This is a genomic window from Mangrovibacter yixingensis, from assembly GCF_020523985.1.
GTDB classification, from domain to species: Bacteria; Pseudomonadota; Gammaproteobacteria; order Enterobacterales; family Enterobacteriaceae; genus Mangrovibacter; species Mangrovibacter yixingensis.
In genome coordinates, this window is sequence record NZ_JAIVKM010000002.1 from 573,246 (window position 1) to 629,881 (window position 56,636).

Annotated in this window: 60 protein-coding genes and 2 tRNA genes (2 of these 62 cut by a window edge); 23 read left to right on the forward strand and 39 right to left on the reverse strand. The window is 48.7% G+C overall.

What is annotated here, in order from left to right:
* The 3 genes in view from garR to LC084_RS13375 are tightly spaced (at most 33 nt apart) and all read right to left on the reverse strand, a layout consistent with a single transcriptional unit that may run on beyond the window.
* Positions 1-778 carry the 5' portion of a 2-hydroxy-3-oxopropionate reductase gene (garR, locus tag LC084_RS13365; protein WP_226571686.1) on the reverse strand. Its footprint begins 113 nt before the window's first position, so 778 of the gene's 891 nt are visible here — the first part of the coding sequence; the start codon lies at positions 776-778; the stop codon falls past the left edge of the window.
* 33 nt (positions 779-811) lie between these two features.
* Positions 812-1,582, reverse strand: a complete 771-nt coding sequence (gene garL, locus LC084_RS13370) for a 2-dehydro-3-deoxyglucarate aldolase (RefSeq protein ID WP_226571687.1) — start codon at positions 1,580-1,582, stop codon at positions 812-814.
* Positions 1,583-1,602: 20 nt separating this feature from the next.
* The gene (locus LC084_RS13375) at positions 1,603-2,931 is read right to left on the reverse strand and encodes an MFS transporter (RefSeq protein ID WP_226571688.1); all 1,329 of its coding nucleotides are present in this window, start codon (positions 2,929-2,931) and stop codon (positions 1,603-1,605) included.
* A 375-nt stretch (positions 2,932-3,306) separates the two neighbouring features.
* Between LC084_RS13375 and garD the strand changes: the two genes are divergently transcribed.
* A complete protein-coding gene (gene garD, locus LC084_RS13380) occupies positions 3,307-4,878 on the forward strand; it encodes a galactarate dehydratase (RefSeq protein ID WP_226571689.1) in 1,572 nt (523 codons plus the stop codon).
* 58 nt (positions 4,879-4,936) lie between these two features.
* Here garD and rsmI read toward each other — a convergent pair whose 3' ends face one another.
* Positions 4,937-5,803 carry a 16S rRNA (cytidine(1402)-2'-O)-methyltransferase gene (rsmI, locus tag LC084_RS13385; protein WP_226571690.1) on the reverse strand — a complete coding sequence of 289 codons (867 nt, stop codon included), beginning with the start codon at positions 5,801-5,803 and terminating at the stop codon, positions 4,937-4,939.
* Between the two features lie 60 nt (positions 5,804-5,863).
* On the opposite strand from rsmI, the gene LC084_RS13390 reads away from it, so the two are divergent.
* From LC084_RS13390 to dolP, 4 genes are read left to right on the forward strand one after another with little or no spacing between them, the layout of a single operon-like run.
* Positions 5,864-8,011, forward strand: a complete 2,148-nt coding sequence (locus tag LC084_RS13390; protein WP_226571691.1) for a penicillin-binding protein activator — start codon at positions 5,864-5,866, stop codon at positions 8,009-8,011.
* Positions 7,969-8,370 carry a YraN family protein gene (locus LC084_RS13395; protein ID WP_226571692.1) on the forward strand — a complete coding sequence of 134 codons (402 nt, stop codon included), beginning with the start codon at positions 7,969-7,971 and terminating at the stop codon, positions 8,368-8,370. The genes LC084_RS13390 and LC084_RS13395 overlap by 43 nt, the downstream gene beginning before the upstream one ends.
* 22 nt (positions 8,371-8,392) lie before the next feature.
* On the forward strand, positions 8,393-8,983 hold the full coding sequence (gene diaA, locus LC084_RS13400) for a DnaA initiator-associating protein DiaA (RefSeq protein ID WP_226571806.1): 591 nt from the start codon (positions 8,393-8,395) through the stop codon (positions 8,981-8,983).
* 9 nt (positions 8,984-8,992) lie between these two features.
* Positions 8,993-9,568, forward strand: a complete 576-nt coding sequence (dolP, locus tag LC084_RS13405) for a division/outer membrane stress-associated lipid-binding lipoprotein (protein WP_226571693.1) — start codon at positions 8,993-8,995, stop codon at positions 9,566-9,568.
* Between the two features lie 114 nt (positions 9,569-9,682).
* On the opposite strand, the gene LC084_RS13410 is transcribed toward dolP, so the two are convergent.
* From LC084_RS13410 to LC084_RS13420, 3 genes are all read right to left on the reverse strand, one after another.
* The gene (locus LC084_RS13410; RefSeq protein WP_226571694.1) at positions 9,683-10,744 is read right to left on the reverse strand and encodes a permease; all 1,062 of its coding nucleotides are present in this window, start codon (positions 10,742-10,744) and stop codon (positions 9,683-9,685) included.
* 77 nt (positions 10,745-10,821) lie between these two features.
* Positions 10,822-11,466, reverse strand: coding sequence for a Rossmann-fold NAD(P)-binding domain-containing protein (locus LC084_RS13415; RefSeq protein ID WP_226571695.1), 645 nt, complete (start codon positions 11,464-11,466; stop codon positions 10,822-10,824).
* A complete protein-coding gene (locus LC084_RS13420) occupies positions 11,463-11,921 on the reverse strand; it encodes a YhbP family protein (protein ID WP_226571696.1) in 459 nt (152 codons plus the stop codon). The genes LC084_RS13415 and LC084_RS13420 overlap by 4 nt, the downstream gene beginning before the upstream one ends.
* A 113-nt stretch (positions 11,922-12,034) precedes the next feature.
* Between LC084_RS13420 and LC084_RS13425 the strand changes: the two genes are divergently transcribed.
* Entirely contained in the window at positions 12,035-12,328 is a 294-nt protein-coding gene (locus LC084_RS13425) for a GIY-YIG nuclease family protein (protein WP_226571697.1), read from the forward strand.
* Here the strand turns inward: LC084_RS13425 and LC084_RS13430 are convergent.
* Positions 12,325-12,828 (reverse strand): GNAT family N-acetyltransferase, encoded by a 504-nt coding sequence (locus LC084_RS13430; RefSeq protein ID WP_226571698.1) that lies wholly within the window; start codon positions 12,826-12,828, stop codon positions 12,325-12,327. The two genes, LC084_RS13425 and LC084_RS13430, sit on opposite strands and share 4 nt — an antisense overlap.
* Positions 12,822-13,346 (reverse strand): ubiquinone anaerobic biosynthesis accessory factor UbiT, encoded by a 525-nt coding sequence (ubiT, locus tag LC084_RS13435; protein ID WP_226571699.1) that lies wholly within the window; start codon positions 13,344-13,346, stop codon positions 12,822-12,824. Before ubiT ends, LC084_RS13430 begins: the two co-directional genes overlap by 7 nt.
* Before the next feature lie 248 nt (positions 13,347-13,594).
* Here ubiT and ubiU point away from each other — a divergent pair, with 248 nt between their 5' ends.
* The 3 genes from ubiU (at position 13,595) to LC084_RS13450 (ending at position 16,620) form a co-directional block, all read left to right on the forward strand.
* On the forward strand, positions 13,595-14,590 hold the full coding sequence (gene ubiU, locus LC084_RS13440; RefSeq protein WP_226571700.1) for a ubiquinone anaerobic biosynthesis protein UbiU: 996 nt from the start codon (positions 13,595-13,597) through the stop codon (positions 14,588-14,590).
* Between the two features lie 11 nt (positions 14,591-14,601).
* Positions 14,602-15,480 carry a U32 family peptidase gene (locus LC084_RS13445; protein WP_226571701.1) on the forward strand — a complete coding sequence of 293 codons (879 nt, stop codon included), beginning with the start codon at positions 14,602-14,604 and terminating at the stop codon, positions 15,478-15,480.
* 132 nt (positions 15,481-15,612) lie between these two features.
* Positions 15,613-16,620 carry a luciferase-like monooxygenase gene (locus LC084_RS13450; RefSeq protein ID WP_226571702.1) on the forward strand — a complete coding sequence of 336 codons (1,008 nt, stop codon included), beginning with the start codon at positions 15,613-15,615 and terminating at the stop codon, positions 16,618-16,620.
* A 199-nt stretch (positions 16,621-16,819) separates the two neighbouring features.
* Here LC084_RS13450 and mtr read toward each other — a convergent pair whose 3' ends face one another.
* The 18 genes from mtr to rlmE all read right to left on the reverse strand — a co-directional run bounded on the left by mtr (position 16,820) and on the right by rlmE (position 36,254).
* Positions 16,820-18,067 carry a tryptophan permease gene (gene mtr, locus LC084_RS13455; protein ID WP_226571703.1) on the reverse strand — a complete coding sequence of 416 codons (1,248 nt, stop codon included), beginning with the start codon at positions 18,065-18,067 and terminating at the stop codon, positions 16,820-16,822.
* A gap of 233 nt (positions 18,068-18,300) precedes the next feature.
* Positions 18,301-20,196, reverse strand: coding sequence for a DEAD/DEAH family ATP-dependent RNA helicase (locus LC084_RS13460; protein ID WP_226571704.1), 1,896 nt, complete (start codon positions 20,194-20,196; stop codon positions 18,301-18,303).
* A complete protein-coding gene (gene yrbN / locus LC084_RS13465) occupies positions 20,189-20,269 on the reverse strand; it encodes a protein YrbN (RefSeq protein WP_110027122.1) in 81 nt (26 codons plus the stop codon). Before yrbN ends, LC084_RS13460 begins: the two co-directional genes overlap by 8 nt.
* Before the next feature lie 101 nt (positions 20,270-20,370).
* Entirely contained in the window at positions 20,371-21,255 is an 885-nt protein-coding gene (gene nlpI / locus LC084_RS13470; protein WP_226571705.1) for a lipoprotein NlpI, read from the reverse strand.
* 207 nt (positions 21,256-21,462) lie between these two features.
* Positions 21,463-23,613, reverse strand: a complete 2,151-nt coding sequence (gene pnp, locus LC084_RS13475; RefSeq protein ID WP_226571706.1) for a polyribonucleotide nucleotidyltransferase — start codon at positions 23,611-23,613, stop codon at positions 21,463-21,465.
* A gap of 237 nt (positions 23,614-23,850) precedes the next feature.
* A complete protein-coding gene (gene rpsO, locus LC084_RS13480) occupies positions 23,851-24,120 on the reverse strand; it encodes a 30S ribosomal protein S15 (RefSeq protein ID WP_064600585.1) in 270 nt (89 codons plus the stop codon).
* Between the two features lie 105 nt (positions 24,121-24,225).
* Positions 24,226-25,170, reverse strand: coding sequence for a tRNA pseudouridine(55) synthase TruB (gene truB / locus LC084_RS13485; RefSeq protein ID WP_226571707.1), 945 nt, complete (start codon positions 25,168-25,170; stop codon positions 24,226-24,228).
* The gene (gene rbfA, locus LC084_RS13490) at positions 25,170-25,580 is read right to left on the reverse strand and encodes a 30S ribosome-binding factor RbfA (protein ID WP_226571708.1); all 411 of its coding nucleotides are present in this window, start codon (positions 25,578-25,580) and stop codon (positions 25,170-25,172) included. The genes truB and rbfA overlap by 1 nt, the downstream gene beginning before the upstream one ends.
* 70 nt (positions 25,581-25,650) lie before the next feature.
* Positions 25,651-28,356: a translation initiation factor IF-2 gene (infB, locus tag LC084_RS13495; protein WP_226571709.1), complete on the reverse strand. Its 2,706-nt coding sequence runs from the start codon at positions 28,354-28,356 to the stop codon at positions 25,651-25,653.
* Positions 28,357-28,380: 24 nt separating this feature from the next.
* Positions 28,381-29,868, reverse strand: coding sequence for a transcription termination factor NusA (nusA, locus tag LC084_RS13500; RefSeq protein ID WP_226571710.1), 1,488 nt, complete (start codon positions 29,866-29,868; stop codon positions 28,381-28,383).
* Positions 29,869-29,893: 25 nt separating this feature from the next.
* On the reverse strand, positions 29,894-30,346 hold the full coding sequence (rimP, locus tag LC084_RS13505; RefSeq protein ID WP_036105136.1) for a ribosome maturation factor RimP: 453 nt from the start codon (positions 30,344-30,346) through the stop codon (positions 29,894-29,896).
* A gap of 213 nt (positions 30,347-30,559) precedes the next feature.
* Positions 30,560-30,636, reverse strand: a tRNA-Met gene (locus LC084_RS13510).
* A 59-nt stretch (positions 30,637-30,695) separates the two neighbouring features.
* A tRNA-Leu gene (locus LC084_RS13515) sits at positions 30,696-30,782 on the reverse strand.
* Between the two features lie 36 nt (positions 30,783-30,818).
* Positions 30,819-31,154: a preprotein translocase subunit SecG gene (gene secG / locus LC084_RS13520; protein ID WP_226571711.1), complete on the reverse strand. Its 336-nt coding sequence runs from the start codon at positions 31,152-31,154 to the stop codon at positions 30,819-30,821.
* A 218-nt stretch (positions 31,155-31,372) separates the two neighbouring features.
* A complete protein-coding gene (gene glmM, locus LC084_RS13525; RefSeq protein ID WP_226571712.1) occupies positions 31,373-32,710 on the reverse strand; it encodes a phosphoglucosamine mutase in 1,338 nt (445 codons plus the stop codon).
* Positions 32,703-33,551, reverse strand: coding sequence for a dihydropteroate synthase (folP, locus tag LC084_RS13530; protein ID WP_226571713.1), 849 nt, complete (start codon positions 33,549-33,551; stop codon positions 32,703-32,705). The genes glmM and folP overlap by 8 nt, the downstream gene beginning before the upstream one ends.
* Before the next feature lie 79 nt (positions 33,552-33,630).
* A complete protein-coding gene (gene ftsH, locus LC084_RS13535; protein ID WP_226571714.1) occupies positions 33,631-35,568 on the reverse strand; it encodes an ATP-dependent zinc metalloprotease FtsH in 1,938 nt (645 codons plus the stop codon).
* A 56-nt stretch (positions 35,569-35,624) separates the two neighbouring features.
* Positions 35,625-36,254 carry a 23S rRNA (uridine(2552)-2'-O)-methyltransferase RlmE gene (rlmE, locus tag LC084_RS13540; RefSeq protein ID WP_036104859.1) on the reverse strand — a complete coding sequence of 210 codons (630 nt, stop codon included), beginning with the start codon at positions 36,252-36,254 and terminating at the stop codon, positions 35,625-35,627.
* A gap of 120 nt (positions 36,255-36,374) precedes the next feature.
* Between rlmE and yhbY the strand changes: the two genes are divergently transcribed.
* A complete protein-coding gene (gene yhbY / locus LC084_RS13545) occupies positions 36,375-36,668 on the forward strand; it encodes a ribosome assembly RNA-binding protein YhbY (RefSeq protein WP_036105139.1) in 294 nt (97 codons plus the stop codon).
* A gap of 131 nt (positions 36,669-36,799) precedes the next feature.
* Here yhbY and greA read toward each other — a convergent pair whose 3' ends face one another.
* Positions 36,800-37,276 carry a transcription elongation factor GreA gene (gene greA / locus LC084_RS13550; protein ID WP_226571715.1) on the reverse strand — a complete coding sequence of 159 codons (477 nt, stop codon included), beginning with the start codon at positions 37,274-37,276 and terminating at the stop codon, positions 36,800-36,802.
* Positions 37,277-37,532: 256 nt separating this feature from the next.
* Here greA and dacB point away from each other — a divergent pair, with 256 nt between their 5' ends.
* From dacB to pmrB, 3 genes are read left to right on the forward strand one after another with little or no spacing between them, the layout of a single operon-like run.
* Complete coding sequence (dacB, locus tag LC084_RS13555; RefSeq protein WP_226571716.1) at positions 37,533-38,963, forward strand: serine-type D-Ala-D-Ala carboxypeptidase; 1,431 nt, start codon at positions 37,533-37,535, stop codon at positions 38,961-38,963.
* A 2-nt stretch (positions 38,964-38,965) separates the two neighbouring features.
* Positions 38,966-39,628 carry a two-component system response regulator PmrA gene (gene pmrA / locus LC084_RS13560; RefSeq protein ID WP_226571717.1) on the forward strand — a complete coding sequence of 221 codons (663 nt, stop codon included), beginning with the start codon at positions 38,966-38,968 and terminating at the stop codon, positions 39,626-39,628.
* Positions 39,625-40,689, forward strand: coding sequence for a two-component system sensor histidine kinase PmrB (gene pmrB, locus LC084_RS13565; protein ID WP_226571718.1), 1,065 nt, complete (start codon positions 39,625-39,627; stop codon positions 40,687-40,689). Before pmrA ends, pmrB begins: the two co-directional genes overlap by 4 nt.
* A 79-nt stretch (positions 40,690-40,768) precedes the next feature.
* On the opposite strand, the gene cgtA is transcribed toward pmrB, so the two are convergent.
* From cgtA to rplU, 4 genes are all read right to left on the reverse strand, one after another.
* A complete protein-coding gene (gene cgtA, locus LC084_RS13570) occupies positions 40,769-41,950 on the reverse strand; it encodes an Obg family GTPase CgtA (protein WP_226571719.1) in 1,182 nt (393 codons plus the stop codon).
* Between the two features lie 16 nt (positions 41,951-41,966).
* Positions 41,967-42,932, reverse strand: coding sequence for a DMT family transporter (locus LC084_RS13575; RefSeq protein ID WP_226571720.1), 966 nt, complete (start codon positions 42,930-42,932; stop codon positions 41,967-41,969).
* Between the two features lie 91 nt (positions 42,933-43,023).
* Positions 43,024-43,281 carry a 50S ribosomal protein L27 gene (rpmA, locus tag LC084_RS13580; RefSeq protein WP_036104873.1) on the reverse strand — a complete coding sequence of 86 codons (258 nt, stop codon included), beginning with the start codon at positions 43,279-43,281 and terminating at the stop codon, positions 43,024-43,026.
* 16 nt (positions 43,282-43,297) lie between these two features.
* Positions 43,298-43,609, reverse strand: coding sequence for a 50S ribosomal protein L21 (gene rplU / locus LC084_RS13585; RefSeq protein WP_036104882.1), 312 nt, complete (start codon positions 43,607-43,609; stop codon positions 43,298-43,300).
* Between the two features lie 257 nt (positions 43,610-43,866).
* Between rplU and ispB the strand changes: the two genes are divergently transcribed.
* Together ispB and sfsB are read left to right on the forward strand one after the other, a co-directional pair.
* A complete protein-coding gene (ispB, locus tag LC084_RS13590) occupies positions 43,867-44,838 on the forward strand; it encodes an octaprenyl diphosphate synthase (protein WP_226571721.1) in 972 nt (323 codons plus the stop codon).
* A gap of 217 nt (positions 44,839-45,055) precedes the next feature.
* Positions 45,056-45,319: a DNA-binding transcriptional regulator SfsB gene (sfsB, locus tag LC084_RS13595; protein WP_226571722.1), complete on the forward strand. Its 264-nt coding sequence runs from the start codon at positions 45,056-45,058 to the stop codon at positions 45,317-45,319.
* A gap of 30 nt (positions 45,320-45,349) precedes the next feature.
* Here the strand turns inward: sfsB and murA are convergent, their stop codons facing one another.
* The 7 genes from murA to mlaF all read right to left on the reverse strand — a co-directional run bounded on the left by murA (position 45,350) and on the right by mlaF (position 50,148).
* Positions 45,350-46,609 carry a UDP-N-acetylglucosamine 1-carboxyvinyltransferase gene (gene murA, locus LC084_RS13600; RefSeq protein WP_226571723.1) on the reverse strand — a complete coding sequence of 420 codons (1,260 nt, stop codon included), beginning with the start codon at positions 46,607-46,609 and terminating at the stop codon, positions 45,350-45,352.
* Between the two features lie 53 nt (positions 46,610-46,662).
* Positions 46,663-46,917, reverse strand: coding sequence for a BolA family iron metabolism protein IbaG (gene ibaG, locus LC084_RS13605; RefSeq protein WP_226571724.1), 255 nt, complete (start codon positions 46,915-46,917; stop codon positions 46,663-46,665).
* Between the two features lie 128 nt (positions 46,918-47,045).
* On the reverse strand, positions 47,046-47,345 hold the full coding sequence (gene mlaB, locus LC084_RS13610) for a lipid asymmetry maintenance protein MlaB (RefSeq protein WP_226571725.1): 300 nt from the start codon (positions 47,343-47,345) through the stop codon (positions 47,046-47,048).
* Positions 47,345-47,974: a phospholipid-binding protein MlaC gene (mlaC, locus tag LC084_RS13615; protein ID WP_226571726.1), complete on the reverse strand. Its 630-nt coding sequence runs from the start codon at positions 47,972-47,974 to the stop codon at positions 47,345-47,347. Before mlaC ends, mlaB begins: the two co-directional genes overlap by 1 nt.
* A 15-nt stretch (positions 47,975-47,989) precedes the next feature.
* Positions 47,990-48,538 carry an outer membrane lipid asymmetry maintenance protein MlaD gene (gene mlaD, locus LC084_RS13620; protein ID WP_226571727.1) on the reverse strand — a complete coding sequence of 183 codons (549 nt, stop codon included), beginning with the start codon at positions 48,536-48,538 and terminating at the stop codon, positions 47,990-47,992.
* Between the two features lie 4 nt (positions 48,539-48,542).
* Entirely contained in the window at positions 48,543-49,328 is a 786-nt protein-coding gene (mlaE, locus tag LC084_RS13625; RefSeq protein WP_036104899.1) for a lipid asymmetry maintenance ABC transporter permease subunit MlaE, read from the reverse strand.
* A gap of 4 nt (positions 49,329-49,332) precedes the next feature.
* Positions 49,333-50,148: a phospholipid ABC transporter ATP-binding protein MlaF gene (mlaF, locus tag LC084_RS13630; protein WP_226571728.1), complete on the reverse strand. Its 816-nt coding sequence runs from the start codon at positions 50,146-50,148 to the stop codon at positions 49,333-49,335.
* A gap of 230 nt (positions 50,149-50,378) precedes the next feature.
* On the opposite strand from mlaF, the gene LC084_RS13635 reads away from it, so the two are divergent.
* The 8 genes from LC084_RS13635 to hpf all read left to right on the forward strand — a co-directional run.
* Positions 50,379-51,356 carry a calcium/sodium antiporter gene (locus LC084_RS13635; protein ID WP_226571729.1) on the forward strand — a complete coding sequence of 326 codons (978 nt, stop codon included), beginning with the start codon at positions 50,379-50,381 and terminating at the stop codon, positions 51,354-51,356.
* 12 nt (positions 51,357-51,368) lie between these two features.
* On the forward strand, positions 51,369-52,355 hold the full coding sequence (kdsD, locus tag LC084_RS13640; RefSeq protein ID WP_226571730.1) for an arabinose-5-phosphate isomerase KdsD: 987 nt from the start codon (positions 51,369-51,371) through the stop codon (positions 52,353-52,355).
* 15 nt (positions 52,356-52,370) lie between these two features.
* Positions 52,371-52,937: a 3-deoxy-manno-octulosonate-8-phosphatase KdsC gene (gene kdsC / locus LC084_RS13645; protein WP_226571731.1), complete on the forward strand. Its 567-nt coding sequence runs from the start codon at positions 52,371-52,373 to the stop codon at positions 52,935-52,937.
* Positions 52,934-53,509 carry an LPS export ABC transporter periplasmic protein LptC gene (lptC, locus tag LC084_RS13650; RefSeq protein ID WP_226571732.1) on the forward strand — a complete coding sequence of 192 codons (576 nt, stop codon included), beginning with the start codon at positions 52,934-52,936 and terminating at the stop codon, positions 53,507-53,509. Before kdsC ends, lptC begins: the two co-directional genes overlap by 4 nt.
* Complete coding sequence (lptA, locus tag LC084_RS13655; protein ID WP_226571733.1) at positions 53,478-54,029, forward strand: lipopolysaccharide ABC transporter substrate-binding protein LptA; 552 nt, start codon at positions 53,478-53,480, stop codon at positions 54,027-54,029. Before lptC ends, lptA begins: the two co-directional genes overlap by 32 nt.
* 6 nt (positions 54,030-54,035) lie before the next feature.
* Positions 54,036-54,761 carry an LPS export ABC transporter ATP-binding protein gene (gene lptB, locus LC084_RS13660; RefSeq protein WP_064600641.1) on the forward strand — a complete coding sequence of 242 codons (726 nt, stop codon included), beginning with the start codon at positions 54,036-54,038 and terminating at the stop codon, positions 54,759-54,761.
* Between the two features lie 161 nt (positions 54,762-54,922).
* The gene (gene rpoN / locus LC084_RS13665) at positions 54,923-56,356 is read left to right on the forward strand and encodes an RNA polymerase factor sigma-54 (RefSeq protein ID WP_226571734.1); all 1,434 of its coding nucleotides are present in this window, start codon (positions 54,923-54,925) and stop codon (positions 56,354-56,356) included.
* A 22-nt stretch (positions 56,357-56,378) separates the two neighbouring features.
* Positions 56,379-56,636, forward strand: partial view of a ribosome hibernation promoting factor gene (hpf, locus tag LC084_RS13670; protein ID WP_036104930.1) — the 5' portion only. It continues 30 nt past the right edge of the window; 258 of the gene's 288 nt are visible here — the first part of the coding sequence; its start codon is at positions 56,379-56,381; its stop codon lies beyond the right edge, outside the window.

Sequence of the window (56,636 nt, forward strand, 5' to 3'; positions counted from 1 at the left end):
CAGTCAGAGGTAATTGCGCACCTACGCCATGCGAGGTATCCAGCGCATTCGCCAGATCTTTAATATGCAGTTCAATACGGAAACCGGGTTTGAAGTTGCGGTCCATTACCATTGGCGCTTTGGCATCCAGCACTGTACTTCCTGCCAACCCACCACGGATTGCCTGATAAACCAGGTCCGGGTTAACACCTGCTTTCGTTGCCAGAACCAGTGCTTCAGACATTGCAGCGATGTTCAGGGCAACAATGACCTGGTTAGCCAGTTTGGTTACGTTACCCGCACCAATGTCACCGGTATGAACCACAGAACCTGCCATGGCTTTCATCAGGTCGTAGTATTTATCGAATACGGCTTTATCACCGCCCACCATTACAGACAATGTGCCATCCACAGCTTTGGGTTCGCCACCGCTTACCGGTGCATCAAGCATGGATACGCCTTTCGCTTTCAACGCTTCAGCGATTTCACGGCTGGCAAGTGGTGCAATGGAACTCATATCAATTAAGATCAGGCCCTGCCGTGCACCTTCGATAATGCCGTTTTCACCCAATGCCACTTCTTTCACATGTGGGGAGTTAGGCAGCATCGTGATAATGACATCACACTGTTCAGCAATGGCTTTCGGTGTTGCTGCGGTTTCTGCGCCTGCGGCAATGACATCAGCAATGGCTTCAGGATTACGGTCTGAAACCACCAGGGAATAACCAGCCTTAATGAGGTTTTTACTCATTGGTTTACCCATGATACCCAGGCCAATAAAACCAACTTTCATCGTCATAATTTGCTCTCTCTCGCTATTTACAGGTGGTCGTTACTTTTTGAATGCATCACACAGTTTTTGGGTAGCACCGCGGAAAACCCCAAGGTCACTGCCCACAGCAACAAAGGTTGCGCCCCATTCCAGGTAACGGCGGGCATCAGCTTCAACTGGCGCCAGGATACCGGCGGGTTTGCCATGCGCTTTTGCGCGTTCAAAAACATGTGCAATTGCACGTTGCACTTCAGGATGTGAAGGATTTCCCAGGTAACCCAGTGCTGCCGACAAATCGCCCGGCCCCACGAAGATGCCATCCACACCTTCTGTCGCTGCAATCGCATCCAGGTTATCCAACCCTTCCTGACTTTCGATTTGCACCAGAATCGTGATGTTGTCGTTTACTGTTTTGAAATAATCTTTAACAGTGCCGTAGCCATTACTACGGTGAGAAACGGAGACACCGCGAATGCCTTGCGGCGGATAACGTGTTGATGCCACAGCACGAACGGCATCTTCTTCTGATTCAACAAACGGAATCAGGAAGTTATAAAAACCGATATCCAAAAACCGCTTGATGATGACGGGCTCATTGGTCGGGACACGAACCACCGGCGCGCTGTGGCTCCCCTTCAGAGCCATAAGCTGGGGAATGAAAGTAGAGATATCATTCGGCGCATGTTCGCCATCCAGCACCAACCAGTCGAAACCTGCCAGGCCAAGCACTTCTGTAGTGATAGGGCTTGCAAGAGCGGACCAGCAGCCTATTTGTGTCTGGTGAGCCGCCAGCGCCGCTTTGAATGCATTGGGAAAAAATTCGTTATTCATTGTCTTGCCTTCATCGTTGCTTATTTTTGAAGTTCCATACGTTTGATATCGCCAACAACCAGCAGGTAGCAAATCATCGCCATCAGTGCTGAACAGCCGACAAAGATCAGAGCAGCATTAAAAGAGTGAAGTTCACTGACCAGATAACCAATCACCAGTGGAGTCACTATTGATGCTACGTTACCGAAGACATTAAACACCCCACCGCATAACCCAACGATCTCTTTCGGTGCGGTATCGGAAATTACCGGCCAGCCCAGCGCCCCAAAGCCTTTACCAAAGAACGCCAGCGCCATCAGTGTCACAACCAGTGCGGTGTTATCAACGTAGTTACACAGAATGATGGTTGAGGCCAGTAACATGCCCAGAACTATTGGTAACTTACGGGCAACAGTAAGCGACACACCACGGCGAATCAGGTAATCGGAGAACACGCCACCCAATACCCCACCAGCGAAACCACACAGTGCCGGTATAGAGGCTACCAGGCCAACTTTCAAAATGGACATGCCACGCGCCTGGACCAGGTAGATTGGGAACCAGGTCAGGAAGAACCAGGTGATGGTATTAATAAAATACTGCCCAAAGAACACACCCAGCATCATCCGGCTAGTTAACAGCTGTTTGATATAGTTAAGTTTTGGACCAGTAAGGCCATCATTCTTGCGTTGGTCCATATCAACAACTGCCCCACCTTTACGGATGAAGTCCAGCTCTGCTTTAGACATACGCGGGTGGTCTGTTGGGTTATGAATAGTGCGGGTCCAGACCCAGGTCAGGATAAAGCCAATAACCCCCATCACGGTGAACACATGTTCCCAGCCCCAGGTAAAAGTGAGCCAACCCAGTAACGGGGAAAAGATAGCTAATGAAAAATACTGCGCAGCATTAAACAAAGCAGAAGCTGTGCCACGCTCTTTCGTCGGGAACCATGCAGCCACAATGCGCGCATTTGCGGGAAATGAAGGTGCTTCAGAAAAGCCCAACATAAAGCGCATCACGAACATCGAGATCCCGGCCCATGCAAGGGGAAACATGCCAACAAACCCTTGCAGGAAAGTAAACAATGACCAGAAAAACAAACTGTATGTATAAACTTTACGTGAACCAAATTTATCCAGTAACCAGCCACCGGGGATTTGCATTAACAAATAGGCCCACCCGAAGGCTGAAAATATATAACCTAAAGAAATTGAACTAAGTTGTAGTTCTTTACCCACTTCAGCACCGGCAATGGAGAGAGTGGCTCGGTCTGCATAATTTATTGCTGTAACAATAAATATCACTAACAATATAAGGTATCGGGTATGCATTCCCCGTTTAGCTTCCACGGTTTCATCCAAAATCATTTTTCCAGCCTCTAAGTAGGGTACAGATAAGTAAATTTTAAATAATTTAATGAACACTTTTAAATACACTAAAAAATAACTAGCAGGTGTTTTTTAATTTTCTTCAGTATAAGCACAGTACAAATAGTACGCACCATGCAAACGCACAATTGAAAGTTTAAATTTAAATTATCTCATGAGCAAATGCACAATAACATGGGCGATAATGCACAATTTTTACTGTTTCCCACCTTGCCAGCTCTGGCTTCAGCACATTAGGTGATGCAGATCACATTTTGTTCCCAATGAACCTGACATGCTAACTCCACAATATATTTATTTAGACTTTTCTCTTTTTCAAAAATCACCAGACAGCGTACCTGGAGAATACTGGAAATGGCAACGATAGAAGTTAAACAGCATTCGCCTCAGGCGTTTTATATAAAAGTTCATGAAACAGATAATGTCGCTATTATTGTTAACGATAATGGTTTAAAAGCTGGTACTCGTTTTCCTGATGGGCTGACATTAATTGAACATATTCCCCAAGGGCATAAAGTTGCCTTGATTGATATTCCAAAAAAAGGGGAAATAATTCGCTATGGCGAAGTTATCGGCTATGCGGTACGTGATGTCCCGGCCGGAGCCTGGATTGATGAATCCATGGTTGAGTTACCAAAAGCGCCACCGTTGAACACACTCCCGCTGGCTACCCGCGTTCCTGAGTCTTTACCACCGCTGGAAGGCTATACCTTCGAAGGTTACCGCAACGCAGATGGCAGTGTTGGTACCAAAAACCTGTTGGGTATCACCACCAGCGTACACTGTGTCGCCGGAGTGGTGGATTATGTTGTCAAACTAATAGAACGAGACTTACTGCCAAACTACCCTAATGTTGATGGTGTTGTTGGGTTGAACCACTTGTATGGTTGTGGTGTGGCTATCAATGCTCCCGCTGCGGTGGTTCCAATTCGTACTATTCATAACATCGCGCTTAACCCCAATTTTGGTGGTGAGGTGATGGTAATTGGGTTGGGCTGTGAAAAACTGCAACCTGAACGCCTGTTGCAGGGTACAGAAGATGTCCAGCCAATAAACGTCGACGAAGCCAGTATTGTGCGCTTGCAAGATGAACAGCACGTTGGTTTCCAGTCAATGGTGGAAGATATTTTACGGGTTGCAGCCCGGCATTTGGATAAACTCAACCAGCGCAAACGTGAAACCTGCCCTGCTTCTGAACTGGTAGTGGGCACACAATGTGGTGGGAGTGATGCTTTCTCTGGCGTGACAGCAAACCCGGCTGTAGGTTTTGCTTCTGATTTGCTGGTTCGCTGTGGTGCAACCGTGATGTTTTCTGAAGTGACCGAAGTCCGTGATGCCATTCATTTGCTCACACCACGCGCTGTTAATGAAGATGTGGGTAAACGACTGCTTGAAGAGATGGCCTGGTATGACAATTACCTGGACATGGGGAAAACAGACCGCAGTGCCAACCCATCTCCCGGGAATAAGAAAGGCGGGCTGGCAAATATTGTGGAAAAAGCCCTGGGCTCCATTGCCAAATCCGGGAAAAGTGCAATTGTAGAAGTGTTATCGCCCGGCCAACGCCCAACAAAACGTGGGCTGATTTATGCCGCAACCCCTGCCAGCGACTTCGTTTGTGGCACGCAACAGGTTTCATCAGGGATAACCGTTCAGGTCTTCACAACTGGCCGCGGGACACCTTATGGCCTGATGGCTGTTCCAGTAATTAAAATGGCAACGCGTACCGAGCTGGCTAACCGCTGGTTTGATTTGATGGATATTAATGCCGGCACCATTGCTACAGGTGAAGAGACCATTGAAGATGTGGGCTGGAAGTTGTTCCACTTTATTCTTGATGTAGCCAGTGGGCGGAAAAAAACCTTCTCAGACCAGTGGGGGCTGCACAACCAACTGGCTGTATTCAACCCCGCACCTGTTACCTGATCCACCAGCAAGGCATGAACACGCCACGCACGTTCATGCCTGCTTTGCCAGGATAACGTCAGCCGTTATCCTGTGCATCCAGCGCATATTTATAGAGCGCATTTTTTTTAACACCATGAATTTCTGCCGCCAGTGCGGCAGCTTTTTTTAGTGGTAGCTCGGCCTGTAATAAAGCCAGCGTGCGCAATGCATCCGGCGGCAGTGCCTCTTCTTGTGCTTTGTAACCTTCCACTATCAGCACCATTTCCCCTTTACGCCGGTTATCATCTTCCTGAACCCAGGCCAACAATTCACCTATCGGGGCACCATATACAGACTCCCAGGTTTTGGTGAGTTCACGAGCCAGAACCACATAGCGTTCAGACCCCAGCACGGCATTTATATCTGCAAGGCTGTCCAGCAGACGGTGAGTCGATTCATAGAAAATCAGCGTGCGAGGCTCTTGCAACAATGCGGTTAGTGCATCACGCCGCCCTTTTGGTTTAGCTGGCAAAAAGCCCTCGTAACAAAACCTGTCAGAAGGCAAACCTGCCGCACTTAAGGCAGCAATAGCAGCGCACGGGCCAGGTAATGGCACCACGCGAATCCCCGCTTCACGGCAGGTACGTACCAGGTGGTAACCCGGATCATTAATCAGTGGAGTACCCGCATCGGAAACCAGAGCAATGTTTTGCCCTTCTTGCAGCTTAGCCAGCAACGTTTCTGCTTTTTGTTGTTCGTTATGGTCATGAAGTGCGAAAAGACGCGCATTTATGGCAAAATGCTGTAAAAGTAACCCGGTATGACGGGTATCCTCGGCAGCAATAAGATCAACAGACTGCAATACGGAAAGCGCACGCTGGGTAATATCACCCAAATTTCCGATAGGTGTAGGAACTATATAAAGCTGACCATCAGAATTCAGCACTGATTCGTCTTGTTTCATTGTTTCATCCGTATTGCCGATTTAATATTGAGCATTAAGCAAAAAAACTCTGGATACAGTATGGTACCGTCAAACCGTTTTCGTTCTAAAGCCTCACGCAGCCTGCCAGTGATTCTGGCCACGATTTTGTTCGCCGGGTGCGTCGCACATGAACCAGACCAAAGTGCACCTTACATGCAAGGCCAGGTAAAGGCCGACTCCGCCTTCTACTTGCAGCAAATGCAGCAAAGTACGAATGATACCAAGACCAACTGGCAATTACTTGCCATTCGTTCATTACTCCAGGAAGGGAAAACCAACCAGGCAGTGCAACTCTTCCAGGCACTACCGCAACAGGTTACAGCACAACAACGTGATGAACAGGCATTGTTGGCTGTTGAAATGAAATTAGTACAACAAGACCCAGCCAGCGCAAAAACACTGTTGGCAAGTATTAACCCGGATACCCTGACCCCTGCTCAGGCACAACGTTACTGGCAGGCACAAATTGCGCTCAATCAGGGCACACCATCTATTGAGTTACTCCGGGCATTAATCGCTCAGGAACCCGGCCTGCAAGGTACGGCAAAACAGCAAAATATTGATGCTACCTGGCAAGCGCTCTCTTCCATGACCCAGGACCAGGCAAATGCACTGGTTATCAATACGGGTGAACAAACGCTACGGGGCTGGCTCGATTTACAGCATATGTGGTTCGATAACCGTAATGATGCCACCATGCTAAAAGCGGCTATCAAAGACTGGCAGACACGTTATCCGGACAACCCTGCAGCCAAAATGTTACCGACTCAACTGGCAAATGTTCAGTCATTCCAGCCCACGTCAGTCCAAAAAATCGCCCTGTTGCTGCCATTGAGCGGCCAGGCGGCGATTTTTGGACGCACGATTGAGCAAGGGTTTGAGGCTGCGAAAAATGCGGGTACCACGCCGGTTAGCCAGATTGCGCCGCAATCCGTGCCGGGCAGCACCGCGTCAGACAGTAATACTGAAGCAGGTGTCGGGCAGGCCAACCCAGATGAAGCTACAAGCACAACGGAGGATAGTGCTAACGGGGATGTTGTTAGCCCGTCAGCGGCTTCCGTTGATAATCTGGCAGGTGATACGGCTGCAGCCACCCCAACAGATGCCACTGCAACTGACGCCTCGACCACGCCAGAAACGCCCGAAGTAGCCAATACAACAGCATCTGCCGATACTCAAGCCATTAATAGCACTCCGGCTAATCCATCTGCTGAATTAAAAGTGTACGACACCAGCACGCAATCTATTGATCAGATTATGGCTCAGGTGCAAAAAGACGGTGCCAGCATCGTTATCGGGCCGTTGTTGAAGGAAAATGTTAGAGCCGCGGTTAAAATCAATACAACCATAAACATGCTGGCTCTCAATCAACCGGAAGAAGTGCAGAACCAGGCAAACGTATGTTACTTCGCGTTGTCTCCAGAAAATGAAGCCGCAGATGCAGCACGCCATATATGGCAATCTGGGGAACGTAACCCTCTGGTTCTGATTCCCCGCAATAGTTTTGGCTCGCGCATCAGTAAAGCGTTTGCCACTGCATGGCAAGAACTGGGTGGTGGTGTTGTTCTGGAGCAACAATTCGGTTCAGTAAATGAGCTGAAAATGAGCATTAACCGCAACTCGGGTATTGCTCTGACGGGCCGCCCCGTTCAGGCCAGCCTGCCACAGCAGCAGAGTGTCACCATTGGTGGGTTGACCATTCCGGCCCCGCCTTCGGATACCGATATTACAGCAGGAACATCGGGCAAAGTTGATGCGGTATACATTGTTGCTACCCAACCAGAACTGGCGCTTATCAAACCAATGATAACCATGCGCTCAGGCAGCCATAGTGGCGGTGCTGTGCTGTACGCCAGTTCACGCAGTGCCCAGGGTGGTACCGGGCCAGACTTCCGCCTGGAAATGAGTGGTCTGCAATTCAGTGACATTCCTATGCTTTCCGGCGGTAACAACACCTTGATGCAGCAGGCACTCGGCAGTGTGAATAACGATTACTCACTTGCCCGCCTCTACGCTATGGGGGTTGATGCCTGGACGCTTGCCAGCCATTTCTCCCAGATACGCCAGGTACCTGGCTACCAGATTATGGGGAATACCGGCGATCTGACCGCCAACACCGACTGTGTAATCAAACGGAAATTGCCATGGCTTATGTACCAACAAGGCAACGTGGTTCCCGTCAATTAAGTGCCACACAACAAAAAGGCGCGCTCTGGGAACAGAGGGCGCGCCGTTGGCTGGAGCAACAAGGGTTACATTTTATTGCAGCCAATGTACGCTTTGGCAGGGGTGAGATAGACCTCATTATGAAACAGAACGGGTGCCTGGTGTTTATTGAAGTGCGCTATCGCCAGTCGGAGCAATATGGTGGTGCACAAGCCAGTATCACTCGCCAAAAAAGGCGTAAACTGTTACAAACTGCCAACTTATGGCTGGCGCAACAAAACCAGAGTTTTGATACTGTGGATTGCCGTTTTGATGTGCTAGCCTTCACGAATGACCGGGCGGAATGGATACCCAATGCATTCTCCGCCTGCGACAATTAAAGCCATTGCATCAGGATCTATTGTGCTGGACAGAATTAAAGCCTGTTTTACCGAAAGTATTCAAACACAGATTGCGGCCGCAGAAGCGCTGCCAGATGCAATTTCACGCGCCGCACTCTCCATCGTGCAGTGTTTACTGAACGGCAATAAAGTGCTGTGCTGCGGCAATGGCACATCTGCAGCGAATGCCCAGCATTTTGCCGCCAGTATGATAAACCGCTTTGAAACGGAGCGCCCCAGTTTACCTGCTATTGCACTAAATGCTGATAATGTGGTCTTAACCGCCATAAGCAATGATCGTTCGCATGATGAAATATATGCCAAACAGGTTCGCGCTTTAGGCCATCATGGCGATGTTTTATTGGCGATTTCGACACGCGGCAACAGTAGAGACATCGTTAAAGCAGTGGAAGCAGCCGTCACCCGTGATATGTCAATTGTGGCATTAACCGGTTATGACGGTGGTGAACTTGCTGGTCTGCTGGGCCCGCAAGACGTCGAAATTCGTATTCCCTCTCACCGCAGCGCACGCATTCAGGAAATGCATATGCTGACGGTGAATTGCTTATGTGATCTGATCGATAACACATTATTTCCTCACCAGGACGACTAAGGAGTACTCATGAAGGCATTAACGCCGCTGGCAGTCCTTATTTCCGCACTACTGCTACAAGGCTGTGTTGGCGCTGTAGTCGTGGGAAGCGCAGCCGTCGCAACAAAAACCGCTACCGATCCGCGAACTGTAGGCACACAAGTGGATGATGGCACACTGGAATTACGTGCCAGTAATGCCTTAAGCAAAAATGAGCAATTGAAAAAAGATGCTCGGGTAAATGTAATGGCTTACCAGGGGAAACTATTGCTGACGGGCCAGGCCCCTACTCAAGCCTTGTCTGAAGAAGCGAAGAAAATTGCTATGGGCGTGGACGGTGTAACGGAAGTCTATAATGAAATCCGAATTATGCAGCCTATAAGCCTCGGCACGGTTTCCATGGATACATGGATAACCACCAAAGTTCGCTCGCAGTTGCTGGCAAGCGACACAGTGAAATCATCTAATGTGAAAGTAACTACTGAGAATGGTGAAGTCTTCCTGATGGGTCTGGTAACAGATACAGAAGCTAAAGCGGCTGCCGATATTGCCAGCCGGGTCAGTGGCGTCAAACATGTCACAACTGCGTTTACCCCCTTGAAATAATAAGCGCCACCACATTCTGGTATTTTGTACGCCTGGCTACGGCCTGAAAATAAAGCCCTGCACATGTGCAGGGCTTTATTGTTTTGAAAGTACCGGTTACTGACCAGAAACAGCTCAGAACATCAGTGCCAGGCCCCCCAGCACACTCCCGCAGACAATAACCATCAGCCCTGTCAGCCAGAGTGCTTTCGCAGGGAACGTTTTATGCAACATAACCAGTGATGGCACACTGACAGCAGGTAACGTTATCAACAACGCCATCGCCGGACCTGTTCCCATTCCAGCAGCCATCAGCGTTTGGATAATTGGAATTTCAGCCGCAGTAGGAATCACAAACAGGCACCCGGCAACGGCCATTGCCACAACCCAGAACAGGTTATTTTCAATAATGCCTTCAGTATGAGGGAACAACCAAACTCGAGCGGCCCCAAGAATAAATACGGCCAGGATATACACCGGAATGGTGCTCCAGAACAGCCACCATAATGCAGACGCCCAACGGCGCAAAAAACCACCAGTTTGTTGGTTGGGTAAGTTATCAAGCAACACATTTGCTTGAGCACGGGCACTGCGCATATCAGGCTCCTTAACCCAGCGCTGAACCAGCCATGCCACGCCCAGTACCGTTACCAACCCGGCAACAATACGTATCAGTGCGAATTGCCAGCCCAGCACAAACCCCATAAACACCAGCGTAGCGGGATTAAGCAGCGGATTACCCATCCAGAAAGCCAAAGCGCCCCCCATAGAGACTGACTGTCGTCTCATTCCTGCTGCTACTGGTGCCGCACAACAGGTACACATCATGCCGGGTAAGGCAAATAATGCCCCAAATAAGGTCCCCCCAAAACGTGTTTGCCCCATTGTTTTCAATAGCCAGTTGCGGGGAAGTAAAACCTGAATCAATGAACCCAGCAATACGCCCAGCACTGCCGCTTTCCACACTGCCAGAAAGTACACTACGGAGTAATCAATGGCTGACTGAAAGGGGTGTGTTTCAGGCTGAGCAATAATGGAGTGACCAATACTGTGGGTTTCAGCCGCAGTAAACGCTTTAAAATAATAGGGTTGCCATTTTACGTACCAAAGACCGACTGCCATTACCAAGAAAAACAGGACGGGCTTCCACCATGCAAAAGAAGACACCCGTTCAGCAGGCGCGGATTGCGTTGCCATAAAAACCTCAAAAGATATGTAGTGATTGAAAAGTCCCGCAACCTGCTATGCCAGGATACCAGGCCGGAACAATCTGTTTAAACTGTGTAGCGCTTTGCGTCCTGGCTGAGTTGAGCTGAATCCCTGACAACGACAGAAGGCTGGTTATCAGATAACGCGTTAAACATCAGAGCACGGGCAACATCGGTGGCGTTGATAGCCCGCAAGGAACCGGGCAGGCATTTAAAAAATGGCGCGCTCAGCGTTTCTGCCCAGCGTTTTTTAGGTCTTTCGCCAAGTAACATAGACGGACGGGTAATGACCAGCACTGGCCATGCCTGTTCAATCAACGCAAATTCTGCGAGACCTTTTGTTCGATTATAGAATATCCGTGAACGAGGGTTGGCCCCCATCGCACTCACCACCAGCATTTTTTCAGCCCCCAGGCGCAGCCCCGTTTTCCCGGTAAGTAATACCAGGTCATGGTCAACTGAGAAGAACGCCTCAGCGCTACCAGCATCATGGCGGGTGGTGCCAAGGCAACAAAATACCAGGTCGACAGGCGTAGATACCTGATTCAGAGCATCTGATAACTCAGGAGCGACAATGCAAGTCACTTTCGGGTGGCTGGGTAGTGAACGGCGTGAAGCAATGATGATATGAGAGATTTGTGGGTTGGCAACCAGTAGCTCAAGTAAATGGCTGCCAACTAAACCACTAGCCCCAGAGAGTAATACATTCACTGGTCAAGACCAGCCTGATGTGCGGCCTGAGGGTCACGGAACCAGAATAATTTCTTGCCAAACCCCAACGTGTTATCTGTGAATTTAAGTTCATCAACCAGAATTTCCCAAATCGGGGATTTGTGAACTCTGGCAATGGGGAAACGACGGTAATAAGGCTCGCGAAACGGGCCTGATTCAGCTTCATCAACCAGACGAATAGTGCCGCTGTATTGTAATCCACGAATCAGTGCAACTGTTTTTGTTTGACCATTCACGGTGCCCGCTACCGGGCTAATTTGGCCAATCATTTTACCATGACGGGAGTTTGGGTCACTCAGCAAATAAAATGCAACACGTTGTTGATCAAAATAAAAAAATGCATTAGCGCACCAGATACTGCTTTCATTTGAGACACAAAAGGTGACAACATTCTGCTTCTTCAGCCATCGGCTGATAACACTCAGGGATTCCATCACGACTCCTGTTTGTTTAACCTGCGACGTAACTCTGACGACCACGAACGGGTCGCCCAACTTTGTAGGATTTCGTGGTAAGGTAGCCTGATATTCCCTTATATCTTGTAATTATGTCTGACTGGTTCCTGTATCTTATTCACACGCAAAATAACCGCCTCTACACCGGCATAACAACGAATGTTGAGCGCCGTTTTAACCAACACCAACAAGGCAAAGGTGCAAAAGCGTTGCGTGGTGCCGGTGAGTTAACGCTGGTGTTCAGTTACCCGATAGGCGATAAATCACTGGCACTGCGTGCTGAATACCGGGTAAAACAATTTACCCGGGTTGAAAAAGAACGCCTGCTTACCGACAATACGCAACTGATTAGTCTGTTGGCGAGCCTGCAAACGCCCAAGGATTAAAATCTGTCAAAGTGTTCGTGATAATCGACCCGGCCAGAAACACCCGCCAGAGCATCTTCAGCCAGTGGATAAATCAAGAAAGCATTTTCGGTTTCAGGCCAACGACAGTAAAGGTCGAACTGTGCGGCTTTCTTAAAGCCCAGGTGTGAGTAAAACTCAGGATTACCGAGCACAACTGCGGCGGCGTAACCAAATTCATTCAAAGAGTCCAGCCCTTCGTAGACCAATTGTTTACCCAGCCCCTGGCCACGAAAAGGCGCATCAACTGCCAGTGGTGCCAAACCTACCCATTGCCGGTCTTCACCCGCAATATCCACAGGACTAAACGCGATATAGCCAACCACCTGGCCTTCGTCATCGGTTGCAACCAGCCCTAATGTGAGTAAACCGTCTTCACGCAGGGAGTGAACCAGTTGCGCTTCTGCATCACCTTCAAACGCACGGCGAAGCAGAGCATCAATGCCTGGAGCATCAATGGGGATTTCCACACGAATTAACATGTCTCACCTACTGAGGTCTGTTTAATTGCTGGTGCATTTTCAAGACCAGCTTCTACAAAGTCAGCGAGTTGAAGTAGAAGTACCCTCAACGGCTTAGGCATGGCATCCAGCTCTATCGCATCCATTAAGTTCTTAACATACAACCCAAGTTCCGTATCACCTTCAATCACCAGGCGACGCTGGAAAAAGAGAGTATCTGGATCCTGTTTACGTGCTGCGACCATCAACAGATCGTTAGCATCAGCAATAAAACTGACATCCGCTTCTGCTTGTTCACGAACCACCAGTTGATTCGCCTGCAACGAAGTAAACCACTGCAGCCCGATATCACGCACCTCAATACTCAGCCAGCGACCTTCCAGGAAGTCCAACTCGCCTTCTTCCAGCGCCTGACGAAACTGCCAGCTAAGTACTTGCTCCAGCACTTTACGTTTTAACGCAAACGGCGTCAGTTTTACCGGCTGGCGCAACAAAGCGGGACCAAGACGCACCAGATTTGTACGTAATTTTTCCAACACGGGCTTTCACTCCTTCACACAATATTACCGCTTATTCTGCCACATCAGGCTGGCGATATAGCGGCCCAAATCAACTATTACACAGGTTTCATTACTCGCGTCAGGAGCTATGAATACGACTTTAGCTGCCTTAAATCAAAATGTATCGTGTAAAGGTTAACTAGAATCGCACTTCATTAACAATTCTGGCTGTCCATTCACGGCCAGCCCGGTAACGTTCATGGTTACCAGACAACCCAGGAAACGCTATGGAGTTGCTTTGTCCAGCTGGGAATTTACCGGCTCTGAAGGCGGCCATCGAGAATGGTGCCGACGCGGTCTATATTGGCCTGAAAGATGATACTAATGCCCGCCATTTTGCCGGGTTAAACTTTACCGAAAAACGGTTACAAGAAGCGGTAGACTTTGTGCATCGCCATAAACGTAAGCTGCATATCGCTATCAATACCTTTGCGCATCCTGATGGATATGCCCGCTGGGAAAAAGCGATAGATATGGCGGCCCAACTAGGTGCAGACGCACTCATCCTGGCCGACCTGGCTATGCTGGATTATGCAGCACGCCGTTATCCTGACGTTGAACGTCATGTTTCTGTTCAGGCATCAGCCACCAATGAAGCAGCTATTCGCTTTTATCATAACAACTTTGCTGTTGGCCGCGTTGTTTTACCCCGTGTGTTATCTATTCATCAAGTAAAACAATTAGCTCGCGTCACCCCAGTTCCACTAGAAGTTTTCGCATTTGGCAGCCTGTGTATTATGGCTGAAGGGCGCTGCTACCTTTCCTCCTACCTGACAGGTGAATCGCCTAATACCGTAGGTGCATGCTCACCTGCGCGTTTTGTTCGCTGGCAACAAACACCACAAGGACTGGAATCTCGCCTGAATGACGTATTGATCGATCGCTATCAAGCAAACGAAAATGCAGGCTACCCAACGCTGTGCAAAGGGCGTTACCGAGTCGATGGCGATTTGTATCATGCGCTGGAAGAGCCAACCAGCCTCAACACTTTATCGCTCCTGCCTGAATTGATGTCTATGGGGATTGCTTCCGTCAAAATCGAAGGCCGTCAGCGCAGCCCAGCTTATGTTACCCAGGTAGCTAAAGTGTGGCGTCAGGCAATTGACCGTTGTATTGCAGCCCCCGAAAGCTTCGTGCCGCAGGATGCATGGATGCAGGCGCTGGGTGCAATGGCCGAAGGTACCCAAACCACATTAGGTGCTTATCACCGGAAATGGCAGTGACAGGAGCAAAGATGAAATATTCATTAGGGCCTGTGCTCTATTACTGGCCGAAAGAAACACTGGAAACGTTTTATACCGCAGCGCAGCAAAGTGAAGCGGATATTATTTATCTGGGCGAAGCCGTTTGCAGTAAACGTCGGGCGACAAAGCAAGGTGACTGGATGGCGCTGGCAAAAATGCTGGCAGGTAGCGGGAAGCAAGTGGTTTTATCCACGCTCGCTCTCGTTCAGGCTCCTTCTGAACTGGGCGAATTGAAGCGCTATGTCGATAACGGTGAGTTTCTGATTGAAGCCAATGATTTTGGTACAGTCAGCCTTGCGGCAGAACACAAACTGCCTTTTGTCGCCGGGCATGCACTCAACTGTTATAACGCCGTTACGCTGCGTATTTTACACAATCAGGGGATGATACGCTGGTGCATGCCAGTCGAACTCTCCCGTGACTGGCTAATTAAATTACTGGAACAGTGCGACACGTTGGGTATTCGTAATCAGTTCGAAGTGGAAGTGCTCAGCTATGGCCACCTGCCTCTGGCATATTCCGCACGCTGCTTTACTGCGCGCTCAGAAAACCGGGCAAAGGATGAGTGCGAGACATGCTGTATTAAATACCCTGTTGGCCGAAATATGCGTTCACAGGAAGACCAGCAAGTTTTCGTGCTCAATGGTATCCAAACCATGAGTGGTTATGTGTACAACCTTGGTAATGAATTATCCGGTATGCAAGGGCTGGTGGATATTGTCCGGTTGTCACCAATGGGACTGGGAACGCTGGATGTGCTCAAACACTTTCGCGCCAATGAGCAAGGTGAAAAACCACTGACACTGGAAAACCACCACGATTGCAATGGTTACTGGAAACGCCTCGCCGGTCTTAACCTCGAAGTCTGAAACAGCTCGCATTGTTAACGCGCATCAACAATCTTTAATGCAGTATTAAAATTGCATGAACGGGCAGATGGTAAAGTCATCTGCCCGACAGAAGCTATTTTTTTCTCAACGATGCGATAAAAGCGAGCGCTTATGTCTGATTACGCCAGTGTACCGTTTTCTGTTCTTGACCTTGCTCCTGTACCAGAAGGTGCTGAGGCAGACACAGCCTTTAGCCACTCCCTTGAGTTGGCAAAGCTTGCTGAGAAACTCGGCTACCACCGCTACTGGCTGGCAGAACACCACAATATGTCGGGTATAGCCAGCGCAGCAACATCCGTGCTTATTGGCTACCTGGCGGCAAATACCAGCACCCTTCATCTGGGCTCTGGCGGAATTATGTTGCCTAACCACTCTCCTCTGGTTATTGCAGAGCAGTTTGGTACGCTTGAAACGCTCTTTCCGGGGCGTATAGACCTGGGGTTAGGCAGAGCCCCTGGCAGCGACCATCGTACAATGGCAGCATTACGTCGTCATATGAATAGCGAACTGGATAGCTTCCCAGAAGATGTCAGTGAACTATTGAACTGGTTTGACGGTAATGATGGGGCTTCTGCTGTGCGACCAGTACCAGGCTATGGGTTACACATTCCTGTGTGGTTGTTAGGCTCCAGCCTGTATAGCGCACAACTGGCGGCAAAGCTTGGTCTACCGTTTGCCTTCGCATCGCATTTTGCTCCCGATATGCTGTTTCAGGCCCTGCAACTTTACCGCAGCCACTTCGTACCTTCAGCTCGCCTTGAGAAACCTTATGCTATGGTGTGTATTAATATTATTGCCGCCGACAGTAACCGTGACGCAGAATTTTTATTTACTTCGATGCAACAGGCATTTGTGAAATTACGCCGTGGCGAAACAGGGAAGCTACCCCAACCAATCCAAAATATTGCTAATTTCTGGAGCCCGGCAGAGCAATATGGTGTTCAGCAGGCACTGAGTATGTCTCTGGTTGGCGATAAAGCTAAAGTGCGCCATGGCCTGTTAAGTTTGCTGCGGGAAACTCAGGCCGATGAAATTATGGTTAATGGGCAAATCTTTGATAACCAGGCTCGTCTGCATTCCTTCGAACTGGCTATGGAAGTCAAAGCGTCTCTGGGATAATGGATTTACGCAGGGGTGCAACCCTGCGTCAGATTGATGAAAAAGAAGGAAAAAACGTGGTTTTTCCTTCTTTTTAGTTAGCGGGCGAAAATCAATGAATTGATTTTCCCAGTTTTTTATTGGGTGACATCTTCTCGTTCTGTGCGGACATAAGGTTTGTCATCAGACTCACGCAGGGGTACAACCCTGCGTTTTTGATTTATTGGTAGGCAGGTAACAAGTTAAAACTGGAAAGAATGTGGGCTACGGCATTCACAATGCCAAAACAGAGAACCAGAACAATGAGAGGGGTTCCTCCCCACACACGAAAGGATGCATCCGGGAAACGCTTGCGTGATTTTCGAGCCAATAACGCTGGTACTATTGCGGCCCAAACGGTTGCAGCCAGGCCAGCATAACCAATTGCATAAAGAAAACCATTTGGCCAGAATAACGCTCCGGCTATCGGGGGCATAAAAGTCAGCCCGGCAGTTTTCAGGCGCCCTAAAGCCGTATCATCGAAGCCAAACAGGTCAGCCAGGTAATCGAACAACCCCAGAGTTACACCAAGAAACGAACTTGCCACAGCAAAGTTAGAAAATGCCACTAATAGCAATCCCAAACTTTTACTGTTCAGAACGCTGCTCAATGCCTGAACCAGCGCATCAATATTGCCACCTTTAGCAGCGATATCGATAAAGTCATGGCGAGCAATATTCCCCATGGTTCCTAACAACCATATAGCGTACAAACCAAGCGCAATAAGGGTTCCCCCCACAATGCAACGCACAATAGCCGCCGGGTTTTTCCCATAATACTTTACAAGGCTGGGGACATTGCCGTGATAGCCAAATGAAGCCAGGCAGAATGGCAGGGTCATCAATAAATACGGCGCATAATGTGGGTTGCTGTCTGTGGTGTTAAGCAATATTGCTGGCTGGACATGCCCCAGCAGTGTGCCAAAAGTGAGAAAGAACGTAATCACTTTTGCTCCCAATACAATGGCAGTTACCCGGTTCACCGCTTTTGTGCTCAGCCAGACAATAAAAGCGATTAACAGTGCAAACCCGGTTCCAGCAAATCTTGCTGAGACATTCATGGAAAAAGAAGAAAAAGTATGCTGCAGAATTGAACCGCTTGCGGAAATATATGCATAGGTCAGGATATACAAGACAAACGCAATAGACAGCCCATTGAGTAAATTCCACTTTTTCCCCAGCAAGTCTCGCGTCAGGGTATCGAAGCTAGCTCCCGGGCGATAATTGAGGTTTGCTTCAAGGATCATTAACCCAGAATGCAACATACAGAACCAGGTAAAGGCCAGCCCCGCCAGAGACCAAAAAAACCAGGCACCAGACATCACAACGGGCAGAGAAAACATACCAGCACCAATAATAGTGCCGGCTATAAGCATCACGCCTCCCCAAACTGATACAGAGGCGGAAGATGATGTTGTGAGTGTTGCCATACAAGCTCCATTGAACCCATTTTTCGGGCCAGTAATCATATGGAACATTGTACCAGTACATGAGTACACCCTAAAATAACTGAGCCTGAAATAGCCCAAAAGCAGTGTTGTGTAAAGCGTAAAATATAGTTTACAGCTAATTGTGCCACTAAAGCAGGTACAGAAAGAAAGGAGTCGAACAGAAGAAAAAAGCCCCGCTTACGCAGGGCTTGAATAGCAGTTGTTACACTAAATTATGCTTCACTGAAGCGGCGGCGACCTGTTGAATCATCACGGTCACGGCGCGGTGCACGGCTGTCGCGGTTATCACGACGTTCACCATTAAACTGACGACCACCACCTTCGCGGCGTTCACCACCACCGAAACGACGGCCTTCACCACGACCACCTTCACGGCGTTCGCCACCGAAGCTACGTCCACCACCACGACGTTCACCGCGCGGCTGTGCGTCACCCAGTAACTGCATATTCATCGGTTTGTTGAGAATACGTGTACGGGTGAAGTGCTGTAACACTTCGCCAGGCATACCTTTTGGCAGCTCGATAGTGGAATGTGTACCAAACAGTTTAATGTTACCGATGTAACGGCTGCTGATATCACCTTCGTTTGCGATTGCACCAACGATATGGCGAACTTCAACACCATCGTCACGACCCACTTCGATACGGTAGAGTTCCATTTCACCTGCATCGCGGCGTTCACGACGCGGACGATCACCACGCTCAGCACGGTCACCGCGCTCGCCACGGCGATCACCACGATCGTCACGGTCACGGAATTCACGGCGCGGACGGCGTTCAATAACCGGATCCGGCGGCAGAATCAGCGGACGTTCACCCTGAGCCATTTTCAGCAATGCTGCAGCCAGTGTTTCCATATCAGCTTCTTCACCCGGCTGCAGTTTGCTTAACAGCGCACGGTACAGATCAAGATCACTGCTTTCCAGTTGTTGCTGAACGCTTGCAGAGAATTTAGCCAGACGGCGTTCGCCCAGTAACTCAGCATTCGGCAATTCCACTTCTGGAATGGTCAGCTTCATCGTACGTTCAATGTTACGCAGCAGACGGCGTTCACGGTTATCAACGAACAACAAAGCACGGCCAGCTCGACCAGCACGGCCAGTACGGCCGATACGGTGAACGTAAGATTCAGCATCCATTGGGATGTCGTAGTTAACGACCAGGCTGATACGCTCAACATCCAGACCACGTGCAGCAACATCGGTTGCAATCAGAATGTCCAAACGACCATCTTTCAGGCGCTCCAGTGTTTGTTCACGCAGAGCCTGGTTCATATCACCATTCAGTGCTGCACTGTTGTAACCATTACGTTCCAGAGCTTCAGCCACTTCAAGAGTCGCATTTTTGGTACGTACGAAAATAATCGCCGCATCAAAGTCTTCAGCTTCAAGGAAACGAACCAGTGCTTCGTTTTTACGCATGCCATATACAGTCCAGTAGCTCTGGCTGATATCAGGACGCGTGTTGATGCTGGTCTGGATCCGCACTTCCTGCGGGTCTTGCATAAAGCGACGCGTAATACGGCGAATCGCTTCCGGCATAGTTGCAGAAAACAGCGCGGTCTGATGACCTGCAGGAATTTCTGCCATGATGGTTTCAACATCTTCGATGAAACCCATGCGCAGCATTTCATCTGCTTCATCCAGAACCAGACCTTTCAGTTGAGAAAGATCAAGGGTACCACGTTTCAGGTGGTCCAGCAGACGGCCTGGGGTACCAACAACGATTTGCGGTCCCTGGCGCAAAGCGCGCAGCTGTACGTCATAACGCTGGCCGCCGTAAAGGGCCAGAACGTTTACGCCACGCATATGTTTAGAAAAGTCATTACATGCTTCTGCAACCTGAACGGCCAACTCGCGGGTTGGAGCCAGAACCAGGATCTGCGGAGCACGCAACTCAGGATCAATATTGTTCAGTAACGGCAGCGAAAACGCTGCGGTTTTGCCACTCCCGGTTTGGGCCATCCCCAACACATCACGCCCTTCCAATAAGTGCGGAATGCAAGCAGACTGAATCGGCGAAGGTTTTTCATAACCCAGGTCGCTCAGTGCTTCAAGGATAGGGGCTTTCAGGCCCAGTTCGGAAAAGGTGGTTTCAATATCAGCCATGTAGTACAAGTGCCTCAGTGTCAATGGCGGCCAGTCTACATAACTCATCGTGAAAACGATCTGCAATTTTCATTGAAAAGTGTGAACCGGCTCAAATTTGTTGAATTGACGAACAAAACAGCCCTCACCCCGGAAGGTGAAGACTCGATAAAAAGGGCTGAAAAAATTCGTCAGCTATTGCTGGTCCGATTCTGCCAGGTCATCTTGCTCCTGGCCCAAGAGCGATAATTCCAACAATGCATAGCGATGCTCGACAAAGTTATGAACGTTGTTAGCAAGCGCTAATTTGAACAATGCCTCAGCACTGTCCTTATCCCCCAGACTTAGGTAATGCTTACCTAAATAGAAGTTGGTTTCACTGAGATGCTCAGCGAGCGAGGTGTTATCCGTTGCATCTGCCTTGAGTCTTTCCATCAGTGTGCTTTCACTGATATCACCAAGGTAGAATTCGACAATATTCCATCCCCATTGTTCTCTATCCGATTTATTGAAGCGTTGTCTTAACGCGTCTTTTGCCTGCTGTTCGTTTAACTTGCTTTCGTCAAGGTAAAGCCACAGGCTACGGAAAGGATCGTTAGGATCGTCATGATAAAACGCCAGCAGATCATCTTGCGCTAACCGGTACCTACCGCCGTAATACAGCGCGATACCTCGGTTTAAATACGCATAGTTGTAAGTTGGATCAAGCTCAAGTACAGAATCAAACGCTTCATAAGCGGCATCAAAATTGCCCGCCTGCGTTAAATAAATCCCGAGATAATTAAAAACCTCAGGCATATCAGGCCTGATTGCCAGCGCTTGTGAAAAATCATTCCGCGCTAAGGCCCTCAGACCGAGACTATCATACAACACTCCGCGCTCATATAAAAGCTGTGCGCGTTCATCCTCGGTTAAAGCCCGACTGGCAAGAATTTGTTCCATCCTCGCCAGGATAACTTCCTGTTGCAGTGTTGGCTGTAAAGGAACAGCAAGCACTTCATCCTTACGCCAGGCAGAGTTGCTGCATCCCGCCAGCGTCAGAGCTGTCGCAACGAAACACCAGCGCAAAAAAGGCTTCATTTCCTACTCCCGAAGACAACAAATGGATGAACGTCCTGTTACCCGGCTGTATAACATGGCTTCCTGCCCTGAATGAAACAGCTCTTCATGTCACCATGAAGAGCCAACTCCGCATTCCAGATACTGTTTTTTTGTTGCCCGCCAGTGCGGCACTAGCTGGCAACACGTTTCAGACGGTATCGGGTATTAATATGCCATAGAGCGAGATTACTCAGCCTGAGTATCAACTGCTGCATCTGGAGCTGATTTTTCTTCCTGCTCCTGTGCTTTTGGCTGCTCAACAGCTTCTTTCATGCTCAGACGTACACGGCCCTGGCGGTCAACTTCCAGTACTTTAACCGGAACTTCCTGGCCCATATGCAGATAGTCTGTCACTTTTTCTACACGCTTGTCGGCAATCTGAGAAATATGCACCAGACCTTCTTTACCACCGCCAATCGCTACAAACGCACCGAAATCAACGATACGCGTAACTTTACCATTATAGATGCGACCAACTTCAATCTCAGCAGTAATTTCTTCGATGCGACGAATAGCATGTTTTGCTTTATCGCCATCAGTTGCTGCGATTTTCACAGTACCGTCATCTTCAATTTCAATGGTTGTACCGGTTTCTTCGGTCAGAGCACGGATTACAGAACCACCTTTACCGATAACGTCTTTGATCTTATCAGGGTTGATCTTAATCGTATGGATACGCGGTGCAAATTCAGAAATGTCACCACGCGGTGCATTGATTGCCTGTTCCATCACACCCAGAATGTGCAGACGTGCACCTTTAGCCTGGTTCAAAGCAACCTGCATGATTTCGCGAGTGATACCCTCGATTTTGATATCCATCTGCAAAGCAGTGATACCTTCACGTGAACCCGCTACTTTAAAGTCCATATCGCCAAGATGATCTTCATCGCCCAGAATATCAGAAAGGACAACAAAGTTATCGCCTTCTTTAACCAGGCCCATTGCGATACCCGCAACGGCAGCTTTCACCGGCACACCCGCATCCATCAGTGCTAAAGACGCACCGCAGACAGAAGCCATGGAAGAAGAACCATTGGACTCAGTGATTTCAGAAACAACACGCACAGTGTATGGGAAACGATCTGCAGCTGGCATAACAGCCGCCACACCACGTTTAGCCAGACGGCCATGACCAATTTCACGGCGTTTTGGCGAACCCACCATCCCGGTTTCACCCACAGAGTATGGAGGGAAGTTATAGTGGAACAGGAAGCGATCAGTACGCTCGCCCATCAATTCATCGATGTTTTGCGCGTCACGCTCGGTCCCTAAGGTTGCAGTAACCAGAGCCTGAGTTTCGCCGCGGGTAAACAGTGCTGAACCGTGAGTACGCGGCAGAACGCCTGTGCGCACATCCAGGCCACGAATCATGTCTTTTTCACGGCCATCAATGCGCGGTTCCCCAGCCAGTACGCGGCTACGGACAATTGTTTTTTCCAGCGCATGCAGAATTTCACCCAGTTCGTTTTCGTCCAGGGCTTCATCTTCTGCCAACAGAGCAGCAATGACTTCAGATTTAATGACATCAACCTGAGCATAACGCTCTTGTTTGTCAGTAATGCGGTATGCATCGCTCAGACGCGTTTCAGCAAGAGCAGCAACACGCGCATTCAATGCTTCGTTAACTGCTTCTGGCTGCCAATCCCAACGCGGTTTGCCCGCTTCAGCAACCAGCGCTTTGATATTTTCGATAACAACCTGTTGTTGGTCGTGACCAAATACCACAGCACCCAGCATTTGGTCTTCACTCAGAAGTTCAGCTTCAGATTCAACCATCAGCACGGCGTTATCAGTACCCGCAACTACTAAATCCAGTTGGCTGTTTTTCAGCTCATCGGCTGTTGGGTTCAGAACATATTGATCATTGATATAACCAACGCGCGCAGCACCAATTGGGCCATTGAATGGAATACCAGACAGAGACAGAGCGGCAGAAGCACCAATCATAGCAACGATATCAGGGTGAACCTGTGGGTTAACAGACACAACCGTTGCAATAACCTGGACTTCGTTAACAAAACCTTCCGGGAACAGCGGACGAACCGGGCGGTCAATCAGACGCGCGATCAGCGTTTCGCCTTCACTTGGGCGGCCTTCACGGCGGAAAAAACCGCCAGGGATACGGCCAGCTGCGTAAGTACGTTCCTGGTAGTTTACTGTAAGAGGGAAGAAATCCTGGCCGGGTTTCGCTTTTTTAGCACCAACAACGGTAACGAAAACGGCGGTGTCATCCATGCTGACCATCACGGCCGCAGTTGCCTGGCGAGCCATCATGCCGGTTTCGATAGTGACGGTATGTTGACCATACTGGAATTGACGAATGATCGGATTAAGCAAAATAGTATCCTTTCTTTAGACGAGTGACAGCACAACAAAGTGCTGTTGTGATTACCAGCCTTTATGCTCCCTCGCGACTAATGAAAACACAGAAAAATTTTATGTGTTTTCATTAGCCGCGCGAACCTCAGCAATAAAGACTATTAAAAGCAACAATACATTACTTTCTGGTTAATTGCTGCTTTTGAGTTGAAAAAAGGGGCCTCCAGAGGCCCCTTTTTCAGAAACTCGCAAATATTAGCGACGCAGACCCAGACGTTCGATCAGGGAAGAATAGCGTGCAACATCTTTACGTTTCAGGTAGTCAAGCAGCTTACGACGCTGAGAAACCATGCGCAGCAGACCACGACGGCTGTGGTGATCTTTTTTGTGCTCTGCAAAGTGACCTTGCAGGTGGTTGATCTGTGCAGTCAGCAGGGCAACCTGAACTTCAGTTGAACCGCTGTCGTTAGCACCACGACCGAACTCAGAAACGATTTTAGCTTTAGCTTCAACACTTAGAGACATTTTGAACTCCAGTAATTAAATAAGAAAACAGGGCGCCAATCTCTAATTCAGCAGCCCCAGAGCCGCGCTATTCTACCTGCGCGGACGGGTTATCGCAAGGTAAGACTAAGCTGGATAATGAACAACCAAACGACGCGGAGCAACACGGCCTTCGTCGTCAATTTCACCCATACCAATAAACTCACCTTCTTCACCTTCTGTTACACGAACCAAACCATCAGAAGGTACACCAGCAACCCTAACGGGTTGCCCTTGTTTGAAATATGCGGCTACAGCTGACTGCAGATTCACTTGAGGGAAATCAGCTGCCGGGCTGTCCATTGGCATCAGTAAAGGATCCAGTACTACCTCGATACCGATACCCTCTTCCTGCGCTTGCGTAACCAATGTATTCAAGTGCTCAAGGGTCACCATGCGTTCTACCGGATATTTACTCACAGCTAAACGACGCAAAAAGGTTACATGAGCACCACAACCCAGTTTTTCCCCCAGGTCATCAATGATGGTGCGAATGTAAGTACCTTTGGAGCAATGAACTTCCAGTTCCAGCTCGTTTCCTTCGTGGCGAATAAACAGCAACTCATACACAGTAATTGCACGCGCTTCCCGAGGAACTTCAATTCCCTGGCGAGCGTACTCATACAAAGGCCGCCCTTGGTACTTGAGCGCAGAAAACATAGATGGCACTTGCTGCGTTTCGCCTCGAAAACTATCTAAAGCCCGAGCAAGATCAGCTTCGCTGAAGGTAACCGCGCGTTCCTGAACAACAGTTCCATCCGCATCGGATGTATCGGTACGTTGCCCCAGGCGGGCAATAACACGGTATCGTTTATCTGAATCCAGCAGGTAACGGGAAAACTTGGTTGCTTCACCCAGGCAAATAGGCAGCATACCGGTTGCCAGTGGGTCGAGAGCCCCGGTATGCCCAGCCCGATTAGCATTAAAGAGGCGTTTTACTTTTTGCAGTGCATCATTTGATGACAGGCCAAGTGGTTTATCCAACAATAAAACGCCATGGACATCGCGCCCACGCCGACGAGGACGACTCATCAATCCTCCTTGTTGCTGTCATCCGTTTCCGAATGGGAACGGCGCTCTTCATCCTGTTTAACCACACTGCTGACCAGATTTGACATCCGCATCCCTTCAACCAGAGAGTTGTCGTAGATGAATGTCAGTTCAGGAACAATGCGCAAACGCATTGCTTTACCAAGCAACATGCGAATATAACCAGATGCATCCTGTAGAGCTTTAACACCAGCTTTTACTGCACCTTCATCCTGATCATTCAGGAAGGTGACGTAAACTTTTGCATAAGCTAAATCACGGGACACTTCAACACCTGAGACTGTCGTCATCAGACCTACGCGCGGATCTTTAATTTCACGCTGCAGAATGATAGCGATTTCTTTCTGCATTTCCTGTGATACACGCTGTGGGCGACCAAACTCTTTCGCCATAATAGTTTCTCCAGACAAATCAGGGGGGCACCAGGCCCCCCTTAATAATCTTACCGAGCCCCAAAAGGGATTAGGAAATGGTACGTTGAATTTCGATAATTTCGAAGACTTCAATCATGTCGCCAGTGCGAACATCATTGTAGTTCTTAACGCCGATACCACATTCCATACCATTACGGACTTCGTTAACGTCATCTTTAAAGCGACGCAGAGATTCCAGCTCGCCTTCATAGATAACCACGTTATCACGCAGCACACGAATTGGGTTGTGACGTTTAACAACACCTTCCGTAACCATACAACCCGCAATCGCGCCAAACTTCGGTGATTTGAACACATCACGAACTTCAGCCAGGCCGATAATTTGCTGTTTGTATTCCGGAGCCAACATACCGCTCATCGCCTGTTTAACTTCGTCAATCAGGTTATAGATAACGGAATAGTAACGCAGGTCGATGCTTTCAGCTTCAATAACACGGCGAGCAGAGGCATCAGCACGGACGTTAAAGCCCACAACAATCGCGTTGGAAGCAGCAGCCAGTGTCGCATCGGTTTCAGTAATCCCACCAACACCAGAGCCAACAATTTTCACTTTCACTTCATCTGTGGACAGTTTAACCAGAGAATCGGTAATAGCTTCAACAGAACCCTGAACGTCAGCTTTCAGTACGATGTTAACCTCAGAAACTTCACCTTCAGTCATGTTAGCAAACATGTTTTCCAGTTTAGATTTCTGCTGACGAGCCAGTTTGACTTCACGGAATTTACCCTGACGATACAGCGCCACTTCACGCGCTTTTTTCTCGTCACGGACAACGGTAGCTTCATCACCCGCTGCAGGTACACCAGACAAACCCAGAATTTCTACTGGAATTGACGGACCCGCTTCTTCTACATCTTTGCCAAGTTCGTTGCGCATCGCACGAACACGGCCATATTCGAAACCGCACAGGACGATATCGCCACGATGCAACGTACCTTCACGTACCAGTACTGTTGCTACCGGGCCACGGCCTTTATCCAGGAAGGATTCGATAACCACACCGCTTGCCATACCATTACGTACAGCTTTCAGTTCCAGAACTTCAGATTGCAGCAAGATAGCGTCTAACAGTTCATCAACCCCGGTACCTGCTTTTGCAGAAACGTGAACGAACTGGCAATCGCCACCCCATTCTTCCGGAATGATGCCATACTGAGCCAGTTCATTTTTAACACGATCTGGATCAGCTTCAGGCTTATCAATCTTGTTCACAGCAACAACGACAGGTACTTTCGCCGCTTTAGCGTGCTGGACAGCCTCAATGGTTTGTGGCATCACGCCATCGTCTGCTGCAACAACCAGCACCACGATATCTGTCGCCTGAGCACCTCGAGCACGCATTGCGGTAAACGCTGCGTGGCCTGGGGTATCAAGGAAAGTAATCATGCCGTTGTCGGTTTGGACGTGATAAGCACCGATATGCTGGGTAATACCACCGGCTTCACCAGAGGCAACTTTTGTAGAACGAATGTAGTCCAGCAGAGACGTTTTACCGTGGTCGACGTGACCCATGATAGTCACAACAGGCGCACGCGGTTCTGCCTGAGCACCGGTATCACGGTCGCTCATTACTGCTTCTTCCAGCTCGTTTTCACGACGCAGGATAACTTTGTGGCCCATTTCCTCAGCAACAAGCTGCGCAGTTTCCTGGTCAATCACCTGGTTGATGGTTGCCATAGCACCCATCTTCATCATTGCTTTGATGACCTGAGAACCTTTCACTGCCATTTTGTTTGCCAGTTCCGCAACGGAGATCGTTTCACCAATCATGACATCACGGTTAACCGCTTGAGCGGGTTTCTGGAAACCTTGCTGCAAGGCACTGCCTTTACGCTGTCTTCCACCTTTACCCCCGCGAATAGCGGCGCGCGCTTCTTCACGGTCAGCTTTGGATTCAGCGTGTTTGTTACCTTTCTTAGGACGTGAAGCTTTAGCATTGCGACCACGGCCACGACCGCCTTCAACTTCACGGTCGTTATCATCTTCAGCCTGACGAGCATGCTGAGACGTAGTAACGTGATAGTCGCTGCTTTCCGTTTCTTCGTCAGTATTACGCCAACGTTCAGCATTCTCTTCCGCCATGCGGCGCGCTTCGTCTGCAACGCGGCGAGCCTCTTCTTCAATTTTGCGGCGGGCTTCTTCTTCAGCCTTACGTTTCAGCTCTGCAGCTTCTGCTTCACGACGGGCTTTCTCAGCCTGTACGGCTTTCTGTTGTTCGGATTGTTGATTGCTCACTTTGCTATTTTCCGCAGCTTCACGTTTCGCTTGTTCCGCGGCCTCACGCTTCGCTTGTTCATCGGCATCGCGTTTGGCTTTCTCTTCCGCTTCGCGTTTGGCCTTTTCTTCAGCCTCACGTTTAGCAGATTGTTCTGCCTCACGACTGGCCAGCTCTTCCGCCTCACGCTGCGCTTGCTCTTCCGCGGCAAGACGCTCAGCTTCTTGCGGATCACGTTTTACAAAGGTGCGCTTTTTGCGGACTTCCACTTGTACCGATTTACTTTTACCACCGGTACCCTGAATACTCAAAGTGCTGCGCGTTTTGCGCTGCAATGTTAACTTGTCTGGCCCTGAACCATGTTCACGGTTCAAAAACGCCAGCAAAGTTTGTTTTTCTTGTGCTGTCACTGAATCTTCAGACGATTTGCGGATCCCGGCATCAGCAAATTGCTGTATCAGGCGATCCACTGGAGTTTGAATCTCCGCGGCCAGCGATTTAATAGTCACATCTGTCATGCTGTTCCTTCCTGCTACAGTTTATTACGCTTCGTCGCCGAACCAGCAAATATTTCGGGCGGCCATAATCAGCGCCCCGGCTTTTTCATCAGTTAAGCCTTCAATATCTGACAGGTCATCAATGCCCTGCTCGGCGAGATCTTCCAGCGTACTAATACCACGCGTAGCCAGTTTAAAGGCCAGCGCACGATCCATACCCTCAAGGTTAATCAGATCGTCGGTAGGTTTCTTATCACCCAGGCTTTCTTCCTGCGCCAACGCCAGCGTGGTAAGTGCATTTTTCGCACGTTCACGTAATGCTTCTACAGTAGGTTCATCAAGCCCATCGATTTCAAGCAACTCTTTCATTGGGACATACGCTAACTCTTCCAGCGAGGAAAAGCCTTCTTCTACCAGAACGGTCGCGAAATCTTCATCAATATCGAGATACTTGGTGAACGTATCAATGGCGGCATGCGCTTCAGCCTGGTGCTTAGCCTGCAAGTCATCTACCGTCATGACATTCAGCTCCCAGCCACTCAGTTGAGAAGCCAGACGAACGTTTTGACCGTTACGACCAATAGCTTGCGCCAGGTTACCTGCTTCTACCGCAATATCCATCGTGTGTTTATCTTCATCAACCACGATGGAAGCGACGTCAGCAGGCGCCATTGCATTGATAACGAACTGTGCAGGATTATCATCCCACAGCACGATATCAATACGCTCGCCGCCAAGTTCCGTTGATACAGCCTGCACGCGTGCCCCACGCATCCCAACGCATGCACCAACAGGGTCGATGCGTTTATCATTGGTTTTCACAGCAATTTTTGCGCGAGAGCCCGGGTCACGAGCCGCAGCTTTGATTTCGATAACTTCTTCGCCAATTTCCGGTACTTCAATGCGGAACAACTCAATCAGCATTTCCGGCTTAGCGCGAGTCACAAATAACTGCGCACCACGTGATTCAGGACGCACGGAATACAACACCCCACGCACACGGTCACCCGGGCGGAAGTTTTCACGCGGTAACATATCTTCACGAAGAATGACGGCTTCTGCGTTATTACCCAGATCCAGTGTGATATTTTCACGATTCACTTTTTTCACCATACCGGTGATAATTTCGCCTTCGTGCTCACGGAACTGATCAACAACCATTGCCCGCTCTGCTTCACGCACTTTCTGAACGATAACCTGTTTTGCAGTTTGCGTGGTGATACGGTCAAAGGTCACTGACTCGATCTGGTCTTCTACATAGTCACCCAGATTCAACGCAGGATCTTCAAACTGCGCTGCTTCCAGCGTTATTTCACGCGTAGGCTGAGTAACTTCCTCAACGATCAGCCAGCGGCGGAAAGTGTCAAAATCACCACTTTTCCGGTCAATGCTGACGCGAACGTCGATTTCCTGTTCATATTTTTTCTTAGTCGCCGTTGCAAGGGCTGTTTCCAGCGCTTCAAAAATTTTTTCGCGCGGAACCGCTTTTTCATTAGAAACCGCTTCGACAACAGCTAAAATTTCTTTGTTCATCCTGGGTTCGCCTCAAGCCAGACTGTTAAAAGTGGGGGACCAGGTTCGCTTTCTGGATATTACTCAGTGCGAACACTTCATCATTGCCATCGACCGTAACGGTAACCATTTCACCATCAACCTGTTTGATGATGCCCTGCCATTTACGACGGTTCTGTACCGCCATGCGCAACACCAACGCTACTTCCTCACCAAGAAAACGCGTGTAATGCGCAGCAGTAAACATTGGACGGTCAAGGCCAGGAGAGGAGACTTCGAGGTTATAAGCAACAGTGATTGGATCTTCTACATCCATTACTGCACTTACCTGATGACTGACATCAGCACAATCATCAACAGTGATACCATTCGGACTATCAATGTAGATGCGCAACGTAGATGTACGACCGCGAACAAACTCAATACCAACCAGTTCGTAGCCCAGAGCCTCTACTGGTGCAGTAATCATCTCTGTTAACTTTTGCTCTAATGTGGACAAGCCCACCCCCAAGACATAAAAAAAGGGCGTTAAGCCCAGTTATTCTCTCGTCAGATAACAAAAAACCCCGATAAATCGGGGCTTTGTATAACTGAACCCTACAAGCCGCGAATGCGACCTGGAACTATTTCCATGAGAATTTTTTTCAAAATTCCATCGTGAAAAGAACTGTCGCTCTTCACAGTATATTTGAAAAACAACTCTCAGGGAAATTGGTTGCGGGGGCCGGATTTGAACCGACGACCTTCGGGTTATGAGCCCGACGAGCTACCAGGCTGCTCCACCCCGCGTCCGAAAACGTGGCAAATACTACGCCTTTAACACAAAAAAAGCAAATTTTGCTGGGATTTGGTACCGAGGACGGGACTTGAACCCGTAAGCCCAATCGGGCACTACCACCTCAAGGTAGCGTGTCTACCAATTCCACCACCTCGGCACTTAATTCGCACAAAACGTGCGATGATACGACAAATTAATGCGGGATATCGCTACTCGGCTGCGCTGGCGCTGCCGGTTGAGTAGTCTGCTCAGTTTGGGCAGGCTGGCTCAGATTATCCCAACTGCTCCCCTTAGTGGTTTTGTTACTGTTGATATTACCCAGCGCCAGGCTGATAATAAAAAACAGTGTTGCCAGCACGGCAGTCATCCGGGTCATGAAGTTACCAGAACCGTTTGAACCAAACAGAGTTGCAGAAGCGCCTGCGCCAAAGGAGGCACCCATATCAGCACCTTTACCTTGCTGCAGCATAATCAAGCCAACAAGGCCGATGGCTACAATAAGGAAAACGACTAAAAGAGCTTCGTACATAATTAACCTGTTCCTTGCGGATTTCCGCATGCCAATGCTTCTAACCAAAAAGACGTGGGTATTTGTCATTCCCCACTGAAGCGGGTGTGAATACTAACTAAAGCGAATGCACTGTGCAAGACCATTTTCTTCGCAACGATTCAATTGCAGAAAAAAGCGGCAACACGCGTGGATTTCAGCCGGTAAGGTGAGAATCTCACCTTACCCACCGTTTATTTTCAGACTGCTTTCACTGAATCGGCTATTTGGTTAGCCAGTTGAGTAACCTGTGCTTCATCTTCGCCTTCCACCATTACGCGAATCAGAGGTTCTGTACCCGACTTACGCAACAGGACACGCCCACGTTTACCCAAAGTACGCTCAACTTCTGCTGTAATTTGTTTCACGCTATCGTGCTCCAGAGGATCACCGCTCCCCGCGGTATAACGGACATTAACCAGAATCTGCGGGAACAGTGACATACCACTGCAAAGATCATGCAGGCTCATATGATTGCGCACAACAGCGGCCAGAACCTGAAGACCGGCAAGAATGCCGTCCCCCGTGGTGCTTTTATCTAACAGAATAACGTGCCCTGAGTTCTCAGCCCCAATGCGCCAGCCTTTTTCTTGCATTTTCTCCAGCACATAGCGGTCTCCAACTTTCGCTCGGGCGAAAGGAATACCCAACTGTTTCAGTGCCAGTTCGAGGCCCATATTGCTCATTAACGTGCCGACCACCCCTCCCTGCAGTTTGCCCTGGCGTAAGCCTTCCCGGGCAATAATGTAGAGAATTTGGTCACCGTCAACACGGTTCCCCAGGTGGTCAACCATGATCACGCGATCGCCGTCACCATCAAAAGCCAGCCCAAGGTCTGCGTTTTCCGCGATCACTCGGGCCTGAAGCGCTGCAACATCTGTTGCACCACATTTTTCATTGATATTCAGCCCGTTGGGTTCACAGCCTATAGCAATTACATCGGCTCCCAATTCACGGAAAACATTCGGTGCAATGTGGTAAGTTGCGCCATTAGCACAATCAACAACCACTTTAAGGCCGTTCAAGTTCAATTCGTTCGGGAAAGTACCTTTACAGAACTCAATATAACGCCCGGCAGCATCAACAATACGGCTGGCTTTACCCAGCATGGCCGATTCTGCACAAGTAATCTCTTTTTCCAGTTCGGCTTCAATAGCTTCTTCTACTTCATCCGGCAACTTGGTGCCTTCTGTAGAGAAAAACTTGATGCCATTGTCATAATACGGGTTATGAGATGCCGAAATGACAATGCCAGCTTCAGCCCGAAAAGTACGGGTTAAATAGGCTACTGCAGGTGTTGGCATAGGGCCGGTAAACGAGGCTGACAAACCAGCTGCCGCCAGCCCGGCTTCCAGCGCGGATTCCAGCATATAACCTGAAATACGGGTATCTTTGCCAATAATTACTTTTCGAGAACCGTGACGTGCCAGCACTTTGCCCGCAGCCCAGCCCAGTTTAAGCACAAAATCAGGTGTAATAGGGGCCTGACCAACACAGCCGCGAATCCCATCGGTACCAAAATATTTACGGTTACTCATAGCGTCTATTTTCCTTCGCTGACAACGTCGCTTCCACAACACGCATCGCCTCAACGGTTTCTTTTACATCGTGAACACGAATAATATGTGCCCCTTGCATCGCAGCGATAACCGCACATGCCAGGCTGCCGCTCAGACGCTGATCCGGCCCCACATTCAGAAGTTGCCCGACCATCGATTTACGGGACATCCCGACCAACAATGGCAAGCCGAAGTGATGAAGTTCAGATAAACGCGCCAGCAGCTGATAATTGTGGCTAAGATTTTTACCGAAACCGAAGCCGGGGTCGAGTAACAATTTTTCTTTCGCGATCCCAGCGGCTTCACAGCGTACAATTTGCTCTGTCAGAAAATGCTCTACATCCTTGAAAACATCATCATAACGCGGTGCTTCCTGCATTGTGCGTGGTTCACCCTGCATATGCATCAGGCAAACTGGCAGCTCAGTTTCTGCCGCAGCTTCTATTGCCCCCGGCATTGTAAGTGAGCGGATATCATTAATCAGATGTGCACCTACGCGTGCAGATTCCCGAATGACCTCAGGGCGAGAAGTGTCCACCGAAACCCACACTTCAAACCGCTGTGCCAGCGCCTCAACAACCGGAATAACGCGGGCAAGTTCTTCTTCCACACTAACCAAAGCTGCACCGGGCCTGGTAGACTCTCCGCCCACATCAACAATCGTCGCTCCCGCGTTGATCATCAGGTTGGCATGTTTTACTGCTTCATTCAGGGTGTTGTGCTGGCCGCCATCGGAAAATGAATCAGGCGTGACATTTAAAATCCCCATGACATGAGGATGCGAGAGATCAAGTGAAGTCCCCTGAGCAAAGAGTTTCATGTGATTACCTTCAGAAAACGCGTTACGGATGAGAAAAACCCCGGACATGCCGGGGTTTGCAGATTACAGCAAAATGGGATTATTTATCACCAGTCTGCTCTGACATGGGATTTCCGGGTTTATTGATATCCGGATCGTCCACAGGTTTTGGCGCTGTTGGCGTACCAGAAGTATTGTCAGTGTTGTTGCTGGCATTCGGGTCTTCCCAACCAGCAGGTGGACGAACATCACGCCGGGCCATCAAATCATCAATCTGCGGTAAATCAATAGTTTCATATTTCATTAACGCATCTTTCATAGCATGGAGGATATCCATGTTATCGTTAAGAATTTGACGGGCACGATTGTAATTACGCTCAATCAGTGATTTCACTTCCTGGTCGATAATACGAGCTGTTTCGTCTGACATGTGTTTCGCTTTAGCCACACTGCGGCCAAGGAACACCTCACCATCTTCTTCCGCATACAGCAATGGCCCCAGTTTTTCTGAGAAGCCCCACTGAGTAACCATGTTACGAGCCAGGTTGGTCGCGACTTTAATGTCGTTAGACGCACCGGTTGAAACATGTTCAACGCCATAAATTATCTCTTCTGCCAGGCGACCACCGTACAGTGTCGAGATCTGGCTTTCCAATTTCTGACGGCTTGCACTTATTGCATCACCTTCAGGCAGGAAGAACGTCACACCCAAAGCACGACCACGCGGAATAATCGTTACTTTATGTACCGGGTCATGTTCCGGCACCAGACGCCCGATAATGGCGTGGCCCGCTTCATGATATGCAGTTGATTCTTTCTGAGCTTCAGTCATCACCATTGAGCGACGTTCTGCGCCCATCATGATTTTGTCTTTCGCTTTTTCAAACTCAACCATAGACACAACACGTTTATTGCCACGAGCAGCAAACAAGGCGGCTTCGTTCACAAGGTTTGCCAGGTCCGCACCGGAAAAACCAGGCGTACCACGGGCAATAATCGCTGCATCGATATCCGGAGCCAGCGGCACACGGCGCATATGTACTTTGAGGATTTGCTCACGGCCACGCACATCAGGCAGCCCAACTACAACCTGACGGTCAAAACGACCTGGACGCAACAATGCGGGGTCCAGCACATCAGGACGGTTAGTTGCCGCAATGACAATAATGCCTTCATTGCCTTCGAAACCATCCATTTCGACCAGCATCTGGTTCAGTGTCTGTTCACGTTCATCGTGACCACCACCCAGACCCGCACCACGCTGGCGGCCGACGGCATCGATTTCATCAATAAAGATTATGCAGGGAGCAGCTTTTTTAGCCTGTTCGAACATATCACGAACACGGGAAGCCCCCACACCCACGAACATTTCGACGAAGTCAGAACCCGAGATGGTGAAAAACGGTACTTTTGCCTCACCAGCGATAGCCTTGGCAAGCAACGTTTTACCTGTACCTGGCGGGCCAACCATCAGCACACCTTTCGGAATTTTACCGCCTAACTTCTGGAAGCGGCTCGGCTCACGGAGATATTCCACCAGTTCACCGACCTCTTCTTTCGCTTCGTCACAACCCGCGACATCGGCAAAGGTGGTTTTAATCTGATCTTCCGTCAGCATTCGCGCCTTACTTTTACCGAACGACATGGCTCCTTTGCCACCACCGCCCTGCATTTGGCGCATAAAAAATATCCATACCCCAATAAGTAAAAGCATTGGGAACCATGAAATAAAGATGGTTGCCAGCAGGCTTTGTTCTTCTGGTGGTTCGCCAACAACCTTCACGTTCTTGGTAAGCAGGTTATCAAGAAGTTTGGGATCGTTTACGGGGATATAAGTCGTGTATCGGTTACTATCTTTCTTGGTAACGGTAATCTCACGTCCGTTGATACGCGCTTCACGAATCTGATCCTGATTGACCTCAGACAGGAAGGTAGAGTAATCCACCCTGCGGCCATTAGACTCGCTGGGCCCAAAGCTCTGGAATACTGACATCAGCACAACGGCAATGACCAGCCAGAGTATTAGGTTTTTCGCCATGTCACTCAAGGGATTAACCTCATATTACAACTGTGTTAACAAACAGCGTCAGGGTACTATAGTTTACGCCCGGTCGCTACAATGTACACTTCACGTGAGCGAGCACGTGAAGCGTCCGGCTTACGAACTTTAACACTCGTAAACAGGGAGCGAATTTCCCGTAGGTACTCATCGAAACCTTCGCCCTGAAATACCTTCACTACAAAACTACCACCTGGTGCCAGAATATCACGACACATTTCTAACGCCAGTTCCACCAAATACATAGCACGGGGAATATCGACAGCAGGTGTTCCGCTCATATTGGGTGCCATATCGGACATGACAACCTGAACTTTTTTATCGCCTACTCGTTCAAGAAGTGCTTTCAGAACTAATTCATCACGAAAATCGCCCTGAAGGAAGTCCACACCAACGATTGGATCCATAGGTAAAAGATCGCAGGCAATAATACGACCTTTTCCGCCGATTTGACTTACCACATATTGCGACCAACCACCGGGAGCTGCACCAAGGTCAACAACCGTCATTCCCGGTTTAAAAAGTTTGTCACCTTGCTGTATTTCATCAAGTTTAAACCAGGCACGGGATCGTAACCCCTTTTTCTGTGCCTTCTGAACATATTTGTCGCTAAAGTGTTCCTGCAACCAGCGGCTAGAGCTGGCAGAACGCTTTTTACCTGTCATTTTATAATCCAGTCGGGTTCATCTTCCGCGAGCAATATCAAAAAGCGCACGGCGATTTGGCTATAATCAGGAGATGGCGGTAGAATGTCCCGTTTTCAATCCCAACGTAAGCAAAAAACGATGAATCTGAGTACAAAACAAAAACAGCACCTGAAAGGTCTCGCGCATCCGCTCAAGCCGGTAGTCCTGCTTGGCAATAACGGTCTGACCGAAGGGGTGCTGGCCGAGATTGAACAAGCGCTGGAGCACCACGAACTGATCAAGGTTAAAGTTGCCACAGAAGATCGTGAAACGAAAACTTTGATAGTGGAAGCCATCGTGCGGGAAACCGGAGCCTGTAATGTACAGGTCATCGGTAAAACGCTGGTGCTTTATCGCCCATCCCAGGAACGTAAAATTTCGCTGCCCCGCTAACAAAAGTGCAAAGGTTTTAAGCATTTTTATAACGCAGGCCGTGCAAAATGACACGCTCCCTTCATGGTTAAAAGGCCGCAGTGCGGCCTTTTCCATTCTTTACAAAACCGTTCTATCCAGCGTAGCAGAAATCAGAGGTATTCTACCTTGACGATTTCAAATTCAACTAACCCACCAGGGGTATTAATTCCTACGATATCATCGGCTTCTTTACCAATCAGCCCACGGGCAATGGGTGAGTTAACGGAGATAAGATTCTTTTTAAAATCTGCTTCGTCGTCACCAACAATGCGGTAAGTCAGCTCTTCTTCGGTATCAAGATTCAGTACTGTTACCGTTGAACCAAAGATAACCCGCCCATTGTTAGGCAACTTGGTCACATCGATAACCTGTGCATTAGACAGCTTACCTTCAATATCCTTGATACGCCCTTCACAAAAGCCTTGTTGCTCACGCGCGGCATGGTATTCGGCATTTTCCTTTAAATCACCGTGCTCACGCGCTTCGGCGATAGCTGCGATGATCTCCGGACGGCGAACGCCCTTCAGAAACTCAAGCTCTTCGCGCAATTTTTCGGCGCCACGTAAAGTCATCGGAATAGCTTGCATATTATACCTCATTATAAAAAAACGCCCCGGACACAAGGGCCACAATTGGCCGCTCAACCGGAGTACTGCCCGAAGAAACTCTGCATTCACCGGGCCAGAAACAAAAGAAAACTACCCCGAAGCAAAGCTTCAGGCTAGTCGTATTTCGCATTTTGATACGTATTTTAACCTGGAGTTCCCTAAGGGTCATCGTTTACTTTACAGGGGATTGCACCGTAGTATGACGGCACGTTTCCAGGTTTTAATGCCAAAAATTATGCGATTTTTACGTTTAGCTGTTGGACTGGTTTTATCCTTCGCCTTAGAGGCACAGGCGGCAAATGTTGACGAATACGTCAAACAACTCCCACCAGGCGCTAACCTCGCGCTTCTGGTGCAAAAAGCTGGTTCAGATACACCACTTATTGATTACCATGGCCAACAAATGGCGCTGCCCGCCAGTACTCAGAAAGTGATAACGGCTCTGGCAGCCCTGTTATCACTCGGCCCTGATTACCATTTCACTACAACCCTTGAAAGTCATGGAAACATCAATAACGGGATTTTGCAAGGAGACCTTATAGCGAGGTTTACCGGTGACCCGACACTAAAGCGCCAGCAATTGCGCAATATGGTAGCCAGCCTGAAAAAAGCAGGAATTGAAAAAATTCAGGGAAATATCTTAATTGATACTTCGGTATTCGCCAGCCACGATAAAGCCCCTGGCTGGCCCTGGAATGATATAACGCAATGTTTCAGTGCACCGCCGTCTGCGGCTATCGTCGATAAAAATTGTTTTTCCGTATCGCTTTCGAGTACCAAACCCGATGAAACAGCAACTGTACGGCTGGCGTCATATTACCCTGTTCATGTATTTTCCAATGTACGCACACTAGCCCCTGGCTCTGCAGATGCCAAATATTGTGAATTGGATGTTGTCACAGGTGACCTGAATCGCTACACGTTGACAGGTTGTCTGACTCAGCGTAAAGACCCATTACCTCTGGCGTTCGCCATACAGGATGGGGCCAGTTATGCAGGTGAAATACTCAAAGATGAGCTGAATAGCGCGGGCATAGCAGTGAGCGGCACGCTGATTCGCCAAACTCGTGTCAACCAACCCGGCCGGGTTTTAGCCTCAACGCAGTCAGCCCCCCTTCATGATTTACTTCGCGTGATGCTGAAAAAATCTGACAACATGATTGCTGATACTGTTTTTCGCACTATTGGGCGGGAAACGCTGGGGGTTCAGGGTACCTGGCGTGCGGGAGCAGATGCTGTTCGCCAAATTCTGAAGCAGAAGGCAGGCATTGATTTAGGTAACACTATTCTGGTGGATGGGTCCGGTTTATCACGTCATGACCTGATTTCGCCGTCAACCATGATGCAAGTGCTACAATTTATTGCCAAAAATGATAATCAGCTAAACTTTATCTCAATGCTGCCACTGGCAGGCCATGATGGCTCGCTGCAATACCGGGCCGGGTTGCATGAAGCAGGGGTGGATGGGAAAGTCTCAGCCAAAACAGGATCATTGCAAGGCGTTTATAACCTTGCAGGGTTTATTACAACGGCATCTGGGCAAAAGTTCGCATTCGTTCAGTATCTTTCTGGTTATGCAGTCGAACCCAGCGAACAGCGCAACAGAAGGATACCTCTGGTACGCTTTGAAAGCCGACTCTACAAAGATCTTTATCAGAATAACTAATTATGAAACTACTCATTGTTGAAGACGATTTACTGCTACAAGAGGGGCTGGCTCTGGCGCTTAATGGCGACGGGTACGCTGTTGATACTGCTGCGACAGCCAGCGATGCAGACGCACTGATTCAAAGTGGCGAATACAGTCTGGTAATACTGGATCTTGGATTGCCAGATAAAGATGGTGCAACATTACTTAGTCAATGGCGGCGGCGAGGGCTAAAAACCCCTGTATTAATTCTTACTGCTCGGGATGCACTCGAAGATCGTGTCAGTGGTCTTGATGCAGGGGCAGATGACTACCTGGTTAAACCCTTCGCTCTGGCTGAATTACAAGCCCGTGCACGGGCGCTTATTCGCCGGTACCAGGGCCACAGCGACAACCTTTTACAACATGATGACCTCACGTTAAATCTCCAAACCCAGCAGGTGTTGCTGCAAGGTAACGCAATTGAAGTCACCCCCAAAGAGTTCGCTTTGCTGACCCGGCTGATTATGCGGGTTGGTCAAACAGTTCACCGGGAAACACTTCAGCAAGATCTCTATAGTTGGCAAGATGATCCGGGTTCAAATACCCTTGAGGTTCACATTCACAACCTCCGGCGTAAACTGGGTAAAGAACGAATAAAAACCGTTAGAGGTGTCGGTTATCGTTTGGAGAATCGTGTATGAACAGTATGCGCCGGCGGTTAATGGCAATGCTGGCGTTGATTTTTCTTTTCTTTCAACTTGTCAGCGTGTTATGGCTGTGGCACGAAAGCCAGGAACAAATTGGTTTCCTGGTGAATGAAACACTGTCCGCCCGAGCACGTAACCAACATGTTGAAAAAGAAATTCATGAAGCGATAGCCTCGTTGTTAGTCCCTTCGCTAGTCATGGTTGGCTTTACACTGTTTTTTTCATTTCTGGCTGTCACCTGGATTATCCAGCCACTCAATAAACTGAGCCGCAGTCTGGTGAACCGCTCCGCCGACAACCTTAGTCCATTGCCGATGTTTTCCGGGATGGAAGAGATGGTCGCGGTCACCACGGCCCTCAACCAACTGCTCTCCCGATTGGAAAGTACCATCCAGCAAGAGCGATTATTTACCGCCGATGCCGCCCATGAATTACGGACGCCACTGGCCGGTATCCGCCTTCATCTTGAACTCATGGCTCAGTCTGGAAATAAGCAGGCTGATTCGTTAATTCAACGCCTGGACCAACTGATGCATGTTATTGAACAGTTGCTAATGTTATCCCGGGCGGGACAGGCCCTGGCCAGCGGGCATTACGATACACATCAGTGGTGGAAAGATATTATTGAACCACTCCAGGAAGAAATGACAGAAATGGCTGAACGGCATAATCAGCGAATTATTTGGCCGGAAGACCGTTCTCTTTCAGTACAGGGCGACCCAGTGTTATTACGCCTGTTGTTACGCAATTTACTCGAAAATGCCTGGCGCTACAGCCCGCAAGGTAGTTGCATTGAAGTACGTTTGTGTGAAGAAGACAATGGAGCACATCTTCAGGTTCTGGATGAAGGGCCAGGAATTGATGAGGCACACAGGAAAACTATTACAGAGCCATTCCGGCGCCTTGACCAACGTTATGGTGGTAGTGGGCTTGGGCTAAATATCGTTCGGCGTATTGTGCAATTACACCGGGGAAAGTTACTGATTGATAACCGCACGGACAGGCAGGGTCTGGATGCTGGTTGCTGGTTCCCGTCTCGCATTGATTTAAACTGACAGTGATATTTCTAAAAAGCAAAAGGCCGGAGGTATCCGGCCTTATGTGTACTGATGCATGTGTACTGATGCGCTGAAATTAACGCTCGTAGATTATCTCTACGCCTTCGTCGTCATCTTCATCCCAGTCGTCATCGTCGTCGTCCCAGGGTTCTTCTGCTTCAGACTGCATTTCTTCCAGTTGTTTACGATGGTACTCGTCCCACATAAACTCAACTTTCTCTGCTTCCTGAACCGCTTCTTCATGAACCACAGGGTTTTCGATAATAAAGTTCATTACATCCCAGCATAACGCATTGACACCATCACGCGTCGCAGCAGATATCAGGTAATGTTTTTCTTCCCAGCCCAGCGCGGTAGCAATTTCTTGAGCACGCTGCTTAGCATCTTCACTATCAAGCAAGTCGACTTTATTGAACACCAACCAGCGAGGTTTTGCTGCCAGGGTAGTGCTATATTTCTCAAGCTCACCAATAATAATGCGCGCATTCTCAACGGGATCAGAGCCATCAATAGGTGCCAGGTCAATCAGGTGCAATAAAACACGGCAACGTTCAAGGTGTTTGAGGAAACGAATCCCCAGCCCTGCGCCATCCGCAGCACCTTCAATCAAACCTGGAATATCGGCAACCACAAAGCTCTTTTCGTTATCCATTCGGACAACACCCAGGCTTGGAACCAGAGTAGTGAAGGGATAATCAGCTACTTTCGGTTTTGCGGCAGAAACGGCACGTATAAACGTGGATTTACCTGCGTTAGGTAAACCAAGCATACCAACATCAGCCAACAACATCAGCTCGAGATCGATTTCACGCTTCTCACCTGGCGTACCATTGGTTTTCTGGCGTGGTGTACGATTTACTGAAGACTTAAAGCGTGAGTTACCCAGACCGTGCCAGCCACCTTTCCCGACCAACAAACGTTGCCCATGAGAAACCATATCTCCCATAGTTTCCCCAGTGCCTTTATCGATAACCCGGGTGCCAACAGGGACACGAATAGAGACATCTTTGCCTCGTTTACCAGTACAGTCACGGCTTTGACCATTCTGTCCCCGTTCAGCACGGAATGACTTTTCAAAGCGATAATCAATGAGGGTATTCAAGTTCTCGTCAGCTTCCAGCCAAACATCACCACCATCACCGCCATCGCCACCATCCGGGCCGCCTTTCGGGATGTACTTTTCACGACGGAAGCTAACACACCCGTTGCCGCCATCACCTGCGACCACGAGGATCGTTGCTTCATCAACAAACTTCATTTTACTTCTCCGTAGATCATTCGCCCGAACGGGGCACAGGTATTGCCGGCTGGCGCTTACGCCAGCGCCCCCAAAGGCGATGCCCAATCGCGGAATACATTGCGCCCGCCACAACGACAAATGCGCCGATATAACCCATGACATTCAACATTGGCACAGCAAAGAAATCCGGCCATGCCAGTGCTAATAAATCTGAAAACAACAACGTAAATAAAGGTGTCAGTGTAATAAATGCACTCACCTGTGCTGCCTGCCAGCGCGCCATTGCTTCTGCCAGCGCACCGTAACCCACCAGAGTATTCAGGCCACAAAACACCAAACAACCCAGTTGCCACCCACTCAGTTGTTTTATAACCATTGGGTCAGCCAATGGAAGTAACGCCAATGTACATAAAGTGTACAACAAAAACAGAATCTGTTGTGATGCCAGACGCCGTAGTAATACTTTCTGCGCCACACCGTAACTTACCCAAACACAAGCGGCAGAAACACCAAATATGACGCCCCATGTGTAATCAGTCAGGCGGGTAAATATCTCAACCAGGCTGGTGTTAAAAAACATAATCAACCCGGAAAGGAGCATTAGCGCACCGACAATCTGCGTACCACGCATCTTTTCTTTCAGTATGAGAACACTGGCAACCATCATACCCACCGGAGATAGTTGGCCAATGACCTGCGATGCTGTGGGGCTAAGATACTGCAAAGAGGAACTAAAAAAGATAAAGTTCCCAAATAACCCACCCGTAGCAATGGCCAGTAAGACTAACCAACGGGGGCTTTTAAAAATTCTGAGCGGAGGTAAATTTCCTCTCAGTGTCAAAATTAAGCCCAGCCCGGCACCAGCCATCAGGAAACGATAAAACACAACAGTAGGAGGAGACATCACCTCCAATACCTGTTTCATAGCAATAGGTAATGCGCCCCAGCACATCGCTGTTGTCAGGGCTAAAGCGAGACCAATTCCTGCCTGCTGTTTCATTTAAAGCTCCCGGAGCTTTACCCAGTGTCAGAATGTAAAAAGCCCCGCAACACGTTGCGGGGCTTCAATCCGTTACCGGGACGCGAAAAACTTATTCAGCAACAATGCTTACGAATTTACGGTTTTTCGGACCTTTAACTTCGAACTTGACTTTACCGTCAGACAAAGCGAACAGAGTATGATCTTTACCGCAACCTACATTGCTGCCTGCGTGGAATTTGGTGCCACGCTGACGAACGATGATGCTGCCAGCAAGAACTGCTTCACCGCCGAAACGTTTTACGCCCAGACGTTTAGCTTCAGAATCGCGACCGTTACGTGTTGAGCCGCCAGCCTTTTTGTGTGCCATTTAATCTGCTCCCCTGTTAAGCGCTGATGCCAGTAATTTTCACATCAGTGAACCACTGACGGTGGCCCTGCTGCTTACGATAGTGTTTACGACGACGAAACTTAACAATTTTAACTTTCTCGCCACGACCATGAGCAACAACTTCAGCTTTGATTACGCCGCCCTCAACAAAAGGAACGCCGATTTTAACTTCTTCGCCATTGGCAATCATCAGAACCTGGTCGAATTGAACTGCTTCGCCAGTTGCGATGTCCAGCTTTTCCAGGCGAACGGTCTGACCTTCGCTTACTCGGTGTTGTTTACCACCACTTTGGAAAACCGCGTACATAAAAAACTCCGCTTTCCGCACACACCTTATGTGTTTTCAGTGCGCGCTATAAATAATCACAATAGGGCGCGAATATTACGCAAATCCAGGACATTTGACAAGTACCATCATCAATTCGTGTAGAAAAAAAACACTACGCACAATGTTCCATTTATTAAGCGCATTTTTTCAGTACAATCTGTATTTGATGACCAGACAGATACCCAATAACATGTTCCGTCGAACGGGATAAACCGGGCAACAGCCAGACTTTTGCGATGAATTTAGAGAAAATAACCGAGTTAACCGCGCAAGATATGGCGGGCGTAAACGCGACAATTCTGGATCAGCTCAACTCTGACGTTCAGCTAATCAATCAGTTGGGATACTACATAGTCAGTGGTGGCGGGAAACGGATTCGTCCAATGATTGCTGTGCTTTCTGCCCGAGCTTTGGGTTATGACGGCAACGCACATGTCACTATTGCAGCCTTAATCGAGTTTATTCATACCGCGACATTGCTGCATGATGATGTTGTAGATGAATCAGATATGCGCCGTGGTAAAGCGACAGCCAACGCTGCCTTTGGTAATGCAGCAAGTGTGCTGGTAGGGGATTTTATCTACACCCGGGCATTCCAGATGATGACTCAACTGGGTTCACTCAAAATACTGGAGGTAATGTCGGCGGCAGTGAACGTGATTGCCGAAGGTGAAGTTCTTCAGTTGATGAATGTTAACGACCCCAATATCACAGAAGAAAGCTACATGCGGGTTATCTACAGTAAAACTGCACGCCTGTTTGAAGCAGCTTCTCAATGCTCCGGCATTCTTGCTGGAGCAACACAGGAACAAGAACTCGCTCTACAAGATTATGGTCGCTACATTGGCACAGCTTTCCAGCTTATTGATGACTTGCTTGACTACAGTGCAGATGGTGCAACGCTTGGCAAAAATGTCGGGGATGACCTGAACGAAGGGAAGCCCACTCTCCCACTGTTGCATGCCATGCAGCACGGCACACCTGAGCAGGCCAGTTTGATTCGCCAGGCAATTGAACAAGGTAATGGTCGGCACCTTCTGGAGCCAGTTCTGGAAGCAATGGAAATGTGTGGTTCACTCGCCTGGACACGACTGCGCGCCGAACAGGAAGCTGATAAGGCCATTGCAGCGCTGGCAATACTTCCTGATTCGGTCTGGAAAGATGCACTGACAGGTCTTGCCCATATAGCCGTTCAACGTAACCACTAAACACACCTGATATTTGCTTAGCTTAAGGGATCTACGCCATGTGGTGTGGATCCTTTTCTTTTCAGCTCCTTTCTGCAACGCATTACACAAAGCTGAGTGCGGGAACACAAAACAAACCACAACCTACTATATTAAGAACTTTCGAGAATTCCCTGTGCTATACAACTCAGGTTTCCACAGAGTAACCAATGCACCCCATTAGCAACAGGAAGAAAACATGGAAAGTAAATTTGTTGACTGGCATCCGGCGGATATTATTGCCGCGTTGCGCAAAAGAGGAACATCAATGGCCGCAGAATCACGTAAAGCGGGGCTGAGTTCTTCAACCCTCGCCAACGCACTGACGCGCCCCTGGCCTCGAGGTGAAAGGCTGATAGCCGATGCGCTTGATGTAAACCCATGGGAGATTTGGCCATCTCGTTACTATGACCCGCACACAGCACAATTCATTGACAGAACCCGGCTCATTCGCCAGCGTTAAAAAAACCGGGGAATTCCCCGGTTTTTTACATTATTCTGCGTGAATACGTTCAATTTTCGCACCCAGCGCCTGAAGTTTGTCTTCAATACGCTCATAACCACGGTCTATGTGGTAAATGCGGTCAACAACCGTAACACCTTCAGCAATACACCCGGCAAGCACCAGGCTTGCCGAAGCACGCAAATCAGTCGCCATAACCTGGGCTCCTGATAAGGTGGCAACACCATGGCAAATCGCAGTATTACTCTCAATTTCTGCATGTGCGCCCATGCGAATTAACTCAGGAACATGCATAAACCGGTTTTCGAAAATGGTCTCAGTGATAACACCAGTGCCTTCGGCTACTAAATTGAGCAATGTAAACTGAGCCTGCATATCGGTCGGGAAACCAGGGTGCGGTGCAGTACGAACATTTACAGCTTTAGGGCGCTGACCGTGCATATCAAGAGATATCCAGTCTTCCCCAGTCTCAATATCTGCACCCGCTTCACGCAATTTGGCTAATACCGCATCCAGTGTGTCCGGGCGGGTATTACGGCACATCACTTTTCCGCCAGAAATAGCAGCAGCCACCAGGAACGTGCCTGTTTCAATACGGTCTGGTAACACGCGATACACTCCACCACCAAGGCGTTCAACACCCGTGATAGTAATGCTGTCTGTACCCATGCCTGTTATTTTTGCTCCCAGCGTATTCAGGAAATTGGCAGTATCAACAATTTCGGGTTCGCGGGCTGCATTCTCAATAACCGTAGTACCTTCAGCCAGTGTTGCAGCAGACATAATGGTTACTGTTGCGCCAACACTGACCTTATCCATAACAATGTGCGCCCCTTTCAGGCGGCCATTGACGCTGGCTTTAACGTACCCTTCTTCCAGCTTAATTTCTGCCCCTAATTGTTCCAGACCAGAAATATGCAAATCAACGGGACGAGCACCAATAGCACAACCACCGGGTAAAGACACCTGACCCTGGCCAAAACGGGCAACCAAAGGACCTAATGCCCAAATGGACGCTCGCATTGTTTTGACCAGCTCGTAAGGTGCACAGTAAATGTTAACTTTACTGGCATCAATCCAGACAGATCCGTTGCGCTCAACCTTTGTACCTAGTTGGCTCAACAATTTCATTGTAGTATCAATGTCTTTCAGTTTGGGGACATTCTGAATCTCAACTGGCTCTTCAGCCAGTAATGCGGCAAATAAAATCGGCAATGCGGCGTTCTTCGCCCCCGATATAGTCACTTCGCCGCTCAGGCATGTCGGCCCTTGTACGCGGAATTTATCCATCAGGACTGCTCTCTACATATTCAAAATCACAAGTGCTGCAGCGTTGTTGCAGCTCAGAATCCGTTTAATTTACGGTCGCGTTCCCATTCTGTCGGTGTATAGGCTTTGATGGATAAAGCATGGATGCGGTTATCCGAAATATATTCCATTAGGGGCCCATAAATCGTTTGTTGTTTTTTCACACGACTCATGTCGGCGAAGAGTTCACCCACTGCAGTAACCTGAAAATGGCTACCATCACCAGTGACGTGTACTTCCTGAAGGGGCAGTGCATTCATCAGCACCGTCTGAATTTCATGATTTTCCATGGGCTCTTCATCATCGTCGATTAATCAAAACAGCCAAACATCTTAGAGGAAAGTGTTCGCCGCTGAAATAAGCAAAAAAGCCTTGCAGCTAGAAAATGCAAGGCTTTCAGACTAACCCACTGAAAATACTAGTGAGTATAAGGAAATACTGATTCAGGTAAATTATAAAGCCTGCTCAGCATAACCAGCTTTTCATTCATGCCAGTGAGCACAACCTTATGCCCCTGAGAACGGGATGCTTCCACCAGATGCAGTAAAATAGCCAACCCGCCAGTATCCACCCTTATCAGGCCGCCTACCGCTATCTCAGACAACGACTGGCAAACAGACTGGCGCTGTGACCATAGTGGCAATAAAGTCCCCTGGTCCAGGGTACCGGACAGAGACAGAGTGCCGTTATCCAGTTGCCACTGCAAATCACCCGCCATTATTTCTGCGCATCCAGGGTAATCGGATGACGAGAAATTGTTTTCAGCTCTGCTGTTAACCCATCAATCCCTTTTTGGCGCAACAAATCACTCCACTCATTTTGTTTTGTCGTTATCATGCTGACGCCTTCAGCAATCATGTCATACGCCTGCCAATTACCCGTTTGGCTATTTTTACGCCACTGGAAATCCAGGCGTACTGGTGGCCGCCCATTCGGGTCAATGATAGTCACGCGAATTGCCACGATAGTTGCGTCACCAATGGGCTGCTCAGGTGCAATCTGGTAAGTCTGACCATGATACATTGCCAGTGCCTGCCCATAAGCCTGTTTCAGGTATTCACGGAAAGCTGCGAAATAGGCTTCCCGTTGCGCTGGCGTGGCTTCACGATAATAGCGACCCAGAACTAATGCCCCTGCGTACTTAACCTGGACATAAGGCAGCAATTCCTGATCGACTATCTCACGCAGATAATCAGGATTCTGACGAATTTTCGCCTGTTCATTTTTTAGCCTGGAAAACGTTTTTTCCGCCGCTTGGTTCATTAACACATACGGATTAGATTGATCCGCTGCTACCGCTAAAGGTGCGATCACCAACATGGCAACCATTAACAGCCGTTTAAACATGACATATCTCCAAACTTAGTTCGTTTTCCCGGACGGGGATGTCTCATTATTCCCTTGTGACGTTCCTTGTGCATCGCCACTCGTTTTGTTGTCACCGTTGTTGCTCTTATACAGGAACTGGCCAATCAGATCCTCAAGTACCATTGCTGACTTGGTATCCTGCATGGTGTCACCATCCTTCAGAATACCAGTGCCTAATTCAGGATCTTCAAAACCCACATTCAGTGCCAGATACTGTTCCCCCAATAAGCCAGAAGTACGCACTGCCAGCGAACTGGTATCTGGAATGTGGTTGTAGCGCTGTTCGATATCCATGGCCACACGGGGTAAATAAGTTTTTGGATCCAGTGAAATATCTGCCACCCGGCCAATTACTACCCCACCGATACGCACTGGTGAACGCGCTTTAAGGCCACCAATGTTGTCGAAAGTGGCATACAGACGATAAGTAGGCTCAGTATGAAAAGAGGTGACATTCGCCACACGCAGGCAGATAAAAAGAATAGCGGCAAACGCAACCAGCATAAATGCGCCAACCCAGATTTCAAATTTCTTCGTTTGCATGAACTTAATTCCCAAACATCAGTGCAGTAAGCACAAAATCCAGCCCCAAAACAGCCAGAGAAGCGTGCACAACAGTACGTGTAGTCGCCCGGCTAATCCCTGCAGATGTTGGGATAGCATCATAGCCATTAAATAACGCAATCCACGTTACAGTAATGGCGAACACTACACTTTTGATAACACAGTTGACCAGGTCCAGGCGCCAGTCGACAGCATTTTGCATGGCTGACCAGAAAAAGCCGGAATCGATCCCTTTCCAATTAACCCCAACCAGTGAGCCACCCCAAACACCAACCGCGACAAAAATTAATGTCAGTAACGGCAGTGAGATGACACCAGCCCAGAAACGCGGGGAAATCACACGGCGCAAAGGGTCAACAGCCATCATTTCCATACTGGAAAGTTGCTCCGTGGCTTTCATCAGGCCAATCTCTGCTGTAAGAGCAGAACCGGCCCGCCCGGCAAACAACAATGCAGCAACAACCGGCCCCAGCTCACGCAGTAGCGACAAAGCCACCAGCATGCCCAGACTAGTTTCTGCGCTATATGTGGTTAAAACCAAATATCCCTGCAGGCCCAACACCATACCGATAAACAATCCGGAGACGATGATGATTATCATAGACAAAACACCAACGCTGTAGAGTTGGCGCATCAATAACGGCGCATGTTTGCGAAACTCGGGTTTACCAACCAGTGCATTAAAGAGCAGTACCCCTGCCCGACCGAATGTCGCACAAAACTTAATGCCCTTGTGCCCGAGAGATGCCAGCGCATCCAGAAATACCACGTGATTACTCCTCCGCTCCTGCAAATAAATCCCGTTGATATTCCCCAGCCGGAAAACGGAACGGCACAGGACCGTCGGCAATACCATCCAAAAACTGGCGAACCCGTGGATCCGGATTACTGCGTAACCCCTCCGGGCTGCCCTGCGCGATAATCTGTTGATCAGCGACGATCCATGCTTCATCGGCAATACTAAGAACTTCTGGTACATCGTGGGATACCACAATGCAAGTCACGCCTAATGAACGATTTAACTCAGAAATTAACTTAACCAATACGCCCATAGTGATAGGATCCTGCCCCACAAAAGGTTCATCAAACATGATGAGTTCAGGTTCCAGTGCGATAGCGCGCGCCAGTGCAGCTCTACGGGCCATCCCGCCAGAAAGCTCTGATGGCATAAGATCTGCAGCACCGCGTAATCCCACGGCTTCCAGCTTCATCATGACTGTGCTGACCAGTAATGGCTCAGGCAAATGAGTATGCTCGCGTAATGGATAAGCCACATTTTCAAACACGTTCAGGTCCGTAAATAACGCACCTGATTGAAAAAGCATACTCATCCGTTTACGGACTGTGAACAGCCGAGAACGGGACAGTGACGGAATATTGTCACCATCAAATAAAATTTGGCCGGCATCAGGTTTTATCTGCCCACCGATCAGGCGTAGCAGGGTTGTCTTACCAATCCCGGATGGCCCCATGATGGCCGTGATCTTTCCACGCGGTACTGTCAACGAGATATTGTCGAAAATACGCCGACTTCCGCGTGAAAAGGTCACGTCTCGAATATCGACCAGGTTATCCACTATCTGGCTCATCTGATGTCCTTAAACTCTTAGCTTCAGATACACCTGTACATTTAAACACGGCGTCGGTTCCTGCAGTGCGCGATATTCTTACAGAATATTGCGCAGTTCAGTTAGCGAAAACTGGCATCGTTTTACTTTTCGGTGCCATATAGTCAAAATTAGGCAAGTGTTCGTGCTGTGCTGTTCCCGCATAAGCAAGATCAGTGAACCAGTCATTGTAACTGAATAAAGGATTTTTCATGTTTGTAGCGACGTCTCTGTTAATCATCGGTTTACTATTGGTGGTTTACAGCGCCGACCGACTGGTCTTTTCTGCTTCTCTTCTTTGTCATCGGCTTGGGCTTTCACCACTAATCATCGGCATGACTGTCGTGACTGTCGGCACATCTTTGCCCGAAATTATCGTCGCGTTATCAGCAACACTACGTGACCAGGGAGACTTGGCTGTAGGCACAGCCATTGGTTCAAATATCACCAATATTCTGCTTATCCTTGGCCTGGCAGCAACTTTACATCCCTTAAAAGTCCATTCAGGATTGTTACGCCGGGAAATCCCACTAATGCTGCTGGTTACACTTGTTGCCGGGTATATCCTTTGGGACGGCGAATTAACTCGTGGCGAAGGCGTTACATTGCTGATCATGGCCGCCATTTACTTGCTGCTAACAGTCAAATTTGCCCAACACGCCCATCACAAAGAAAACGATAATCTGACCAGAGAACAATTGGCAGAACTGCCCTGCGAAGGCTCACTGCCAGTTGCTTTTTTGTGGTTGGGTGTCGCGCTTATCATTATGCCAATAGCCACTCATATGGTGATTGATAATGCTACAGTACTTGCCAACGCTTTTAACATCAGCGAGTTCCTGGTTGGTGTCACAGTGCTGGCCATTGGCACCAGTTTGCCTGAGTTGGCAACGGCAATCGCCGGGTCAAGGAAAGGTGAAGACAATATCGCTATTGGTAATTTAATCGGTGCCAATATTTTCAACATCACAATTGTTCTGGGTTTACCTGCTCTCGGGTACCATAGCGACCTCGATCCACTCATGATCCGGTATGATTATGGGGTGTTATTACTGGTTAGCTTTGTATTCGCGCTGCTTTGCTGGCGCCGTTCAGGTGAAATCAGTAAATGTGCGGGCGCTTTATTATTAGCTGGTTTTATTCTCTGGCTAATTATGCGCCTCGCCGGTTTTTTTCCTTTCGTCGAGTAATACGGACACGGTATGTCACACAAAAACGTGGATGCAGGTTTTGATTTCCAACACGCCGGGAAAACTGTTCTTGCGGTTGAACGAGCAGGTCTTGCCCAATTAGACCAATATATCAATGGCGATTTTACTCTGGCCTGCAAGAAAATCTTCGGGTGCCAGGGCAAAGTCGTAGTAATGGGAATGGGCAAGTCCGGGCATATAGGGCGTAAAATGGCGGCAACATTCGCCAGTACAGGAACCCCCGCATTTTTTGTCCACCCGGGGGAAGCAAGCCATGGTGATTTAGGAATGGTCACGGATAAAGATGTTGTGATCGCCATTTCCAATTCAGGTGAATCCAACGAGATACTGGCGCTCATTCCTGTACTTAAACGCCTGAACGTATCCCTTATCAGTATGACCGGGCGGCCACAAAGCACGATGGCAAAAGCGGCAGATATACATTTGTGCATTCACGTACCACAAGAAGCTTGTCCGCTGGGTTTGGCACCAACCACCAGCACAACCGCTACATTAGTAATGGGGGATGCCCTGGCCGTTGCGCTGTTGGAAGCCAGAGGGTTCACGGCAGAAGATTTTGCACTGTCGCATCCTGGTGGAGCTCTTGGGCGCAAGTTATTACTGCGTGTTAATGATATTATGCACACTGGTGATGAGATTCCCCGTGTAAGTGAACATGCCTCATTACGCGATGCTTTATTGGAAATCACCCGAAAAAACCTGGGGATGACGGTTATCTGTGATGACCAGATGACAATTCATGGTATTTTCACCGATGGCGACTTACGTCGGGTGTTTGATATGGGCGTAGACCTGCATAGTCTGGCGATTAAAGACGTAATGACCAAGGGCGGTATTCGGGTTAAACCCGGTACACTGGCTGTGGACGCTCTGAATTTAATGCAATCACGCCATATTACGGCTGTTATGGTTGCAGATGGCGACCATCTGGCAGGTGTGATACATATGCATGATCTGCTGCGCGCAGGCGTAGTCTGAATAGGATATGAAGTAATGAGTACCCCCCAAGCGGTAACTGAAACGTGCTACGGTCTGGTCGATAATTCCGTGATAGAAAAGGCTGCGCGAATTAAGCTGCTGATTCTTGATGTTGATGGCGTGATGTCTGACGGTCTCATTTATATGGGCAACAATGGTGAAGAGTTAAAAGCGTTCAATGTGCGAGATGGCTATGGAATTCGTTGCGCGCTGACATCAGGTATTGAAGTTGCCATTATTACCGGGCGTAAAGCAAAGTTACTTGAAGACCGTTGCCAGACACTGGGCATCACTCATCTTTGGCAAGGGCAAAGTGATAAGCGAATAGCTTACCAATCGTTGCTTTCTCATCTTTCGTTACAACCAGAAGACGTCGCTTATATTGGTGATGACCTGATTGACTGGCCTGTGATGTCACAAGTCGGTTTGAGTGTGGCTGTTGCTGACGCCCACCCAATGCTTCTTCCCCGTGCAGATTATGTCACGACAATTTCTGGTGGGCGCGGCGCAGTAAGGGAGATTTGCGATATCCTGCTACAGTCACAGGGCAAACTCGAGCAGGCTACAGGGCAATCAATATGAGTAAAACCAGACGTTGGGTCATTATCCTGCTTGCCTTGGTTGTTTTGATTCTACTGGGGATAAACCTCGCAGATAACGACAATAATTCGCAAGTGCAGGTCAATAACAACGAGCCAACATATCAGAGTGAGCACTCTGATACAGTTGTTTATAATCCAGAAGGCGCACTCAATTATCGCCTGATAGCCAGGCATGTTGAATACTATTCAGATCAAGAGCTAACCTGGTTTACTGACCCTGTAGTAACTTCATACGATAAGAATAAAGTCGCCACCTGGTCTATCCGGGCAGACAAAGCAAAACTGACCAATGACCGGATGCTTTATCTTTACGGGCATGTAGAGTTGGATGCACTGACGCCTGACTCACAATTACGTAAAATCACCACCGATAACGCGCAGGTAAACCTGATAACTCAGGATGTTGCCTCCGACGATCTGGTGACGCTATATGGCACCACATTTAATTCCAGTGGTTTGAAAATGCGCGGCAACTTACGCAGTAAAACGGCCAAGCTGATTGAAAAGGTTAGAACTTCCTATGAAATTCAAAATAAACAAACTCAGCCTTAACGTTCTGGTAGCCGGTGCATTGTTTGCCGCCAGCCTCCCGGCATTTGCTTTAACTGGCGATACGGACCAGCCTATCCATATTGAATCGGATCAGCAGTCTCTGGATATGCAGGGTAATATCGTTACCTTTACTGGTAATGTTGTTGTCACCCAGGGAAGCATCAAGATCAACGCAGACAAAGTCGTTGTGACACGTCCGGGTGGCGAAAAAGGTAAAGAAGTGATTGATGGTTACGGTAACCCGGCCACATTCTACCAAATGCAAGATAATGGTAAGCCGGTTAAAGGCCATGCCAGCCATATGCATTATGAGCTGCAAAATGACTTTGTCGTGCTGACTGGCAAAGCTTACCTGGAGCAACTTGATAGTAATATCACCGGCGATAAAATTACCTATCTGGTTAAAGAACAGAAAATGCAGGCGTTTAGCGATAAAGGTAAACGCGTGACGACCGTTCTGGTTCCGTCCCAACTTCAGGACAAAAAAGACCAGAAAACTGCCCCTAAAAAGAGTAACTAATTCAGTATGGCAACACTTACCGCGAAAAACCTGGCGAAGGCCTATAAAGGACGTCGGGTCGTTGAAGATGTCAGTTTAACTGTGAACTCTGGCGAAATTGTTGGCCTGTTGGGGCCAAATGGTGCAGGGAAAACCACCACATTTTACATGGTCGTGGGTATCGTTCCTCGTGACGCTGGCAATATCACCATTGACGATGAAGACATCAGCCTGTTACCGCTCCATGCCCGAGCTCGCAGAGGGATCGGTTATCTGCCACAAGAAGCCTCTATTTTCCGTCGGCTAAGCGTGTACGATAACCTGATGGCTGTTTTACAAATTCGAGATGACCTTTCCAGTGAACAACGTGTCGATCGGGCAAATGAGTTGATGGAAGAGTTTCACATCGAACATCTACGTGACAGCCTCGGGCAATCACTGTCTGGTGGTGAACGCCGCCGTGTAGAAATTGCACGAGCACTGGCCGCTAATCCGAAATTCATTCTGCTGGATGAACCCTTCGCAGGGGTTGACCCCATCTCAGTTATCGACATAAAACGTATTATTGAACATCTGCGTGACAGTGGCCTGGGTGTATTGATTACCGACCATAACGTCCGTGAAACGCTGGCTGTTTGTGAACGAGCTTACATTGTCAGTCAGGGACACCTTATCGCGCATGGTACACCCAGTGAAATTCTCGAAGACGAGCATGTGAAGCGGGTATATCTTGGGGAAGAGTTCAGACTCTGATAGGGTAAGCGTGACAGGATGTAAAAAAGAGTGAGTACACCTCATATCAGGTTTGTTCTCTATTCGTTATCACTGTCACCGTTTCACTTTATCAGGAGAGTTTTTCTTTTTGCCAGGGCAGGTATTATTAACGTATTGACCTGAGGAAGTATGCTCTGAATATGAAGCAAGGTTTGCAACTAAAGCTTAGCCAACAGCTTGCCATGACGCCTCAGCTACAACAGGCCATTCGCCTGTTGCAACTGTCTACGCTGGAACTGCAGCAAGAACTCCAGCAAGCGCTGGAAAATAATCCGCTGCTTGAGCAAACCGATTTTCATGAAGAAGTGGAAACTCAGGATGCCCAGGATAGTGAATCGCTGGATACCCGAGAAGCGCTTGAGCAAAAAGATATGCCTGAAGAGCTTCCTCTGGATGCTAGCTGGGATGAAATCTATACCGCCGGGACACCATCAGGAACAGGTGCTGATTACATTGATGATGAGCTGCCGGTTTATCAGGGTGAGACAACACAAACGCTGCAGGATTACTTGATGTGGCAGGTTGAACTAACCCCTTTTTCCGATACCGACCGCGCAATTGCTACTTCAATCGTCGATGCCGTTGATGAAACAGGTTATCTCACCGTTCCTGTTGAAGATATTCTGGAAAGTATGGGTGATGAAACTGTCACACTGGATGAAGTTGAGGCCGTACTCAAACGGGTACAGCGGTTTGATCCTGTAGGCGTTGCGGCTCGTGATTTGCGTGATTGTTTGCTTATACAGCTTTCGCAATTTTCCCGTGAAACCCCTTTTATTGAAGAAGCCCGGCAGATAATCAACGGCCATCTCGATCTTCTGGCAAACCATGACTTTCGTACATTGATGAAAGTTACGCGTCTCAAAGAAGATGTGCTGAAAGATGCGATGATGCTGATCCTGTCTCTCGACCCTCGCCCAGGCCAATCTATTCACAATAGTGAACCTGAATACGTTATTCCCGATGTTCTGGTCCGCAAACATAAAGGGCGCTGGACAGTCGAACTGAATTCCGACAGTATTCCCCGCTTGTCCATCAACCAGCATTACGCTTCTATGTGCAACAATGCGCGTAATGACAGTGACAGCCAATTCATCCGCAGTAATCTGCAAGAAGCGAAATGGCTGATAAAAAGCCTCGAAAGCCGCAACGACACGCTACTTAAGGTCAGCCAGTGCATTGTTGAGCAACAACAGGCTTTTTTTGAAAATGGCGAAGAATACATGAAGCCAATGGTGCTGGCGGATATCGCTCAGGCAGTGGAAATGCATGAATCAACGATTTCACGTGTTACCACGCAAAAATATCTGCACAGCCCACGGGGCATTTTTGAGCTGAAATATTTCTTCTCCAGCCACGTAAATACAGAAGGCGGGGGTGAAGCCTCCTCTACAGCAATTCGTGCACTGGTGAAGAAGTTAATTGCCGCAGAAAACCCGGCAAAACCACTTAGTGATAGTAAACTGACTTCTATGTTATCTGATCAAGGTATCATGGTGGCCCGGCGCACTGTCGCAAAATACCGCGAGTCTTTATCCATACCGCCGTCGAACCAGCGTAAACAATTGGTTTGACTCAACCGATAAGGAAGACAATATGCAACTCAATATCACAGGACAGAATGTCGAGATTACTGAAGCTATGCGCGAATTCGTGAACACAAAATTCGCCAAACTGGAGCAGTATTTCGAAAGGATCAACCAAGTCTATATTGTGTTGAAAGTGGAAAAAGTCACTCAAACAGCGGATGCAACGCTTCATGTAAATGGCGGTGAGTTGCATGCCAGTGCCGAAGGCCAGGATATGTATGCCGCAATTGACGGTTTGATAGATAAACTCGCCCGTCAATTAACC

Excerpts from the sequence above, each read along its gene's own strand:
- mtr (WP_226571703.1), bottom strand. The coding sequence starts at position 18,067 with ATGGCAACACTCACAACATCATCTTCCGCCTCTGTATCAGTTTGGGGA.
- LC084_RS13425 (WP_226571697.1), top strand. The coding sequence starts at position 12,035 with ATGTCTGACTGGTTCCTGTATCTTATTCACACGCAAAATAACCGCCTC.
- mlaD (WP_226571727.1), bottom strand. The coding sequence starts at position 48,538 with ATGCAAACGAAGAAATTTGAAATCTGGGTTGGCGCATTTATGCTGGTT.
- LC084_RS13390 (WP_226571691.1), top strand. The coding sequence starts at position 5,864 with ATGGTACCGTCAAACCGTTTTCGTTCTAAAGCCTCACGCAGCCTGCCA.
- ubiU (WP_226571700.1), top strand. The coding sequence starts at position 13,595 with ATGGAGTTGCTTTGTCCAGCTGGGAATTTACCGGCTCTGAAGGCGGCC.
- rbfA (WP_226571708.1), bottom strand. The coding sequence starts at position 25,580 with ATGGCGAAAGAGTTTGGTCGCCCACAGCGTGTATCACAGGAAATGCAG.
- LC084_RS13575 (WP_226571720.1), bottom strand. The coding sequence starts at position 42,932 with ATGAAACAGCAGGCAGGAATTGGTCTCGCTTTAGCCCTGACAACAGCG.
- garD (WP_226571689.1), top strand. The coding sequence starts at position 3,307 with ATGGCAACGATAGAAGTTAAACAGCATTCGCCTCAGGCGTTTTATATA.
- nusA (WP_226571710.1), bottom strand. The coding sequence starts at position 29,868 with ATGAACAAAGAAATTTTAGCTGTTGTCGAAGCGGTTTCTAATGAAAAA.
- greA (WP_226571715.1), bottom strand. The coding sequence starts at position 37,276 with ATGCAAGCTATTCCGATGACTTTACGTGGCGCCGAAAAATTGCGCGAA.
- glmM (WP_226571712.1), bottom strand. The coding sequence starts at position 32,710 with ATGAGTAACCGTAAATATTTTGGTACCGATGGGATTCGCGGCTGTGTT.
- yrbN (WP_110027122.1), bottom strand. The coding sequence starts at position 20,269 with ATGAAAATTGCAGATCGTTTTCACGATGAGTTATGTAGACTGGCCGCC.
- lptC (WP_226571732.1), top strand. The coding sequence starts at position 52,934 with ATGAGTAAAACCAGACGTTGGGTCATTATCCTGCTTGCCTTGGTTGTT.
- LC084_RS13430 (WP_226571698.1), bottom strand. The coding sequence starts at position 12,828 with ATGTTAATTCGTGTGGAAATCCCCATTGATGCTCCAGGCATTGATGCT.
- LC084_RS13395 (WP_226571692.1), top strand. The coding sequence starts at position 7,969 with ATGGCTTATGTACCAACAAGGCAACGTGGTTCCCGTCAATTAAGTGCC.
- LC084_RS13420 (WP_226571696.1), bottom strand. The coding sequence starts at position 11,921 with ATGGAATCCCTGAGTGTTATCAGCCGATGGCTGAAGAAGCAGAATGTT.
- truB (WP_226571707.1), bottom strand. The coding sequence starts at position 25,170 with ATGAGTCGTCCTCGTCGGCGTGGGCGCGATGTCCATGGCGTTTTATTG.
- mlaB (WP_226571725.1), bottom strand. The coding sequence starts at position 47,345 with ATGGCGGGTGATTTGCAGTGGCAACTGGATAACGGCACTCTGTCTCTG.
- folP (WP_226571713.1), bottom strand. The coding sequence starts at position 33,551 with ATGAAACTCTTTGCTCAGGGGACTTCACTTGATCTCTCGCATCCTCAT.
- rlmE (WP_036104859.1), bottom strand. The coding sequence starts at position 36,254 with ATGACAGGTAAAAAGCGTTCTGCCAGCTCTAGCCGCTGGTTGCAGGAA.
- LC084_RS13410 (WP_226571694.1), bottom strand. The coding sequence starts at position 10,744 with ATGGCAACGCAATCCGCGCCTGCTGAACGGGTGTCTTCTTTTGCATGG.
- yhbY (WP_036105139.1), top strand. The coding sequence starts at position 36,375 with ATGAATCTGAGTACAAAACAAAAACAGCACCTGAAAGGTCTCGCGCAT.
- lptA (WP_226571733.1), top strand. The coding sequence starts at position 53,478 with ATGAAATTCAAAATAAACAAACTCAGCCTTAACGTTCTGGTAGCCGGT.
- secG (WP_226571711.1), bottom strand. The coding sequence starts at position 31,154 with ATGTACGAAGCTCTTTTAGTCGTTTTCCTTATTGTAGCCATCGGCCTT.
- LC084_RS13635 (WP_226571729.1), top strand. The coding sequence starts at position 50,379 with ATGTTTGTAGCGACGTCTCTGTTAATCATCGGTTTACTATTGGTGGTT.
- pmrB (WP_226571718.1), top strand. The coding sequence starts at position 39,625 with ATGAACAGTATGCGCCGGCGGTTAATGGCAATGCTGGCGTTGATTTTT.
- sfsB (WP_226571722.1), top strand. The coding sequence starts at position 45,056 with ATGGAAAGTAAATTTGTTGACTGGCATCCGGCGGATATTATTGCCGCG.
- LC084_RS13460 (WP_226571704.1), bottom strand. The coding sequence starts at position 20,196 with ATGGCTGATATTGAAACCACCTTTTCCGAACTGGGCCTGAAAGCCCCT.
- mlaC (WP_226571726.1), bottom strand. The coding sequence starts at position 47,974 with ATGTTTAAACGGCTGTTAATGGTTGCCATGTTGGTGATCGCACCTTTA.
- kdsD (WP_226571730.1), top strand. The coding sequence starts at position 51,369 with ATGTCACACAAAAACGTGGATGCAGGTTTTGATTTCCAACACGCCGGG.
- dolP (WP_226571693.1), top strand. The coding sequence starts at position 8,993 with ATGAAGGCATTAACGCCGCTGGCAGTCCTTATTTCCGCACTACTGCTA.
- ftsH (WP_226571714.1), bottom strand. The coding sequence starts at position 35,568 with ATGGCGAAAAACCTAATACTCTGGCTGGTCATTGCCGTTGTGCTGATG.
- pmrA (WP_226571717.1), top strand. The coding sequence starts at position 38,966 with ATGAAACTACTCATTGTTGAAGACGATTTACTGCTACAAGAGGGGCTG.
- dacB (WP_226571716.1), top strand. The coding sequence starts at position 37,533 with ATGCGATTTTTACGTTTAGCTGTTGGACTGGTTTTATCCTTCGCCTTA.
- rpoN (WP_226571734.1), top strand. The coding sequence starts at position 54,923 with ATGAAGCAAGGTTTGCAACTAAAGCTTAGCCAACAGCTTGCCATGACG.
- LC084_RS13375 (WP_226571688.1), bottom strand. The coding sequence starts at position 2,931 with ATGATTTTGGATGAAACCGTGGAAGCTAAACGGGGAATGCATACCCGA.
- rpmA (WP_036104873.1), bottom strand. The coding sequence starts at position 43,281 with ATGGCACACAAAAAGGCTGGCGGCTCAACACGTAACGGTCGCGATTCT.
- ibaG (WP_226571724.1), bottom strand. The coding sequence starts at position 46,917 with ATGGAAAATCATGAAATTCAGACGGTGCTGATGAATGCACTGCCCCTT.
- kdsC (WP_226571731.1), top strand. The coding sequence starts at position 52,371 with ATGAGTACCCCCCAAGCGGTAACTGAAACGTGCTACGGTCTGGTCGAT.
- LC084_RS13445 (WP_226571701.1), top strand. The coding sequence starts at position 14,602 with ATGAAATATTCATTAGGGCCTGTGCTCTATTACTGGCCGAAAGAAACA.
- rsmI (WP_226571690.1), bottom strand. The coding sequence starts at position 5,803 with ATGAAACAAGACGAATCAGTGCTGAATTCTGATGGTCAGCTTTATATA.
- rplU (WP_036104882.1), bottom strand. The coding sequence starts at position 43,609 with ATGTACGCGGTTTTCCAAAGTGGTGGTAAACAACACCGAGTAAGCGAA.
- lptB (WP_064600641.1), top strand. The coding sequence starts at position 54,036 with ATGGCAACACTTACCGCGAAAAACCTGGCGAAGGCCTATAAAGGACGT.
- murA (WP_226571723.1), bottom strand. The coding sequence starts at position 46,609 with ATGGATAAATTCCGCGTACAAGGGCCGACATGCCTGAGCGGCGAAGTG.
- garL (WP_226571687.1), bottom strand. The coding sequence starts at position 1,582 with ATGAATAACGAATTTTTTCCCAATGCATTCAAAGCGGCGCTGGCGGCT.
- LC084_RS13450 (WP_226571702.1), top strand. The coding sequence starts at position 15,613 with ATGTCTGATTACGCCAGTGTACCGTTTTCTGTTCTTGACCTTGCTCCT.
- infB (WP_226571709.1), bottom strand. The coding sequence starts at position 28,356 with ATGACAGATGTGACTATTAAATCGCTGGCCGCGGAGATTCAAACTCCA.
- nlpI (WP_226571705.1), bottom strand. The coding sequence starts at position 21,255 with ATGAAGCCTTTTTTGCGCTGGTGTTTCGTTGCGACAGCTCTGACGCTG.
- mlaF (WP_226571728.1), bottom strand. The coding sequence starts at position 50,148 with ATGAGCCAGATAGTGGATAACCTGGTCGATATTCGAGACGTGACCTTT.
- cgtA (WP_226571719.1), bottom strand. The coding sequence starts at position 41,950 with ATGAAGTTTGTTGATGAAGCAACGATCCTCGTGGTCGCAGGTGATGGC.
- ispB (WP_226571721.1), top strand. The coding sequence starts at position 43,867 with ATGAATTTAGAGAAAATAACCGAGTTAACCGCGCAAGATATGGCGGGC.
- rpsO (WP_064600585.1), bottom strand. The coding sequence starts at position 24,120 with ATGTCTCTAAGTGTTGAAGCTAAAGCTAAAATCGTTTCTGAGTTCGGT.